Origin of the sequence: Allobosea sp. ASV33 (assembly GCF_016428755.1) — a bacterium.
In the GTDB taxonomy this organism is placed as follows: Bacteria; Pseudomonadota; Alphaproteobacteria; order Rhizobiales; family Beijerinckiaceae; genus Allobosea.
The window spans coordinates 1-56775 of sequence record NZ_JAELTI010000010.1 but is presented as its reverse complement, the minus strand read 5'-3'; the positions used below and the strand labels follow the sequence as shown (position 1 = coordinate 56775).

51 protein-coding genes, 1 tRNA gene and 1 pseudogene (1 of these 53 only partly in view) are annotated in these 56775 nt (G+C 66.2%); 29 read left to right on the top strand and 24 right to left on the bottom strand.

All coding sequences use genetic code 11. The annotated features are described in order from the left end of the window. The 5 genes in view from JHD80_RS05255 to JHD80_RS05235 are tightly spaced (at most 37 nt apart) and all read right to left on the bottom strand, a layout consistent with a single transcriptional unit that may run on beyond the window. A protein-coding gene (locus tag JHD80_RS05255; protein ID WP_199085325.1) for a Wzz/FepE/Etk N-terminal domain-containing protein crosses the window boundary here: on the bottom strand, positions 1-544 show its 5' portion. Its footprint begins 1292 nt before the window's first position; 544 of the gene's 1836 nt are visible here — the first part of the coding sequence; the start codon lies at positions 542-544; its stop codon lies off the left edge, out of view. Between the two features lie 37 nt (positions 545-581). After that, positions 582-1970 (bottom strand): O-antigen ligase family protein, encoded by a 1389-nt coding sequence (locus JHD80_RS05250; protein WP_199085324.1) that lies wholly within the window; start codon positions 1968-1970, stop codon positions 582-584. Beyond that, the gene (locus tag JHD80_RS05245) at positions 1967-2980 is read right to left on the bottom strand and encodes a glycosyltransferase family 2 protein (RefSeq protein ID WP_199085323.1); all 1014 of its coding nucleotides are present in this window, start codon (positions 2978-2980) and stop codon (positions 1967-1969) included. Before JHD80_RS05245 ends, JHD80_RS05250 begins: the two co-directional genes overlap by 4 nt. 31 nt (positions 2981-3011) lie before the next feature. Continuing rightward, entirely contained in the window at positions 3012-4286 is a 1275-nt protein-coding gene (locus tag JHD80_RS05240; RefSeq protein WP_199085322.1) for a glycosyltransferase, read from the bottom strand. Between the two features lie 15 nt (positions 4287-4301). Beyond that, on the bottom strand, positions 4302-5756 hold the full coding sequence (locus tag JHD80_RS05235) for an exopolysaccharide biosynthesis polyprenyl glycosylphosphotransferase (protein WP_199085321.1): 1455 nt from the start codon (positions 5754-5756) through the stop codon (positions 4302-4304). Positions 5757-6151: 395 nt separating this feature from the next. On the opposite strand from JHD80_RS05235, the gene JHD80_RS05230 reads away from it, so the two are divergent. The 7 genes from JHD80_RS05230 (at position 6152) to JHD80_RS05200 (ending at position 17894) form a co-directional block, all read left to right on the top strand. Beyond that, the gene (locus tag JHD80_RS05230) at positions 6152-6955 is read left to right on the top strand and encodes a WecB/TagA/CpsF family glycosyltransferase (protein WP_199085320.1); all 804 of its coding nucleotides are present in this window, start codon (positions 6152-6154) and stop codon (positions 6953-6955) included. Between the two features lie 177 nt (positions 6956-7132). After that, positions 7133-8323, top strand: a complete 1191-nt coding sequence (locus JHD80_RS05225; RefSeq protein ID WP_199085319.1) for a glycosyltransferase family 2 protein — start codon at positions 7133-7135, stop codon at positions 8321-8323. 49 nt (positions 8324-8372) lie between these two features. Next, the gene (locus JHD80_RS05220; protein ID WP_199085318.1) at positions 8373-9377 is read left to right on the top strand and encodes a hypothetical protein; all 1005 of its coding nucleotides are present in this window, start codon (positions 8373-8375) and stop codon (positions 9375-9377) included. A gap of 124 nt (positions 9378-9501) precedes the next feature. Continuing rightward, positions 9502-10539 carry a glycosyltransferase gene (locus JHD80_RS05215; RefSeq protein WP_199085317.1) on the top strand — a complete coding sequence of 346 codons (1038 nt, stop codon included), beginning with the start codon at positions 9502-9504 and terminating at the stop codon, positions 10537-10539. 503 nt (positions 10540-11042) lie between these two features. Then, complete coding sequence (locus JHD80_RS05210) at positions 11043-13505, top strand: hypothetical protein (RefSeq protein WP_199085316.1); 2463 nt, start codon at positions 11043-11045, stop codon at positions 13503-13505. 81 nt (positions 13506-13586) lie between these two features. After that, a complete protein-coding gene (locus JHD80_RS05205) occupies positions 13587-15875 on the top strand; it encodes a type I secretion system permease/ATPase (protein ID WP_199085315.1) in 2289 nt (762 codons plus the stop codon). Between the two features lie 90 nt (positions 15876-15965). Beyond that, a complete protein-coding gene (locus JHD80_RS05200; protein WP_199085314.1) occupies positions 15966-17894 on the top strand; it encodes an HlyD family type I secretion periplasmic adaptor subunit in 1929 nt (642 codons plus the stop codon). A 102-nt stretch (positions 17895-17996) separates the two neighbouring features. On the opposite strand, the gene JHD80_RS05195 is transcribed toward JHD80_RS05200, so the two are convergent. From JHD80_RS05195 to JHD80_RS05175, 5 genes are all read right to left on the bottom strand, one after another. Continuing rightward, positions 17997-18602 (bottom strand): sigma-70 family RNA polymerase sigma factor, encoded by a 606-nt coding sequence (locus JHD80_RS05195; RefSeq protein WP_248311400.1) that lies wholly within the window; start codon positions 18600-18602, stop codon positions 17997-17999. Positions 18603-18698: 96 nt separating this feature from the next. Beyond that, a complete protein-coding gene (locus JHD80_RS05190; RefSeq protein WP_199085313.1) occupies positions 18699-19988 on the bottom strand; it encodes a polysaccharide biosynthesis/export family protein in 1290 nt (429 codons plus the stop codon). A 14-nt stretch (positions 19989-20002) separates the two neighbouring features. Further along, positions 20003-21562, bottom strand: coding sequence for a Wzz/FepE/Etk N-terminal domain-containing protein (locus tag JHD80_RS05185; protein WP_199085312.1), 1560 nt, complete (start codon positions 21560-21562; stop codon positions 20003-20005). A gap of 127 nt (positions 21563-21689) precedes the next feature. Continuing rightward, positions 21690-22394 (bottom strand): DUF3102 domain-containing protein, encoded by a 705-nt coding sequence (locus JHD80_RS05180; RefSeq protein WP_199085311.1) that lies wholly within the window; start codon positions 22392-22394, stop codon positions 21690-21692. A gap of 744 nt (positions 22395-23138) precedes the next feature. Continuing rightward, positions 23139-23225: transfer RNA gene (locus JHD80_RS05175), tRNA-Leu, on the bottom strand. A gap of 286 nt (positions 23226-23511) precedes the next feature. Between JHD80_RS05175 and JHD80_RS05170 the strand changes: the two genes are divergently transcribed. Together JHD80_RS05170 and JHD80_RS05165 are read left to right on the top strand one after the other, a co-directional pair. Then, the gene (locus tag JHD80_RS05170; protein WP_199085310.1) at positions 23512-24516 is read left to right on the top strand and encodes a complex I NDUFA9 subunit family protein; all 1005 of its coding nucleotides are present in this window, start codon (positions 23512-23514) and stop codon (positions 24514-24516) included. A gap of 21 nt (positions 24517-24537) precedes the next feature. Further along, on the top strand, positions 24538-25218 hold the full coding sequence (locus JHD80_RS05165; protein WP_199085309.1) for an HAD family hydrolase: 681 nt from the start codon (positions 24538-24540) through the stop codon (positions 25216-25218). Between the two features lie 10 nt (positions 25219-25228). On the opposite strand, the gene JHD80_RS05160 is transcribed toward JHD80_RS05165, so the two are convergent. After that, the gene (locus JHD80_RS05160; protein WP_199085308.1) at positions 25229-26224 is read right to left on the bottom strand and encodes a 2-hydroxyacid dehydrogenase; all 996 of its coding nucleotides are present in this window, start codon (positions 26222-26224) and stop codon (positions 25229-25231) included. 179 nt (positions 26225-26403) lie between these two features. Here JHD80_RS05160 and JHD80_RS05155 point away from each other — a divergent pair, with 179 nt between their 5' ends. Further along, entirely contained in the window at positions 26404-26934 is a 531-nt protein-coding gene (locus JHD80_RS05155; RefSeq protein ID WP_199085307.1) for an SH3 domain-containing protein, read from the top strand. Between the two features lie 5 nt (positions 26935-26939). On the opposite strand, the gene JHD80_RS05150 is transcribed toward JHD80_RS05155, so the two are convergent. Both JHD80_RS05150 and irrA read right to left on the bottom strand, forming a co-directional pair. Further along, a complete protein-coding gene (locus JHD80_RS05150) occupies positions 26940-27710 on the bottom strand; it encodes a YbaY family lipoprotein (RefSeq protein ID WP_199085306.1) in 771 nt (256 codons plus the stop codon). Between the two features lie 32 nt (positions 27711-27742). After that, the gene (gene irrA / locus JHD80_RS05145) at positions 27743-28207 is read right to left on the bottom strand and encodes an iron response transcriptional regulator IrrA (protein ID WP_199085305.1); all 465 of its coding nucleotides are present in this window, start codon (positions 28205-28207) and stop codon (positions 27743-27745) included. A gap of 292 nt (positions 28208-28499) precedes the next feature. Here irrA and fabA point away from each other — a divergent pair, with 292 nt between their 5' ends. The 5 genes from fabA (at position 28500) to JHD80_RS05120 (ending at position 31896) form a co-directional block, all read left to right on the top strand. Continuing rightward, positions 28500-29012, top strand: a complete 513-nt coding sequence (gene fabA, locus JHD80_RS05140) for a 3-hydroxyacyl-[acyl-carrier-protein] dehydratase FabA (RefSeq protein ID WP_199085304.1) — start codon at positions 28500-28502, stop codon at positions 29010-29012. 113 nt (positions 29013-29125) lie between these two features. Continuing rightward, positions 29126-30352, top strand: coding sequence for a beta-ketoacyl-ACP synthase I (gene fabB / locus JHD80_RS05135; protein ID WP_199085303.1), 1227 nt, complete (start codon positions 29126-29128; stop codon positions 30350-30352). A gap of 8 nt (positions 30353-30360) precedes the next feature. Continuing rightward, positions 30361-30633 carry a DUF3303 domain-containing protein gene (locus JHD80_RS05130; protein ID WP_199085302.1) on the top strand — a complete coding sequence of 91 codons (273 nt, stop codon included), beginning with the start codon at positions 30361-30363 and terminating at the stop codon, positions 30631-30633. 129 nt (positions 30634-30762) lie between these two features. Further along, positions 30763-31596: an enoyl-ACP reductase FabI gene (gene fabI, locus JHD80_RS05125; RefSeq protein ID WP_199085301.1), complete on the top strand. Its 834-nt coding sequence runs from the start codon at positions 30763-30765 to the stop codon at positions 31594-31596. 54 nt (positions 31597-31650) lie between these two features. Beyond that, positions 31651-31896: a DUF2188 domain-containing protein gene (locus JHD80_RS05120; RefSeq protein ID WP_199085300.1), complete on the top strand. Its 246-nt coding sequence runs from the start codon at positions 31651-31653 to the stop codon at positions 31894-31896. Between the two features lie 71 nt (positions 31897-31967). On the opposite strand, the gene JHD80_RS05115 is transcribed toward JHD80_RS05120, so the two are convergent. Continuing rightward, positions 31968-32324: a hypothetical protein gene (locus JHD80_RS05115; protein WP_199085299.1), complete on the bottom strand. Its 357-nt coding sequence runs from the start codon at positions 32322-32324 to the stop codon at positions 31968-31970. Positions 32325-32518: 194 nt separating this feature from the next. Between JHD80_RS05115 and JHD80_RS28615 the strand changes: the two are divergent. After that, positions 32519-32802 (top strand): annotated as a pseudogene (locus JHD80_RS28615) (GIY-YIG nuclease family protein). Positions 32803-32927: 125 nt separating this feature from the next. On the opposite strand, the gene JHD80_RS05110 reads toward JHD80_RS28615, so the two are convergent. Beyond that, positions 32928-34160, bottom strand: a complete 1233-nt coding sequence (locus tag JHD80_RS05110) for an argininosuccinate synthase (protein WP_199085298.1) — start codon at positions 34158-34160, stop codon at positions 32928-32930. 349 nt (positions 34161-34509) lie between these two features. Between JHD80_RS05110 and JHD80_RS05105 the strand changes: the two genes are divergently transcribed. Both JHD80_RS05105 and JHD80_RS05100 read left to right on the top strand, forming a co-directional pair. Beyond that, positions 34510-35118, top strand: coding sequence for a 2-hydroxychromene-2-carboxylate isomerase (locus JHD80_RS05105; RefSeq protein WP_199085297.1), 609 nt, complete (start codon positions 34510-34512; stop codon positions 35116-35118). Positions 35119-35122: 4 nt separating this feature from the next. Continuing rightward, a complete protein-coding gene (locus tag JHD80_RS05100) occupies positions 35123-36028 on the top strand; it encodes an NHL repeat-containing protein (protein ID WP_199085296.1) in 906 nt (301 codons plus the stop codon). 3 nt (positions 36029-36031) lie between these two features. Here the strand turns inward: JHD80_RS05100 and JHD80_RS05095 are convergent, their stop codons facing one another. After that, positions 36032-37105 (bottom strand): M48 family metallopeptidase, encoded by a 1074-nt coding sequence (locus tag JHD80_RS05095; RefSeq protein WP_199085295.1) that lies wholly within the window; start codon positions 37103-37105, stop codon positions 36032-36034. A 34-nt stretch (positions 37106-37139) separates the two neighbouring features. After that, positions 37140-37697, bottom strand: a complete 558-nt coding sequence (locus tag JHD80_RS05090) for a LemA family protein (RefSeq protein WP_199085294.1) — start codon at positions 37695-37697, stop codon at positions 37140-37142. Between the two features lie 455 nt (positions 37698-38152). Between JHD80_RS05090 and rpsA the strand changes: the two genes are divergently transcribed. The 6 genes from rpsA to lhpI all read left to right on the top strand — a co-directional run bounded on the left by rpsA (position 38153) and on the right by lhpI (position 44231). Beyond that, entirely contained in the window at positions 38153-39862 is a 1710-nt protein-coding gene (gene rpsA, locus JHD80_RS05085; protein ID WP_199085293.1) for a 30S ribosomal protein S1, read from the top strand. Between the two features lie 259 nt (positions 39863-40121). Then, positions 40122-41411 (top strand): Hsp70 family protein, encoded by a 1290-nt coding sequence (locus tag JHD80_RS05080; RefSeq protein WP_199085292.1) that lies wholly within the window; start codon positions 40122-40124, stop codon positions 41409-41411. Positions 41412-41482: 71 nt separating this feature from the next. Beyond that, positions 41483-42454: a signal peptide peptidase SppA gene (gene sppA / locus JHD80_RS05075; protein WP_199085291.1), complete on the top strand. Its 972-nt coding sequence runs from the start codon at positions 41483-41485 to the stop codon at positions 42452-42454. Between the two features lie 28 nt (positions 42455-42482). Next, positions 42483-42767: an integration host factor subunit beta gene (gene ihfB / locus JHD80_RS05070; RefSeq protein ID WP_199085290.1), complete on the top strand. Its 285-nt coding sequence runs from the start codon at positions 42483-42485 to the stop codon at positions 42765-42767. 178 nt (positions 42768-42945) lie between these two features. Then, entirely contained in the window at positions 42946-43284 is a 339-nt protein-coding gene (locus JHD80_RS05065) for a LapA family protein (RefSeq protein ID WP_199085289.1), read from the top strand. Next, positions 43284-44231 (top strand): bifunctional Delta(1)-pyrroline-2-carboxylate/Delta(1)-piperideine-2-carboxylate reductase, encoded by a 948-nt coding sequence (gene lhpI, locus JHD80_RS05060; RefSeq protein WP_199085288.1) that lies wholly within the window; start codon positions 43284-43286, stop codon positions 44229-44231. Before JHD80_RS05065 ends, lhpI begins: the two co-directional genes overlap by 1 nt. An 87-nt stretch (positions 44232-44318) precedes the next feature. Here the strand turns inward: lhpI and JHD80_RS05055 are convergent, their stop codons facing one another. Both JHD80_RS05055 and JHD80_RS05050 read right to left on the bottom strand, forming a co-directional pair. Further along, positions 44319-44489, bottom strand: coding sequence for a DUF3309 family protein (locus tag JHD80_RS05055; protein WP_199085287.1), 171 nt, complete (start codon positions 44487-44489; stop codon positions 44319-44321). 191 nt (positions 44490-44680) lie between these two features. Beyond that, a complete protein-coding gene (locus tag JHD80_RS05050) occupies positions 44681-45661 on the bottom strand; it encodes a Bug family tripartite tricarboxylate transporter substrate binding protein (protein ID WP_199085286.1) in 981 nt (326 codons plus the stop codon). A gap of 118 nt (positions 45662-45779) precedes the next feature. Here JHD80_RS05050 and mepA point away from each other — a divergent pair, with 118 nt between their 5' ends. After that, positions 45780-46718: a penicillin-insensitive murein endopeptidase gene (gene mepA, locus JHD80_RS05045; protein ID WP_199085285.1), complete on the top strand. Its 939-nt coding sequence runs from the start codon at positions 45780-45782 to the stop codon at positions 46716-46718. 154 nt (positions 46719-46872) lie between these two features. Here mepA and JHD80_RS05040 read toward each other — a convergent pair whose 3' ends face one another. Then, positions 46873-48024, bottom strand: a complete 1152-nt coding sequence (locus JHD80_RS05040; protein ID WP_199085284.1) for an extensin-like domain-containing protein — start codon at positions 48022-48024, stop codon at positions 46873-46875. Between the two features lie 591 nt (positions 48025-48615). Then, positions 48616-48867: a hypothetical protein gene (locus JHD80_RS05035; RefSeq protein ID WP_199085283.1), complete on the bottom strand. Its 252-nt coding sequence runs from the start codon at positions 48865-48867 to the stop codon at positions 48616-48618. A gap of 240 nt (positions 48868-49107) precedes the next feature. On the opposite strand from JHD80_RS05035, the gene JHD80_RS05030 reads away from it, so the two are divergent. From JHD80_RS05030 to JHD80_RS05020, 3 genes are all read left to right on the top strand, one after another. Next, complete coding sequence (locus JHD80_RS05030) at positions 49108-50100, top strand: Tim44 domain-containing protein (RefSeq protein WP_199085282.1); 993 nt, start codon at positions 49108-49110, stop codon at positions 50098-50100. Between the two features lie 159 nt (positions 50101-50259). Further along, on the top strand, positions 50260-51066 hold the full coding sequence (gene dapB / locus JHD80_RS05025) for a 4-hydroxy-tetrahydrodipicolinate reductase (protein ID WP_199085349.1): 807 nt from the start codon (positions 50260-50262) through the stop codon (positions 51064-51066). 2 nt (positions 51067-51068) lie between these two features. Then, positions 51069-51689: an alpha-ketoglutarate-dependent dioxygenase AlkB family protein gene (locus tag JHD80_RS05020; protein ID WP_199085281.1), complete on the top strand. Its 621-nt coding sequence runs from the start codon at positions 51069-51071 to the stop codon at positions 51687-51689. A gap of 177 nt (positions 51690-51866) precedes the next feature. On the opposite strand, the gene JHD80_RS29255 is transcribed toward JHD80_RS05020, so the two are convergent. The 3 genes from JHD80_RS29255 to JHD80_RS05005 form a co-directional block, all read right to left on the bottom strand. Next, the gene (locus tag JHD80_RS29255) at positions 51867-52487 is read right to left on the bottom strand and encodes a TRIC cation channel family protein (protein ID WP_199085280.1); all 621 of its coding nucleotides are present in this window, start codon (positions 52485-52487) and stop codon (positions 51867-51869) included. 4 nt (positions 52488-52491) lie between these two features. Continuing rightward, entirely contained in the window at positions 52492-53094 is a 603-nt protein-coding gene (gene grpE / locus JHD80_RS05010) for a nucleotide exchange factor GrpE (RefSeq protein ID WP_199085279.1), read from the bottom strand. Between the two features lie 93 nt (positions 53095-53187). Further along, the gene (locus tag JHD80_RS05005; protein ID WP_199085348.1) at positions 53188-55956 is read right to left on the bottom strand and encodes a [protein-PII] uridylyltransferase; all 2769 of its coding nucleotides are present in this window, start codon (positions 55954-55956) and stop codon (positions 53188-53190) included. A gap of 310 nt (positions 55957-56266) precedes the next feature. Here JHD80_RS05005 and JHD80_RS05000 point away from each other — a divergent pair. Continuing rightward, positions 56267-56775, top strand: a 509-nt coding sequence (locus JHD80_RS05000) for an ATP-binding cassette domain-containing protein (RefSeq protein WP_199085278.1), incomplete at its 3' end; no start/stop codon positions are given.

Below are 56775 nucleotides of genomic sequence, written 5' to 3'. Positions count from 1 at the left end.
GCAGGATTGCCTGGTCGGGGCCTGTCAGAACCTGCCGGATATAGATCAGCAACTGGCTCGACGCGGTGTAGGTCGTCGGACGCACGGTGACATAGACCGCGGCGAGCACCAGGCATGAGATGGCGCCGACAGCCAGCAGCCACCAGCGGTTCCGGAGGCTGCGGAAACCAAAGGACGGCCGCGGCCGCACGTTGATCCGGTTTTCGAGGCTTTCGGCGTCGGGGATGACCCGCGGATGGCTGATGGTGTCCAGCATGTCTTCCAACCAAAAGGGCTCCGTGTCCGGCGCCCGGTTCAGCTCGAAAGACTTGGGGGTAAGGGGAGATATCCCGGCGGAGCGATAGCCTCCCGGTGAGACCGGGATCGTCGACGCCCGCCTTCCCCCCACCCGGCGCCCTCCGCCTGCAGTGGCATTCACAAGGAAAACGCCGGGTCCTCCGGCGTCGTTCCTGCGGCTGGTGCTTGAATGAGGGGAAGGGGTCGGCTTCCGGCTTGAACGGGGGCGATCACGGGGTGGCAGGCTCGCAGCGCGAGCTACGCGCATTCGCGGGGGCCGTGCGATCGAGCGGGTTCTCCGTCGATCAGTCTGCGCGGTGCAGGGGGATCGCGGCCTTGGTGCGCAGCCCGGACGGCCTCTCGCCCGGCGCGGCGAAGGCGAGGCGGTCGCCCTGATGCAGCCAGGCGCAGATCGTGCCCATGACGAACCAGAAATACCAGTTGAACGCCAAGTAGAAATGCATGTTGTCCGAATAGGACTCGAGCATGTAGCTCAGCAGGATACACAGCATGATCAGCATGCCGGGCGGATCGCGCCGCAGCCCCCGCGCCAGGCGCCAGGCCACCGAGCCGAGCAGCCAGACGAGCGACAGGGCGCCCAGGAGCCCCAGCTCGAAGCTCATCTGCAGATAGAAGCTATGGGCGTCCATCCCCTCGGGGCCCACCAGCGGGAAGAAGCTCGGCGTCGAGCGCTTGAACGAGTCGAGGCCATGGCCCAGCAGCGGCTGGTCCAGCACCTGCGGGATGGCGGATTCCCACAGCACCTGCCGCCAGACATAGGAGTTCAGCCGCGTGCTCTCGTTGAGCTGCGAGAAGCTGTCGATCTCCGTCGCGGCCGTGACATCCGTCAGCCGGTCCATCAGGCTCGGGTTCGCGATGAAAAGCACCGGGATCAGGAGCAGGCCTGCGAGAAAACGGCGGTCGATCCTGACGGCGTAGATCAGGAACATCACCCCGCAGGCCCCCCAGGCGCTGCGCGTCTTGGTGAGCAGCAGGAACAGCATCAGCAGCGGGATGTAGAGCGTCACCAGCATGCGGATGCGGGGGGAGACGCTGACGATCCGCGAGGATCGGACATAGAGCCCAAGCCCCAGCAGCAGCACGAGATAGAACGCGTAGATGTTCGGATGCGAGAAGGTGCTCTGCAGCCGGAATTCCCCGAAATCGGACAGCCCGCGGGCGATATCGACGAAGGCATAGAGCGTGGGCGGGATCGACGAGGCGATCGCCACGAGGATCAGCCGGGTCACGTCGAGCGAGGAGCGCAGGATGAAGAACGGGATCGCGAAGAAGGCCCAGTAGGTCAGGAGGGAGAAGGCGAGCCGCCCCGCCGACTGGAAATCCGGGGCATAGAGCGTCGAGCCGAAGGCGATCAGCAGGAACGGCCCCCAAATGCCGATGACCGGAAAGGAAGCCTTCACCGGCGCCTGCAGGACAAGGATGCCGGCGATCGCGATCGCGAGCGCATTGAAGACGGCCCCCAGGCCCATTGCGTCGGCACCGCCTCCCAGCATGCCGAAGACCGGGTCGGACGAGGCGCGGACGAGCAGGATGGCGAAGATGATGGCCCGCAGCAGATTCCCGATCGCCGCGATATTGGCCGCCCGCACGGATGTCGTCGGCCAGGGTTGAGCGGCCCCCTGTCGAAACTCGCCGCCATGGATCGGGTCGAGGGAGCCGAGTGCTGGTTTCATGCTTCCAGTTCCCTGGCTTGGCCTGCGGGACGGCCGTATGGCCTGTCGGCCTGGCTCATGCCGCGGATCGGCGATAGCCAGGCCTCGGCCTCCTCGCGCCAGGCGCCGGGCACGGCAGCGGACGCGCGGGCCTGGCCGATCCGGTCCGTCATACGCGGCGCGATCAGGGCGGCAGCCACCCGGGGCAGCTCGCGCCACCGGCCGTGCCTGAGCGCCAGCGCGGCGAACAGGGAGGCAGCCCGCCAGCGCGCGCCGCTGCGCAGGAGCTGCTTGGCGAGGTAGCGTTCATGTCCCGCCGCGTCGGAGCGGACGCCATGGGCCCTGGCCAGTGCCGCGTAGCGCTCGGCGATGATCCGGCGTCCCATGCGCATCGGGGCAACGTCGAGGGAGAGGGACTGCCGGCCGAGGCGATAGGCGACCAGCGGTCGGTCGACTGCCGCCACGGGCGATCTCTGCGCCAGCCTGATCCAGAGATCCCAATCCTCGGAGCCGCGCAAGCCGGGATCGAAGCCCCCGGCATCCCTGACAAGGTCGCGCTCGACGATCACCGACGAGGTCGCCGGAATGCGGTTGCTCGTCAGCAGGCCCGCCAGCAGGTCGCCGCCCGTCGCATGGTGATGCCCGATGATCTGGAGATCCTCGTTCACCACGGCGACGCCGGTGCAGGCCCATCGTGCGGCGTCGGCGCGCATGGCGGCGAGCTGGACGGAGAGCTTGTCCGGCGCCCAGAGATCGTCGTCGTCGCAGAAGGCGATCCAGCGCCCGCTGGCCCGAGCGATGCCGGCATTGCGCGCCTCCGAGATGAAGCGCGGCTCGGCATGATGCACGACCGTGATCCGCGCATCCGCGCCGGCGAAGCGGTCGAGCCAGGGGCCGGTCCCGTCGGTGCAGCCGTCGTCGACCACGATGAGCTCGATCGCGACATCCTGCTGGCGCAGGATCGAACGGATCGTCTGCGGCAGGATTCGCACGCGATTATGCGTGGGAACGACGACGGAGACATCGATCATTCGGGCTTCCCCCGCTCGCGTCGCGATAAGCTCATCCCTTCACCAGGTCCGAGCGCCTGAACTGGAGCACGATCGGTTCGGCGAGATCGACGGCGGCCGCTTCCTCCCGCTGCTCCGCCCTGAACAGCGCGGCCAGCTCCCGGCCCTGGCGGGCGACGTCGTGCCGTTCCAGCACATGGCCTCGGCCCGACCGCCCCATGGCCTGGATCACGGTGTCGGGCGCGTCGAGGCATTGCTTCATCGCCTCGGCGAGCCGCTCGGCGCTTCCCGCGGGAACGAGCCAGCCGCAATCCCGGTCCACCAGCTCCGGGATACCGCCGACATGGGTCGCGATGACCGGCCGGCCGAGAGCCATGGCTTCCATCAGGACGATGGGCACGCCTTCGATGAAGCTCGACAGGACGAGCGCGCGCGCCCCGCGGATGGCGGTCCGGACATCGGCATTGCTCCTCGCGCCTGCCAGCTCGACATGTTGCGCGAGGCCGAGCTCCTGGATGGCCCGTTCGATCTGCGGTCGCATGGGACCGTCCCCGATCACGGTCATCTCGAAAGGCACACCCTCCCGCACGAGGATCGCGAGCGCCTGGAGCAGGACGAGATGGCCTTTCTCGCTGCTGAGCCGGGCGACGATCACGAACCGGGATTTCGGCACGACCGTCGGCAGCGGCGTGTCCAGGAAAGCGGCATCGAGCCCACAGCGCAGGAGCAGGAGCTTCCCCCACTCCTCGATGGGGATCCAGCGGCGCATCTGGCTGCCGGTATAGGAGCTGACGACGGGGACGAAGGCCGCATGCTTCACCTTGGCGGGCAGGCCGAGATATTCGGGCCTGTCGAACTCGTCGGAGCCATGCACGGTGAAGCTGTAGGGGACGCCGGTCAGGATGTGGCAGAGCATGGCGACTTCCGCGCCGTTCATCGCGAAATGCGAATGGATATGCTGGGCCTTCTCCTCGATGACCCACTGCGCCAGGACGAGCGCTTCCGCGAGATAGATCAGGTGGAACGGTGCCGGCCGGCTCGTGCGCCGCATCATCTTGATGGCCGCCCATGTCGCCTTGGCCAGGGTCGACGGGCTGCGCATCATGGCCGTCGCAAGGGCCACGACGAACTTCGCCTTGCTGCCCTCCATGATGAAGCGCGTCCGGGCCTTCTCGCGGATATCGTCCGGATCGACCAGCTTGCGGTCGTTGCCGCGCACCGACACGCGCACCACCGAGATGCCATTCCGCTCCAGCTCGGCGATCTCGCGCCGGATGAAGGTGTGCGAGACAGTCGGATACTCGGAGACGAAGTAGCAGACGCGCATCGGGCTTTCCCTTCCTCAATAGGCGTTAAGGCGTGCGCGCTTCGAGACGACGGTCTTGACCAGGATCTTGAGGTCGAAAAAGAACGACCAGTTGTCGACGTAGTAGAGATCGTGCTCGATCCGCTTCTGCATCTTCTCGAAGGTGTCGGTCTCGCCGCGCAGCCCGTTGACCTGCGCCCATCCGGTGATGCCTGGCCTGACATTGTGCCGCCGGAACATCCGCGTGATCTGATCGGCATACATGTGGTTATGCGCGATGGCGTGCGGCCGCGGGCCCACGAGCGACATCTCGCCTCTGAGCACGTTCAGGAGCTGCGGCAGCTCGTCGATATTGGTCCGCCGCAGCACGCGCCCGACGCGGGTGACGCGCGGGTCGTTCCGGACGGCCTGGCTGAAGCCTTCCCGGGCATCCTCGAGGCAGCTCATGCTGCGGAACTTCAGGACCGGGATCGGCTCGTTGTTGAAGCCGAGCCGCATCTGCTTGAAGAGCACCGGCCCGGCGGAATCGAGCTTGATCAGGATCGCGACCATGAGCAGGAACGGCCACAGGATCATCAGCAGCGCCGCAGCCGCGACGATGTCGAAGGCCCGCTTCAGGAACCGGTCCCGCTGGCAGCACGGTCCGCAGAACAGTTCGAGGACGCGCAGGTCGCCATAGCTGCCGACCCGGCTACTCCTCATGAGGGCGGTCAGCCCGACCGGCAGGAGCTGAATCCGGACGGGAAGCTCCGAAAGCGCCTCCACGGTGTTCGTGACGATCTGCATGCTGTCGGAGCCGAACACGATCAGCACCGCGTCGATCGGCAGGGAGCGGCATTCGTTCCGGATCGCTGAAAGTTGTACCTCCAAGGAGGCACTCCCACTGGTGCGGCTTCGCATTGAAGGGAGTTCGAACCAGCGCAGGATGCGCTCGTGCCGCGCCGCCAGACCTGCGCGGATGCTCGCAGCGCCGGGCGCGCCGGGCATGGCCAGCACGACCAAGTTGCCGCAGCGCCATTGCCCGTGCCTGCGGACGCGGTCGATCACCACCCACAGCGTTGCCCTGGTCGTGACCTGGCCCAGCAGGGTCGCCAGCAATTGGGCGAGGAACGTGCCGCGGGAATAATCGTCGAGATTGTCGGTCAGGTAGCCGGCGGCCAATAACATGACGAATGACAGGCCAAGCGCTGCGCAGCCGCGCGAACAGCCGTGCCGGTTCCACTCGGGACCAAGCAGATCGTACTGATTGTCGACGAAGCAGAAAACGAAATACAGCGCGGCCAACCCAATGGAGGCGAGCGCGTAGTCGATCTTGAAAAACAGAACCCCATAGATGGCGGCCGAATAGGCAAGAAACGCGAGAAACGCGCAGGCAGCGATCACGCTGAACTCAAGAGTGGCCACAACCACGGTCCAGAGGAGCTGGCTGCCATGGTTTGAGGCTGCTGTGGAGCGATATTGCTCCTGATGAGGGATTGCATTGAGTGACATTGCGTTGCCCGAAAGGCGGGAATACCTCCAGTTTAAACGCCATTAGACATATCGAGTTCTGCGCTTTCAAAAGCGTTGCTTCATTTTCCTCGAAAACGCGACGTTTAGCCGACCTGGAGCGTTAAAAGCGCAACCAGTTGCGCTTTTTGCTCGCTCGATGCCTCCAGAAATGCCGCTTCCGTTATCTTAGTATCGCGGGATTTCTATGTAAAACATAAGTATATAAAAGTATATATCGAAATTAATCCAATAAATGGAGTCATTAGCGCAACGAATCAATAATTCAGAGGTGTAAAATGGGGATCATAAAACTACATTCGGGAAGTGTATTCGGCTTCAGGCCTCGCCAGGGGGCTCGCAGCGTCAGGCTGACGGATTATTCGATCTCAAGGCCAATGTTCGGCCTGCAGTTCAGTTGCGAGTCCATCGATGATATCGCTCGCGAGATTTGCAGCTCTCTCGTCCCCAAAGGGGCTGGCATCCGGTTGCTGACGACGCTGAATCTCGATCACGTCGTGAATTTGCGACGGAATCCCGATTTCAGGGACGCATATCGCAGTTCGTGGAAGACGACGATCGATGGCATGCCGATCCTGGTCTACGCAAAGCTGCGCAAGATCGGCGTCAAGGCGCGCGTCACGGGTGCGGATCTCTTTCCGCTGATTTTCAACAATCTCAGGCCTGGAATCCACAGGCCCTTCTTCGTCGCGTCGAGCGAGACGGTCGCGAACATCCTGCGCGATCGTTTGCTGGCGGCTGGTTTCGACGAGACGCAGATCGGCATCTGCGTGCCGGAATTCGGTTTCGAGAACGATCCCGTCGCCAGTCAGGCCTTGGCAAACCGGATCACGACGCTGGATGCAACGCATATCTTCTTCGGGGTCGGGGCTCCCAAGTCCGAAATCTGGATCGACCACCACCGGTCCGTGCTCGGAGATGCCTATGGGCTGGCCGTGGGGGCCGCCCTCGATTTTCATGCCGGCACGCTGCGTCGGGCTCCCGTCTGGATGCAGGCAGCGGGGCTTGAGTGGTTTTGGCGTTTTGCGCAGCAGCCGAAGCGCTTATTCCGTCGCTACTTCATCGATTCCTGGCAGGTTTTCGGCGCCATTGCGAAGGACCTGCAGAGCGGCGGCATAACGTTTCCGGGAAAGGACGTGCAACGTCCGCGATGGCCGATGGGCGATCATCTCCCGGGATGAGATCACGCGACCACAAGGCGCCTGAAAGCGCCCGCGAAGACATGGTCGCTGGCGGCCGTTCGCGTCCGATCAGGCGGAAGGCGCCCGTCCGCGAACCGGCGGGCGGCTTCGTCCGTTAGGTCTTCAGGCGGCGAAGGCGGGACGTCGCGGTGTACGACCACGCAGAGGGCGATCATCATGGCCGTCATCGTCGATGCAATTGACCTTGCCCTGCTTGCGCTCGGGGTTCTCACGGCGATCCCGGTCGCCTTCCTCGCCTTGCAGATCGGGGCGGCGCTCCTGCCTGCGCGCCGGTTCGCATCGGAAAGCTTTGCTACCTGCCCGCGCTTCACGGTCGTGATGCCCGCCCATGACGAGGAGGCGGTCATCTCACGCACCATCGCTTCGCTCATGTCCCGCATGCCGCCGACAGGGCGCCTGCTGGTCGTGGCCGACAATTGCACCGACGATACCGCGCAGATTGCCGCGAGTGCCGGCGTCGGCGTCACCATCCGTCGCGATCCCGCGCGCACGGGAAAGGGCTATGCGCTGGATCACGGCATCCGCTCCCTGACATCCGATCCGCCGCAGGTCGTCATCGTCATCGATGCCGATTGCGAGGTCGCGCCGGGGACGCTCGAGCTTCTGGCGAAACGCTGTGCTGCAACGGGCCGCCCCATGCAGGCGCGCTATGTGATGCTGGCGCCGCCATCCCCGAGCCCGGCCGACAAGGTTTCGCGGCTCGCATGGACCGTGAAGACCTTCGTGAGGCCGCTGGGCTCCACGCGCCTGGGGTGGCCATGCCAGTTGATGGGGACCGGCATGGCTCTGCCCTACGATCTCGCCCGCAAGCTGGATCTCGCGACCGGCCACCTCACGGAGGATCAGAAGATCAGCGCGGAGCTCGTGCTGGGGCATCGGTCGCCGCAGTTCTGCCCCGATGCATTGGTCGTCAGCCAATTCCCCGAGGCCGAGGCCGGAAAGCGCCAGCAGCGCACGCGATGGGAACATGGGCACCTGGCGATCATCGGCGAATTCCTCCTTCCCATGATTAGAGAGGCGATCGCGCGGCGCAGCCTGCGCCTCCTGGCGTTCACACTCGACTTGTGCATTCCGCCGCTGGCGCTGCTGGCGATATCGCTGATGCTGATGGAAGGCGCGAGCCTCGCGTGGTTCGGCGCGACGAGGTCTGCCGGTCCGCTTGCCGTCTCCTCGATTGCGCTGGCCGGCTTCGTCGCGACGATCGGCGCCGCATGGTGGCGTTTCGGCCGGGAGATCATGTCCTGGCGCGAGCTGGCGGCGGGCCCGGGCTATTGCCTGTCCAAGATTCCGTCCTTCATCCGCTTCTTCGTGCACCGCCAGGTCGGCTGGGTCCGGACGGAGCGATGAGCATGACGCGCGAGACCCGTCGCAGCCACCCTTGCTGGAAAATCGCGCGATGAGGTCGCCTCGCCCGCAACCCGGCCTCCGTGCCTCCATCATCGTGGCCCGGCTCCGGCTTGCCCTGTGCCTCGCCCTTTTCGCTGCCTTGGGATGGGCGTCGTCCGCTGCCGCGCAGCAGCCACAGACGGTGAAGGACGATCCGCCGGGGCGCGGCTTCGCCCTCGGCAAGCGGCCATTCGCCGCGACCTCCTCCTGGAATACGCCGATCCGTGCGGGCGCGATTTTTCGCAAGGTCGGCTGGCCGCCGAGCGCTCGTTTCGGTGTCGCCTGGAGCAGCTACTCTCCGGCTGTCTACATCGCCTCCGCTTCCGATCCGGTCGTGGCCATCGATTATCCGCCGAGCTGGGGCCTTCCGGCCGGCACCGTCAGGGTGCGCCTTCCCGCCGGTGTCGACGGGGCGTCGGGAACCGATGGGGAACTGCTGGTGATCGACGGGGACACCGTCCATAACTTCTGGCAGTTCCGGCGGACGGGCCCAGAGGCGGCCACGGCGCAATCCTATGCCGCGACGAATGTCGCAACAGGTACCGGCTGGGGGCGTAGGTCGCCCTTTCTCGGCGCCGGCATCGTGGCAGCGGGATCGAGCCAGCTCGCCGGCCTGCTGGTTCAGGCGGAGACGGATCAAGGCGAGATCGGGCATGCGCTGCAGCTCGTCATCGACTGGAACTATGCGAAGCCGGGGCATATCGGTGAAGCCATCAGCGGTGATGGACCGAACCCGAAAGGATTGCTCCAGGAAGGTCAGCGCCTGGCCATCCCCGCCACGGCCGGAATGCCGGACGGGCTGTCGCCGCTGGGGCAGAAGGTCTTCCGTGCCTATCAGCGCTATGGCGCTTTCGTCATCGACGTCGCGGGAGGCGTCACCAATCTGCGAGCCCAGGCCAACGCCTATGATCAGTCGACGATCACGGCGCTGGATCGGGATCTCGTCCGGATTTCGCCGCTGCTTCAGCGCGTCGGATATCCCGGGCAAAAGACGCCTGCGACGGCGTCACGGTAGGAGCGGCACGGTTGTTCGCGGTCGAGACAATTCCAAATCCGCTGCCCCCGTTGGAGGCCGGACCGGGCAAGTTGCCCTCGACGCGCCGGCGGAGCCGCTTTGCTTCACAGCGTCGGAGCGATCGATGATCAATGTAGATCTGGCGGTATTCGCTCATAACGAACAGGATCGGATTGCGCGCACGCTGGCCGATCTTTCCAGTCAAACGATATTCTCCCACGAAGATTTTTCAACGAGGCTGTTTGTTCTGGCGAACGGGTGCTCGGACGATACGGTCGCCGTGACACGAAGCGAGTTATCGAAGTTTGAAAACCCCGGCGTAGCAGTGGTTCACGACTTGAAAGAGGGTGGGAAGTCGAGAACCTGGAATCGCTTCGTCCATGAGATTTCACAGGAAGACGCCGATATCCTGGTCTTCATCGACGCCGATATCGGTTTGCCCGACCGCTCAGCCATCAAGAATATTGTTGATTTTCTAATCTGCCGAAAGGACATCGTCGCAACGTCGAGCCTGCCTCTGAAGGATATCGAGTTTTATCCTCAAGATCTGAGCCTTGTCGAAAAGGCTATAGCCAACGGCAGCAAAACAAGCGGCCACGATCTCACGACGGCAATTTGCGGACAGCTTTATGCGATGCGCTCGGAAGCCGCGCGCGCAATCAAGCTTCCAATAGGACTGCCCGTAGAAGACGGATTCATTAGGCACGCGATTATCACGTCTTTGTTCTCGCGGCCGGAAGACGAAAGCCTTATAGCTCAATCGCCGGAAGCGACGCATGTCTATCCATCAGAGCGAAGCATCGCGGCTCTTCTCAAGCATCAAACGCGGATCGTCATCGGCAGCGCCGTCAACGCAGCTCTTTTTCGCTACTTCATCCGGCTTCATCGGCAGGAAGGCCGCCAGCGGGTTCTGAACGAACTTTCTGCCAGCGCGAATTCGCCGCGCTGGTTGCCGGAGAAATTGAGAAAGCTGTTGCCGGATTCCCGTTTTGGCTGGGTGCCATGGCCATGGTTGTTTTCCCGGACGGCGGCATTTCTCAAGGGCGGCCCTTATACCGTCCGCAGGACAAGTATCGCGATACTGGGTTTCGGCATGGATTGCATTGTTTTTGTCAATTCCCAGTTCAAGATGGCGCGCGGGACCGGCGCCGGCCATTGGTGATACTGCTCATGCGCGCCAAATCCGTCCAAAGGCGCGGAAATAAATCGCGCCGGCAGGCCGATTTTCGAGCCTAGGCGGTTCGAGGGCCGCGGGTGCCCTTGGGTGATTCGCGGATTTCGACTTCGCGCTGCTGGCGTTGGGCCCAGCAGGCGTAGCTCCAATATTTGGGCTCTCGCCGTCCGAATTGCCGATTTTTATGAAGGGCGCGTAAGTTAATCGATGATGCTCAAGGGTCATAAAAATTTCTGAAATTTATCCACAGATTTGAACATCTGAACAATTTCGTTTTGGCATCACATTCCAAACACGATATCTCGCCAGGCTTATCGACGGATGAGCCTAATGATTCGCCGCGGGCGTTGGCGATGGCCCGTCATCCGACGCCTAAGCGTGGCATGCCTGTCTAACCGCTGCGTTCTCCCTGGATCGGCGAGAGCTACCCGGCTGGCCTACCCCAATCTCGCTGTCCAGTTCCTTTCGTATACATCTAAGGAAATTGGCATATGACCTCACTCGAAACCCGGCCATTCACCGCTTCTTCGAGTTGGAATACACCACTAGCCAGCGACGCAACTTTCACCAAACTGGGTTGGCCTTCTTCGACTGGGTATAACTACAGTGTAGCCTGGGATGGATATTCCCCTTCGGTTTACGTTGCTTCCGCTTCAGATCCGCTCGTCCAGGTCACTTACCCCGCGGGTTGGGGATATCCTGGCGGCACCATCAGCGTTCACATGCCGGCAGCCGCCAATGGCGCCGCGGGCACCGATGGTGAGCTGGTCGTCATCGATGGCGACATCGCGTACAATTTCTGGCAATTCAAACGGACCAGCACGACGACTGCGTCTGCCGTTTCGATGGCCTACGAAAATATCGTCACCGGCGACGGATGGGGCAGCAGTTCGCCCTTCCTGGCGGCGGGGATCACCGCCGTCGGGGCAAGCCAGCTTGGCGGCCTGATCGTTCAGGACGAAGTCAAGGACGGCTCGATCGATCACGCGCTGCAACTCGTCGTCGACGGTACGCTCGTCAAGGCGGGTGCCGTCGGCCAGGCGATCTCCAGCGACGGCGGCAGCGCGTCGGGTATCGTCAAGGAAGGGCAGCTTCTCGGCATTCCGCCGGGCACGCCGATGCCTGCCGGCCTTTCTCCGCTGGGCCAGCAGGTCTTCAAGGCCATGCAGCAATACGGCGCCTATGTCGTCGACGTCGCCGGTGGCGTCACCAACGTTCGTGCGCAGGCGAATGCCTTCGACGACGCGACGATGACCCAGCTCTGGCATGACATGGGCAGCATCACGCCTTTGCTCCAGGGCGTGAGCGGCGGTACCCCTTCGGGCAACACGGGCGGTTCGTCCGGCGGCAACGGCACTAATCCCCCGGTGACCACCCCGCCGGTCGTCACGCCCCCCGTCACCACGCCGCCGGTCACGACTCCGCCGACCGGCACGTCTCCCGATACGACCAAGCCGACCGTGCAGTGGGTGGCGGCCAACGGCCCCGGCGTCACGAACGGCACCGGCACGGTCCATGCCGGCGATACCGTCAGGCTGACGCTGAAGTTCAGCGAAGCGGTGAATGTGAGTGGTACGCCGACCCTGTCGCTCAACGACAAGGGCACGGCCAAATATGTGAGCGGCGCCGGCACCGATACCTTGCAGTTCGAGTACAAGGTAGCGGCCGGTCAGAACACGGCCGATCTGGCGATCAGCGCCTATAACCTGAGCGGAGTGAAGGACAAGGCCGGCAATGCGCTCAGCCTGTCGGGCGCCCCGTATCAGCCTGCCGGAACGCTGGTCGTCGATACCAAGGCCGCTGGCGACACCACGGCGCCGAAGGTCCAGTGGATCGCCGCCACCGGGTCGAAGCTCACCAACAGCAGCGGCACCGTCGGCGCTGGCGATACCGTCCGGCTGTCGGTCAACTTCAACGAGGTGATGACCGTCGACGGCACGCCGACCCTGTCGTTGAACAGCAAGGGCACCGCCAAATATGTCGGCGGCGCCGGCACCAGCACCTTGCAGTTCGACTACAAGGTGCAGGCTGGCGAAAAGGCGTCCGACCTGGAGGTCTCCAGCTACAACCTGAACGGCGTCAAGGATCAGGCCGGTAATGCCGTCAATGTTTCCGGGGCGCCGCATCAGCCCGCCGGAACGCTGGTCGTCAACGCCGTGGCCGCTGGCGACACCACGGCGCCGAAGGTCCAGTGGATCGCCGCCACCGGGTCGAAGCTCACCAACAGCAGCGGTACCGTCGGCGTCGGCGATATCGTCAGGTTGTCGGTCAACTTCAACGAGGTGGTGACGGTCAACGGCACGCCGACCCTGTCGCTGAACAGCAAGGGCACCGCCAAATATGTCGGTGGCGCCGGCACCAGCACCTTGCAGTTCGACTACAAGGTGCAGGCCGGCGAAAAGGCTGCCGATCTCGAGGTCTCCAGCTACAACCTGAATGGTGTCAGGGATCGGGCCGGGAACGCCGTCAATGTTGCCGGCGCGCCGCATCAGCCTGCCGGGACGCTGGCTGTTAGCGCAACGACGGCTGCGACGGTCGCGGCCAGCCAGCCGACGACGCTGGCTTCCGCGACCGATCTCGTCGCTCCGGCCGCTCCGGCGCCCGCCGCGACAGGCCCGGACACGGCTGCGACCTCGCCGGCCGCGGCACCGACTCCTTGGAGCGACTGGTTCGGCGGTCATGCGGCTTGGGGAGGCGACTTCTCCTTCGGCAACCGCAGGACGGTCGGCTATCCCGGTGCTGCGGAGTCCGGAGCCAGTGCTTCGGACGCCGGGGTCAACGCGTTCGACGGCGCAGCCACGGCTGCGCCGGCGCAAAGCTCCGCGATGTCCCGGCTGGCCTTGCTCGACCAGTATGCGGCGTCGAGTTTCGCCATCCCCGCGACGGGCACCACCGCCCAGGCGCAGGACTGGCTGAACAACACGGCTCAGACGCTCGCGAAGGCGCAGGCCTGACCGTGGGCGGGGCTGGGCAGGCCTTGCGCCGAGCCCGGCCTCGCCCGCTGCTTTATCCCACCGGAGCGTCCTACGCTCTCAATGCCGTGCACGCGGGGCTGTTCCCCGCGTGCACGCGCTCAACATCATCAATGCAGGGTCCGGCGATTGAAAAATCCCGATAACGATACCCATCCGATCTCTGACGACGGTCTCGTCGCGCTGCTCTTCATCCTGCGCGGTCAGGGCGTCAGCGTCCTTCCCGAGCAGATCCAGCACCAGTTCCCGGGGCGGCCCATCGGGGTCACCGAGATGGTGCGCTGCGCCAAGGGCCTCGGTCTCAAGGCGCGCGTTCTCTCCACGAACTGGGAACGCCTGGCCAAGACGCCGATGCCGGTGATCGCGGCGCTGAGCGATGGCGGTTTCCTCGTGCTCGGCCGTGTCGGCGAGGACAGCATCCTCGTCCAGGCGCCGAACGCTCCGCGCCCGAGCATGCTCTCGCGTGCCGAGCTGGAAGCGATCTGGGACGGGCGCCTCGTCCTGATGACGAAGCGCGCGACGCTGACCGATCTCGCGCGCCGCTTCGATATCACCTGGTTCATGGGCGCCATCCATAAATATCGCGCGCTCCTCGCCGAGGTGCTGGTCGCGTCCTTCTTCCTCCAGCTCTTCGGCCTGATCTCGCCGCTCTTCTTCCAGGTCGTCATCGACAAGGTCCTGGTGCATCACAGCATCAGCACGCTCGACGTGCTCGTGGTCGGGCTCGTGGCGATCGCCCTGTTCGAGGTCGTGCTCGGCGCGCTGAGGACCTATCTGTTCTCGCACACCACGAACCGGATCGACGTCGAGCTCGGCGCGCGCCTGTTCCGCCATCTGCTGGCGCTGCCGATCGGCTATTTCCAGGCGCGGCGTGTCGGCGATTCCGTCGCCCGCGTGCGCGAGCTCGAGAATATCCGCAACTTCCTGACCAGTTCGGGCCTGACGCTCGTCATCGACCTGTTCTTCACGCTCGTCTTCGTCGCGGCGCTGTTCTTCTACTCACCGACGCTGACCTGGATCGTGCTGGCCTCGCTGCCGGTCTATATCGGCATATCGGTCGGCGTGACCCCGCTGTTCCGGCGCTATCTCGACGACAAGTTCGCCCGCGGCGCCGAGAACCAGGCCTTCCTGGTCGAAAGCGTCACGGCGGTCGAGACGCTCAAGTCGATGGCGATCGAACCCCAGATGCAGCAGCGCTGGGAGGAGCAACTGGCGGCCTACGTCGCGGCGAGCTTCCGGGTGCTGAGCCTGGGCAATATCGCGAGCCAGTCCGTCCAGCTCGTCAGCAAGCTGGTGACCGCCGCGATCCTCTATGTCGGCGCCAAGCTGGTCATCGGGGGGGAGCTCTCGGTCGGCGAGCTCGTGGCGTTCAACCTGCTCGCGGGCCGCGTCAGCGGCCCGGTCCTGCGGCTGGCTCAGATCTGGCAGGATTTCCACCAGACGCGCCTGTCGATCGCCCGTCTCGGCGACATCCTCAACACCACGCCGGAGCCGTCCTACAATCCGAACCGGACGGCGCTGCCTGCGATCCGCGGCGACATCAGCTTCGAGCATGTCACCTTCCGGTACCGGGTCGACGGGCCGGAGATCCTGCACAACATCAACCTGACCATTCCGGCCGGGCAGATGATCGGGATCGTCGGGCCGTCCGGTTCAGGCAAGAGCACGCTGGCCAAGCTCGCCCAGCGCCTCTACGTGCCGGAAAGCGGCCGGGTCCTGATCGACGGGGTGGATGTCGCCCAGATCGATCCGTCCTGGCTTCGCCGCCAGATCGGCGTGGTCCTGCAGGACAACATCCTGTTCAACCGCTCGATCCGCGACAATATCGCCTTGGCCGATCCGGCCTTGCCGGCCGACAAGGTGATCGAGGCCGCCAAGCTCGCCGGCGCGCATGACTTCATCCTGAAGCTGCCCGAGGGCTATGACACGGTCGTCGGCGAGCGCGGCGGCAGCCTGTCGGGCGGGCAGCGCCAGCGCATCGCCATCGCCCGTGCGCTGGCGACCGACCCGCGCATCCTGATCTTCGACGAAGCGACCAGCGCGCTCGACTACGAGAGCGAGCACATCATCCAGCAGAACATGGCGCAGATCGCGCGGTCCCGCACCGTGCTCATCATCGCGCATCGTCTCTCGACGCTCCGGATGGCCGATCGCATCGTCACGATCGAGAGCGGCCGGCTGATCGAGGACGGCACGCATGAGAAGCTGGTGCGGACAGGCGGGCGATACGCCACGCTGCACCGGCTCCAGTCGGGCCTGCCGGAGAATAGCGGCGTCGCAGCGGGGGCAGGCCACGCGGGCATGCGCTCCGAAGCGGCGACGCTGCCGGCGCTGGCGGGCCACCAGCGCTGAGACGCCGTCTGATGATCGTCCTTTCCACTGTACCGGGGAACCCAGTGCTGCGTTGATCTCCGGATAGGGAGCCGCAGCAAGAAAAACGCCATGCAAGCGTCCACACATAATCAATCGGGGCTGTTCGCCCTGGAAATGCTGCTGCGCCTGCGCGGCGCCTCCGTCACGACCGATGAGCTTCGCCAGCAGATGGGCGAGGGGGACATCGGGCCGGCCGAGATTCTGCGCGGAGCGCGGGCCCACGGCTTCCGGGGCCGCTCCCGCTCCGTCGGCTGGGAGAAGCTCGCCGGCCTGTCGTTGCCCTGCATCGCCGGGCTTCGCAACGGCGGGTTCCTCCTGCTCGGCAAGGCCAATGAGGAGAAGGTTCTGGTCGTCGGCGCCGACAGCCCGCGGCCGGTCCTGATGACGCGGGAAGAGTTCGAGGCCGAATGGAATGGCCGCGTCATCCTGCTGGAGCCGGCCAAGGCGGGCTTGATCCCGCGCTTCGACGAGGCGGTGACGGAGCGGGCGCGCCAGGCCCTCGTGACGACGGCGCGCTGGGGCGCGGAAAACACCCGCAGCGCCGTGAGCGGCATCGCCATGCGCTCGCAGGCGCTGCAGCAGGCGATCATCACCCGCTCGACCGACGAGAAGCGCCTGCGCTCGCTGGAGCTCGCCTTCCTGCCGGCCGCGCTCGAGATCGTCGAGACGCCGCCGTCACCCTTGGGGCGCATCATCGGGTTCAGCATCATCTCGGTCTTCGCCGCGGCGCTGGCCTGGGCCTGTATCGGCACGGTCGACATCGTCGCCGTCGCGCCGGGCAAGATCATCCCGAGCGACCGGATCAAGATGATCCAGCCTTTCGAGACCGGCGTCGTGCGGGCGATCCGGGTCCGCGACGGCCAGAGCGTCAAGGCCGGCGACGTGCTGGTCGATCTCGACACGACCGCTGTCGAAGCTGAGCTCGGCCACCTGCAGGGCGACCTGATGGCCGCGCGCCTCGACATGGCCAGATTGCAGGCCGCGATCGACGACAAGGACAATGCCCTGGCGGCCTTCAAGCCGCCGGCGGATGCGCCGCCCGATCTGCTCCAGGTCTATCGCGGGCTGCTGATCAGCCAGAGCAGCGAGCAGAAGGCCAAGCTCGCCACGATCGACGGCCAGCTTGCCCAGAAGGTGGCGGAGCGCGACACGATCCAGGCCTCCGTCGACAAGCTCAAGTCGACGATCGTGCCGCTTCAGCAGCGGGTCGAGATTCGCGAGCAGCTCTTCCAGAAGGAGCTTGGCTCCAAGGTGACCTATCTCACCGAATTGCAGGACCTGGTCGGTCAGCGCCAGGACATCCTGGTTCAGGAGAAGCGCGGCAGCGAGACCAATGCCGCGGTCGTGGCGTTGATGGAGACCCGCACCAAGACCATCGCCGAATACGAGCGGACCCTGTTCGACGAGCTCAGCAAGGCCCGGCAGAAGGCGGCCGGCCTCGCGCGCGATATCGTCAAGACCGAGCAGCGCAAGAGCCTGCAACGGCTGACGGCGCCGGTCGACGGCATGGTCCAGCAGCTCGCGATCCACACGGTCGGCGGCGTCGTGACCCCCGCGCAGACCTTGCTCTACATCGTCCCGGCCGATAGCCGGCTCGAAATCGAGGCGATGATCTCGAACCGCGATATCGGCTTCGTCAGTGCGGGCCAGGCTGCGGCGGTCAAGGTCGATACCTTCAACTTCACGCGCTACGGCCTGCTGCACGGCACGATCCTGAGCATCTCACAGGATGCGATCGCGCGCGACAAGGCGCCCGGCAATGGCGGAGACAAGACGTCGGGGGCCGGGAACGAGAGCAGCGAGCCGCGTGGCCAGGAACTGCTCTATTCCGCCCGGATCTCGCTGGATCGCACGCAGCTCGCGGTCGAGGACAAGCAGGTCAATCTGTCGCCCGGCATGGCCGTGACGGCGGAGATCAAGACGGGCCGGCGGCGGATCATCAGCTATCTGCTCTCGCCGCTCGCCCGCTACCAGCACGACAGCTTGCGGGAGCGTTGAGCCGACGGAAGCATGGCTGCCGATGGCGGCCATGCTTTCGTGAAAGTCGAAACGCCGACAAGGGCGGGCGTCCCTTGCCGGCGGCCGATCCTCGCGCTGCTCTCAGAAAGACCAGCGCTTTGGATTGCTATTGGGAGTGCCGGCCATCACGGCGCGCGTTCGGCTGTCGAAGCCGATTTCGTCGAGGCTCTCGATCGAGAGCAGGGCGGCCAGCCTGGAACGGGCGCGGTTGATCCGGCTCTTGATCGTCCCGGTCGTGGTCCGGCACAGCGTCGCTGTGTCCTCGTAGGAGAGGCCGGCCGCGCCCACCAGCATCAGCGCCTCGCGCTGGTCGAAGGGGATCGCCCTGAGGGCGTAGCAGAATTCCCGGTATTCCATATGGCCTTCCTGCTCCGGCGCCGAGCGCAGCGACTCCGAATAGCAGCCATCGGCATCCTCGACCTCGTGGCGGCGCCGGCGTAGGTCGGAGAGGTAGCAGTTGCGCAGGATCGTCGTGAGCCAGGCGCCCATATTGGTGCCTGGCCGGAAGCTCTCGATCTTGCTGATCGCGCGCAGCATCGTTTCCTGCACGAGATCATCCGAGCGGTCGGCGCTGCGGCTCAACGACATGGCATAGGCCCGCAATTGCGGCTGGTGCGCCAATATCTGCTGTTGAAGGGAAGGGCCGCCTGCTCCGTTCTGTCCGGTATCGCCGTTCATGAAGGCCATAGTCGATCTCCCCACTCGAAACACGGGACGAAACAATCCACCGAACGCAACGGAACCGGGCTGGGAACCGGCTGCGCGGAGCGCGCAGCCGCTAGGTCACTGCTTGACGCCGACAGGCGTCATCATGCTGGTCTGCTCGAGCGTGCCGATGCCCAGCGTGCCCGGAAGGATGGTCCTCTGGATGCGCAGCACGTCGCCGGGCAGGAGTTCGGTGTTCTCGGTCGCGTCGATCGTCTGCGTCTTGCCGTCCAGCATGCGCACGACCACGAGGCTCTTGGTCTCGACGGCGCCGTCGGAAACGCCGACCAGGGCTGGCACGGTCACCTTGGCCTCGACGAGCAGGCTGCGGTTGGTGTCGAACCTGACGCTGACATCGTCGATATCCATCCGGACCTTCTGGACTTCGGCGGTCACCGCGGCATTGCGCTGGCTCTTGAGGTCGAAGATCCGCTGGTCGGCCTGCGTGATGTTCTGGCGCGAGCGCAGGATCAGGGTCTGGAAGCCCTGTTCGTTCATCTCGAGCTGGGCCTGCATGCGTTCGAGATTGGCGAGGCGGCTGATGGTCGTCAGGCCGCGCTTGACGAGGTTCCGCACCTCGACGAGCTCCCGCTCGACGCTGGCCGATTGGACCTTGTTGGCCTCGATCTGGCGCTTGATCGCGTCGATCTCGCGTTCGTAGAGGCCGCGATTCTGCTCCAGGCTGTCGATCTGGGTCTTCAGCGCGTCGACATGGATGTTGAGCAGCGAGCGCTCCTCGTCGATCAGTTGCCGCACGGCGGGATCGACCTGCGAGCGCAGGACGAGATCGTTCGAGAACTGGATGTCCGTCCGCATCGCGAGCTCGGCATTCAGCCGTGCCCGGCGTGCCGTCAGCTCGTAGTAGCGCCGGACCAGGTTGCGCATCTCGCCGCTGATGGTGATGCTGTCGCGGTCGAGCCGCATCAGGGCGGGGTCGTTGAAGCGCAGCCAGCCGCCGGCCAGGCTGACGACCTGCAGCACCGTCATCCCCGGGCGGAACTGGTATTCGCCGGGCTTCTGGACGTCGCCCAGCACATAGACCGGCCGCGTCTCGAGAACCTCGACCGAGGTGCCGGGCTTGTCGGAAATGCCCGAGCGCACGAAGCGCTCCGAGATCTGGGTCGCGATCTCCTTGGTCGAGAGGCCGGTGACCGGGATATCGCCGATCGGCGCGATCGAGATCGTTCCGTTCGCGCGGACCTTATAGTCGCCGCTCAGCTCGGGGTATTGGAAGACCTTGATCTTCAGCTTGTCGTCCGCGCGGACGATATAGTCCGACGTCGCGCGGACGGCATTGCCGTCGAGCATGCACAGCAGGAGCGAGGCTGTGCCGACGAGATTTACCCATGAACGGTTCCGCTTCATCATAGCATTTCTCCGTTTCACGCTGATCCAGCAGCCGGCTCGGCCGGCATTTCAAAGGCGAACGGGCTGCGGCGAGCCCCCACGACGGTTTCGGCTTTCCAGAGCTTGTCTCCGAACAGCCCGATCATCCGGCCGTCGATGCCGTTCAGGACCGCGCCGATGAAATCCGTCGGCATCGCCCCCGAGATGGCGAAGGCGCGCTCGATCCGCTCGACATCGGCACCGCCCCATTTCATCACCAGCAGGATGCCGTCGATGCTCTGCGCGGCGATGCGGAAGGCGGCGCCCTGTTCGAGAGGCGGCAGGCCGACGACGATCAGGTCATAGGCGGCGAGCGACTTGCGGCCGCAATGCATCCACCAGTTCGCGCAGCCGTCGCCGCCGGCCGAGGCCGCGATGGTCAGGACGTCGGGGCCGCCCGCATCGTCGTGCCAGAGGTCGCCGTCGCGCGGCTCCGGATGGCTGTCACCGGGAATTGCCGCGCCGGGCGTTGCCGTCGCGCCCCGGCCTGCCTCGACGAGCAGCACTTTCTGGTTACGGGCGGCGGCCTCGGCGAAATGCCGCGCCACGGTCGTCGCACCGTCTCCGGCGATCGGCGATGCGATGCCGACGACGCGCGCCTTCGCCGCTTCGGTGGCCACCGCCATCCGCAGAAGCGTCTGGGTCAGCAGAGGGGCGGGGTGGAGCCCGTCCTGCGCCGCCTGGGCGCGAAGGGCGTTGCCGCGGCCCGAAGGCACGGGCTTCTCGCGTGAGAGCCAGGGAATCGCGCCGAGGCACTCCAGCCCGAATTGCTCGACCTGCGCCGCCGTGCGGATCGACCTGTCCCTGAGGTCGAGGAGCAGGGCAAGCACCGCCCCGATCCCGAAGCCGGCGGCGAGCGCACCGAGCAGGACGAGAATCTTGCGGGGGCCGTTAGGGTTGTCCGGGATGAGGGCGGGCGTCATCACATAGACGGCCGGACCCAGTCCCTGGAGGCGCTCGCGCAGGAGCGGCGAGCGCTCGCCGTCCTGATCGGCGCTGACGCGCGCCTGCAGCATGACCTGGCTGATCTCGCTGGCGATCAGCGCGGACTTTTCCGCTGCGGACGTGGTGACCTTGAGCTGGATGGCATGGCTCGTCCCGACCCGCTGCAGCGCGACCTGTTTCGCGAGGGATTCGATCGCGATTTCCTGCCGGTTGCGGCTCTCGTCGGGCGACGTTTGCCGCAGGCCGAAAAGGTTGCGGACCAGATCCAGGGGCAGCGTCGCGGCAGGGACGAATTCGGGGTCGTCGGCCAGATCGAGGGCGTTGACGACCTTGGCGAGCGTGCCGCGCGAGCGGATGATCTCGATCTCGTTCTCGACCTGGGTGAGATCGGCACGCCCAAGCGAAACGACGAGCTCCGAGCCGGGCTGGACTTCCTTGACGTAGACCAGGAACTGCGTCGTGGCGGTATAGGCCGCGCCCTTGAGCAGGATGAAGGCCCCGGCAGCCGCTAACGATATTGCGACGCAGGTGCAGATGATTTTCCAGCGACGGCGGAGCGTGAGCGGTCCGAGCGTCGACGATGGCTGACGGTCAATACGATAGCCCGGCATGGGGACTTCCGTTCTCTATCCACCGATCGAGCCATGCCCGCATCACGCATCGCCGCTCGGGAAGCCAAATTCAAGGTTGTCTCGCCTCGGACGGAGGACGATCAGGCATAGGCAATCGAAGGCCTGTTCATTGCAGTTTGGCGGATAGAACTTCGATGGCTTGCGTCGGAGGTGCGTTGGGAAGAGCGAGCGCAACGCGCTCGGAATCCACCACCCGCGCCGCCTTCATCCAGACGAACACTCGGTTCCAGACCTCCCAATTGATTTCTTCCATGATCAGGGCGTAGTCCGCTGGGCTGAGATGACGGAGAAGCAGCTCCGCCACCATGCGAGCCCGGTCGCCGCCGGCATTGCGGCGCCGCTCTCCGGAAGTCCCCAGAAACCCGGAAGGGATGAAGGACGAGGAGAAGCCTTCGCGCAGCGGGTCGTCATCGGCTTTCGCCTTTGTCCGCCCGTTCGCGCCCGAGGCCTGGGCGTACAGGTCGCTGCGCGACACATGCTCGCCGTTCTCGATGCGTTTCAGGATGGTGTCGCGAACCGCAGGCGGGGTCTTCTTCGAGAGATAGACCCGCAAGGTCGATGGGAGCATCAAGGCGACGAGTTTCGTGTCGGTTTCCGCCTCGCGGGCAAGCTTCATCAAATCCTGGGCGGTTCGGATTTTGAACTCGCAGGATTTTTCGACCCATTTGACGAAGGCGCCATGAGGGGTTTTTGCTTTGACGCGGAGAAGCTCGCGGCCGATCTCGATGGCATGTTCGGTCGCGGAACGACGAAGATCCTTGATCTTCTGTGCGGATGCTTGTAGCTCCGCTGCCGAAAGTTGGGGTTCCAAGATTTTATCGCCCGAAGACACAGCATCACCCTCAACTAACCAGAAACAGCATTCAGGTTACGTCAGGTTAGGTGCGTGGCGAAGCGAGCAAAGGGATTCCCGTTCGCACAGGAGAGGTACCCCTTTCGGATTACTCGTTTTTGCCAGGAGAAATGCTGGCCCCGGGGGGAGGCGGCTCCCGTTCCGGGACCGGAGAGGTCCTGCGCCGGGCCGAAATCCTGCACGGAATCCGCGATGGATCGGCTGCCTGCATGAGACCGCGCGATCGGGCGTGGGCATCCATCCGAGGGCGGGTTGCGCCAGGATGGCGTTCCACAAGCGCTCCGCTGTCGGCGGCAACCGCGCCCGCGAGCGGAAGACATGGAACTCGATCGGGATATCCCAGGCCTTGTCGCGCGCGAGGGCCAGCATCGCAGGGAGATCCCCGCCCTCAACCCCGGCTTCGCGGCTGGGGGCTTGCGCGATGTTTCCCCTTGGGGAAAGGCAGGGGTGTTGCAGCCGTCGGACCACAGTCAGCCGGGCTTCCCTGCCAAGGTGGCGCCCGCGCAACGGACAAGCCCGCGCCCGGCCTCTCGGCAAGCGCGCGAAGGGCCGGCATGACCTCCGTATCAGTGCAGGATAACCCCGACTTGGTAGCGTCGGGATAAGGCATTGTGAGAGCCGGTATGCGAGACCGCCTTACGGAAGCGGGTCTCCCTAACTCATTCTCAATGCTCGTCTCTTTCTCCTGCTGAGGAAAAAGAGTGGTGCCCAGGAGAGGACTCGAACCTCCACGCCCTTGCAGGCGCCAGCACCTGAAGCTGGTGCGTCTACCAATTCCGCCACCTGGGCAACGGCGGTTCGTTTACGGGGGCCGAGTCGTCCTGTCAACGGCCCTGTCGCGGCGAAATGAATTTGTTTTCGGGGAGCCTGTGGAAACCCCATTCGAACAGCTCGCGCCGATCGGCCGATTATCCGGCCGGGCCAGTTAGCTGGCATGGCACGTTCCGGGCTTCACTTCCGGACAGGGTGCAACGCCGCAGGGCGTGAGGCGCGGGCGGGCCCAGCCGCAAAAGGCATTTCACTTTGGCGGAACATGATCTAGGAGGGCAGAAGCATTCTAAACGGAGCTTTCGCAATGGCTTCCCAAGCCCCGGCCCAGCAACTCGTCACGGTCTTCGGCGGCTCCGGTTTCGTCGGCCGCCATGTCGTGCGCGCGCTCGTCAAGCGCGGCTATCGGGTGCGCGTCGCCGTGCGCCGGCCGGACCTCGCCAATTTCCTCCAGCCGATCGGCACCGTCGGCCAGATCCACGCCGTACAGGCGAATCTGCGCTATCCCGCCTCGGTCACGGGGGCGGTTAAGGGCGCCGATGCCGTGGTCAATCTGGTCGGCATCCTGCAGGAGCAGGGCCGCCAGAACTTCTCGGCCGTTCAGGCGAACGGCGCCCGCGCCGTCGCCCAGGCCTGTGCCACTGTCGGCATCAAGCGGCTGGTCCATGTCTCGGCGCTCGGCGCCTCCGCCGAATCGGCTTCCGCCTATGCCCGTTCCAAGGCCGAGGGCGAGGCCGCCATGTTCGCCTCCGTGCCGGGCGCGATCGTGCTGCGGCCGTCGGTGATGTTCGGGCCGGAAGACACTTTCTTCAACCGTTTCGCCTCGCTGGCCCGGATGCTGCCGGTGCTGCCGCTGGTCGGCGACGGCGCGACGAAGTTCCAGCCGGCCTTCGTCGGCGATGTCGCCGAGATCGTCGCGCGCGCCGTCGACGGCGCGGTCCAGGGCGGCCGCGTCTACGAACTCGGCGGGCCGGAGGTGCAGAGCCTGCGCGAGATCGTCGCGGAGGTCTGCAAGGTGACCGGCCGCAAGCGCCTGCTCGCGCCGCTGCCCTTCCCGCTGGCGCGGCTGATGGGCAGTGTCCTCCAGGTCGTCGATACGCTGACGCTCGGCCTGATCCCCGACGAGCTGGTCATGACCCGCGACCAGGTCACGCTGCTTGCGAGCGACAATGTCGTCTCGCCGGAAGCCAAGGCCGAGGGCCGCGATTTCGCTGGGCTCGGGCTGGCGCCGACCTCGTCCGAGGCGGTGATCTCGTCCTATCTCTGGCGCTTCCGCAAGACCGGCCAGTTCGACACGCTCCAGGCCCGCTGAGCGACGGACGGAGCTGGCCTCGTGTCGTTCGACCTCGTCATCTACGATTGCGACGGCACGCTGATCGACACCGAGACGCTCTATGGCGAGATCAGCCTCGCCATCTGCCGGGAGATCGGCCTGAGCCACTGGACACTCGACCATTATGTCGAGCAGCTCGTCGGCATTCCCTGGGCCGACGGCATGAAGATCATCGAATCGGCTTTAGGCCGTCCGCTTCCGGCCGATTTCGAGACGCGGATCGAGGATGCCGTCGCGTCGCGGCTGGAAAGCGAATTGCGTGTGCTTCCCGGCGTGCGGGAAGCGATCTCCGCCATGGCGGAGCGCCGCTGCGTCGCATCCTCGACGGTGCTCGAGCCGCTGCGCCGCAATCTCGTGCTGGCGGGCTTGAGCGACCTGTTCGAGCCTCATGTCTTCTCAGCCTCGCAGGTGGCGCGCGGCAAGCCGGCGCCGGACGTCTTCCTGTTCGCGGCGTCGCAGATGGGTGCGGAAGCCGGGCGCTGCCTGGTGCTGGAGGATTCGGTCCCGGGTGTGCTGGCGGCGCGTGCGGCCGGCATGCAGGTCGCCGGCTTCACCGGCGCTTCCCACGACAAGCGGCGCATGCGCGAACGGCTGCTGACCGCCGGCGCGGCTGCCGTCGTCGATGACTACAAGGATTGGCCGGGAGAAGCGGCGCGCCTCGCGGACCTGCGCGCCGCCTGAGCGTCCCGCCTCAGAGCATGCTGGGCAGCACGCGGTCCGGCGGCTTGTGCCCGTCCATGAAGGTCTTGATGTTGACGATGACCTTCTCGCCCATGTCGGCGCGGCCTTCATGCGTGGCCGAGCCCATATGCGGGAGCACTACGACCTTGTGCTGGCGTGCGAGCTTGAGCAGGCGCGGATTGACCGCCGGCTCGCTCTCGAACACGTCGAGGCCGGCGCCGGCGAGCTCGCCCGCTTCCAGCATGCGGGCCAGCGCCGTCTCGTCGACGACCTCGCCGCGGGCGGTGTTCACCAGGATAGCGTCAGGCTTCATCAGCTTGAGGCGGCGCGCCGAGAGCAGGTGGTAGGTCGCCGGCGTATGCGGGCAGTTGACCGAGACGATGTCCATCCGCGCCAGCATCTGGTCGAGCGAATCCCAATAGGTCGCGTCGAGCTTCTCCTCGATGCGCGGGTCGACGCGGCGGCGGTTGTGATAGTGGATCGACAGGCCGAAGGCGGCGGCGCGCTTCGCCAGCGCCTGGCCGATGCGGCCCATGCCGACGATGCCGAGGCGCTTGCCGGTGATGCGCCGGCCGAGCATCCAGGTCGGCGACCAGCCGGCCCAGTCGTCGTCGGGGATGACGCGGGCGCCCTCGGCGATGCGGCGCGCGACGGCAAGGATCAGCGCGATCGTCATGTCGGCGGTGTCGTCGGTGAGCACGCCCGGCGTGTTGGTCACGGTGATGCCGCGCTGCACGGCGCTGGCGACGTCGATATTGTCGACGCCGTTGCCGAAATTGGCGATCAGGCGCAATTGGTCGCCGGCCTGCGCGATGATGGCGGCGTCGATCTTGTCGGTGACGGTCGGAACGAGCACGTCGGCGGTCTTCACGGCCTCGACCAGCGCTGCCTGCGACATCGGCTTATCGTCGATGTTGAGCTGGGCGTCGAACAATTCGCGCATCCGGGTTTCCACCACGGCGGGCAGTTTGCGCGTCACCACCACCAAAGGCTTCTTCTTCGACATGGCGGTCACACCTCCGTCATTGGCCGTATCGGCCTGATATCCTCAACCCGCCATTAACCCTGGTGGCCCAGGAATGGGAGTTGTTGCGCGGCACCATATGCGTGTCTAGGCGGCGGCGCGACGGATGACAACTTGCCCCTTCGCCGGGGGGCGAGTGGAATACGAAGGAGAATGGCGCCATGAAGGTCCCGTCGATGCGCTGCCTGTCCCTGGCTGCATTGGCCCTCATCGGCTTGCCCGCGATCGCGTCGGCCCAGGACATGCAGGCCGGATCGGTCACCGGGCTGCCGGTGCCGCGCTATGTCAGCCTCAAGACGGACCGCGTGAACCTGCGCGAAGGCCCTTCGAAGGAGCACCGCACGCGCTGGGTCTATCAGCGCGCCGGCTTGCCGATGGAGGTCACCGCGGAATTCGAGACCTGGCGCCGCGTGCGCGATGCCGACGGGACCGAGGGCTGGGTGCTGCACAGCCTGCTGTCCGGCCGCCGCACCGCGCTCGTCGCGCCCTGGTCGAAGAAGAAGGACGAGATATTCCCCATGCGCAGCGCCGCGAACGAGGAGGCGGCCGTCGTCGCCCGGCTGCAGCCCGGCGTCGTCGCCAGCGTAGCATCCTGCACCAACATGTGGTGCCGGGTCAGCGTCGGCAACGTCAACGGCTTCATCCGCCAGGAGCGCCTCTGGGGCGTCTATCCGAACGAGAAGGTCGACTGACGACCTTACTGCCGCGCCAGCACCATGACCGGCCGGCCGCGCCCGTCGAGCAGGGCGAGCAGGCCGGAGCCGCGATGGATATCCCAACGGCGGACCTTCCCGAGCCCGTCGAGGAAGCCGCGCTCCTGTGCCATGATGTCCGGCGCACAGGCCATCATCGTCGAGACCATGCGCGAGAACCGGATCGCCCGGCCTTTGAGCGTGGCGTTGCCGCCGAAGCCGTTGCAGCCGCCGCGGCCTGACACCTTGCCGTCTGCCGCGATCTCCAGGGTCGTGGAGATCGCGGTTGGAACATCCTTGCCGCCGAGGCTGGCGAGGCGCCAGCTTCCCACGGGGGAGGGCGCTGCCGCAGGCGGCTGATCCTGCCCGGAGACGCGCTCGACCAGGATCTCCGTATCGTCGGGGCCGCCGGCCAGGACCGTGTGCTGGGTCGTGTTGATGAACAGCAATTGGCCGCCATCGGTGATCCGGGCCTGGAGGGCGTAGCGGTTTCGCGGCACGATCCGGCGATCATCGAAGCGCAAGGTCCAGCGCGCCGGGATGCGGCGGCCGGAAACGCGCGTCCTGGCGATGGCGCGCGAGGGCGCATCGGCCAGCGAGATGTCGAGGAGCGCGACCTCGATCACCGCTGTGGGTGGCAGCGCCATGCGCTCGCGATAGAAGACGGTGCCGCGCATCACCCGAGGCGCGGCCAGCGCCGGCGTGGCGGGAGCGGCGGCTGCGAGCAGAAGGCCTGCAAGCGCACGGCGCGAGATCGGCGAATCGGTGAAGCGCATGGACATCGTCTCCGGGAGCGGAGGAGAGGCGGTCAGCCGTCGATCTTGCGCAGCCGCACCACGACGTCGACTCGTGCGATCTCATAGCCCTCGGGCGGGACCGGCAGGGTCGCGACGTCGATCTCGTCGGCGGGGATGTCGATCACCCGGTTCTCGCCGTCGACCACGAAATGGTGGTGGTCGTGATCGGCCGTGTCGAAATAGGCCTTGGCGCCGTCGAGGGTCAGTTCGCGCAGCAAGCCGGCCTCGGTGAACTGGCGCAAGGTGTTGTAGATCGTCGCGAGCGAGACCGGAATCCGCTCCTTCATCGCCTCTTCGAACAGCATCTCGGCGCTGACATGGCGCTGGCCTTTGGCGAACAGCACCCAGCCCAGCGAGACGCGCTGGCGGGTCGGCCGCAATCCGACGCGCCGGAGCTTCTGGCGGATATCGTGAAAGGGGCAACCCTGCCGCGCCGGCATCCCGTAGCCTTGGTCCTGGGAGGTCAGGTCGCTCATGCCGTATTCTTGCCCCTTGTGCACAACGAGATTCGGATGCTCCGCCAGTCGAGTGGATCTTCCTAGAATAGATGTAAGGTCTCGGTTCCGGCGTCGCAAGCGCGGAACGCCGTGGCGCTCCTGACGACCCCTGTCCGGCATGGCTCCCATAACGCCGAACCTGTCGCAGGCGGATTTTGAGCGTCCATCTCGTGGAAGCGCGCCTGCGCCCTTTCGTTTCCGGCTGACGCTGTGTTAGCACGGCAGGCGAGACGCCGGCCGAATCCAGCCGGTGCCAGGGAGCCTAACGGGAATGCAGCGTCAGTCGTCTTTCAGCTACGAGGAGATCCTCGCCTGCGGTCGTGGGGAACTGTTCGGGCCGGGCAATGCGCAGTTGCCGCTGCCGCCGATGCTGATGTTCGACCGGATCGTCGCGATCGCCGAAGAGGGCGGCGAGCACGGCAAGGGCATGGTCCGCGCCGAGTTCGACATCAAGCCCGACCTCTGGTTCTTCGATTGCCATTTCAAGGGTGACCCGGTGATGCCGGGCTGCCTCGGGCTCGATGCGCTCTGGCAGCTCACCGGCTTCTTCCTCGGTTGGCTCGGCCTGCCCGGCCGCGGCCGCGCGCTCGGCGTGGGCGAGGTCAAGTTCGCCGATCAGGTCCTGCCGACCGTCAAGAAGGTCGTCTACGGCGTCGACTTCAAGCGCGTCTTCAAGTCGAAGCTCGTCCTCGGCATCGCCGATGGCTGGCTCGAGGCCGACGGCAAGCGCATCTATACGGTCAGCGACATGCGCGTCGGCCTGTTCAAGCCGGAAGCGGCCTGAGGAAAAACGTAAGCCGGCCTTGCGTGCAGCTGCCGCTCGGTCCATTTGCGCGATAGGAATCCAGAAGCGGCGGGGCTTGGTCCCGCCGCGTGCTGACAGCTGGAGTAGCGAGCATGAGACGCGTCGTGGTCACCGGGATGGGCATCGTCTCGTCCATCGGCAACAACACGCAGGAGGTCCTGGCCTCGCTGCATTCGGCGAAATCGGGCATCTCCCATGTCACCGACTTTGCCGAGCACGGCTTCCGTAGCCAGGTTGCCGGCGTGCCTTCGCTCGATCCCGCGACGGTGCTCGACCGGCGCGCCATGCGCTTCCATGGCGGCGGCTCGGCCTGGAACCAGGTCGCGATGGAGCAGGCGATCGTCGATGCGGGCTTGGAGCCGGCCGAGATCAGCAACGAGCGCACCGGCATCATCATGGGCTCAGGCGGTCCCTCGACCCGTGCCCTGATCGACGCCTATGACAAGGCCCGCGAGAGCGGCTCCTCGAAGAAGGTCGGCCCCTTCGCCGTGCCCAAGGGCATGTCCTCGACCGCCTCGGCGACGCTGGCGACCTGGTTCAAGATCAAGGGCGTCAACTATTCGATCTCCTCGGCCTGCGCGACCTCCAACCACTGCATCGGCAATGCCTACGAGCTGATCCAGTGGGGCAAGCAGGACATGATCTTCGCCGGCGGCTGCGAGGAGCTGGACTGGACGCTCTCCGTCCTCTTCGACGCGATGGGCGCGATGTCCTCCGACTTCAATGCGACCCCGGCCCGCGCCTCGCGCGCCTATGACGTCGCCCGCGACGGCTTCGTCATCGCCGGCGGCGCCGGCGTCGTCGTGCTGGAAGAGCTGGAGCACGCCAAGGCCCGCGGCGCCAAGATCTATGGCGAGATCGTCGGCTATGGCGCCACCTCTGATGGCTACGATATGGTCGCTCCGTCCGGCGAGGGCGCGGTACGCTGCATGCGCATGGCGCTGGAAGGCGTGAAGTCCAAGGTCGACTACATCAACCCGCACGGCACCTCGACCCCGGTCGGCGACGCCAAGGAGATCGAGGCGATCCGCGAGGTCTTCGGTGCCGGCGACAAGGCGCCGCCGATCTCGGCGACCAAGTCGCTGACCGGCCACTCGCTCGGCGCCACCGGCGTGCAGGAGGCGATCTATTCGCTGCTGATGCTCAACAACGACTTCATCTGCGAGAGCGCCCATATCGACGAGCTCGACCCGGCCTTCGCCGACATGCCGATCGTGCGCAAGCGCATCGACAATGCGGGCCTCGGCACCGTGCTCTCGAACTCCTTCGGTTTCGGCGGCACCAACGCCACCATCGTGATGAAGCGGCTGGAGGTCTGAGAAGCGCCATGCTCTTCATGGTGATCGAGCATTTCGATCAGGCCCGTGTGAAGGACGTCTACGCCCGCTTCCAGCATAGCGGGCGGATGGCTCCGGCCGGGCTGCGCTATGTCGATAGCTGGGTCTCGGCCGATCTCGGCCGCTGCTTCCAGATCATGGAATGCGACGATATCGCCCTGCTGCAGGAATGGGTCCGGCAGTGGAACGACCTCGTGCGTTTCGAGATCGTGCCGGTTTCCACTTCGAAGGCAGCCGCTGCCGCGATCAACAAGACTGACTAGCTGTTTCCCGCACCGGCAATGGCCGGGCAATGCGGATATGCCGTTCAGAGTTAGACCGACCAGACCAGCCGACTGTCCTTCCGTTCTCCCGCCTTCGGGCCAGATCCTGAAGCCGCTTCCGAGTTTGCCATGCTCCCGCTGATGCACAACAAGCGCGGCCTCATCATGGGCGTCGCCAATCAGAATTCCATCGCCTGGGGCATTGCCCGCACCCTGCACGCCCATGGCGCCGAGATCGCCTTCACCTACCAGGGCGACGCGCTCGGCAAGCGTGTCCGGCCGCTGGCGGAGAGCATCGGCTCGAAGCTGGTCGTGCCTTGCGATGTCGAGGACGCCGCCTCGGTCGATGCCACCTTCGCGGCGCTGGACGAGGCCTGGGGCGGCGATCCCGAGCGCAACACGCTCGATTTCATCGTTCATGCCATCGGCTTCTCCGACAAGAACGAGCTCAAGGGCCTCTATGCCGACACCACCCGCGAGAATTTCTCGCGGACCATGGTGATCTCCTGCTTCTCCTTCACCGAGATCGCCAGGCGCGCGGCGGAGCGCATGCCCAAGGGCGGCAGCATGATCACGCTGACCTATGGCGGCTCGACCCGGATCATGCCGAACTACAACGTCATGGGCGTCGCCAAGGCGGCGCTGGAGGCGAGCGTGCGCTATCTCGCCGGCGATTACGGCCCGCGCGGCATTCGCGTCAACGCGCTCTCGCCCGGGCCGGTGCGGACCCTGGCCGGCGCCGGCATCTCGGACGCGCGCGCCATGCTGTCTTGGCAGCGTGCCAATTCGCCCTTGCGCAAGTCGGTTTCGCTTGAAGAGATCGGCGGCTCGGCGCTCTATTACCTCTCGGATCTCTCCGGAGGTGTCACCGGCGATATCCATCATGTCGATGCCGGCTATCACATCACCTCGATGCCGGTGCTGGATTCGCTGCGCGCGGCCGATAGCGGCAATGGCGACTAGCCGGAACCCGCAGGCCGGAGCGCGGTTTTCCTTTGATCGAAAGGAAGGTGCGCGATGGTCATGGTCAAATACGAGGTGGTCGAGCACGACGGCGGCTGGGCCTACAAGGCAGGCGGCGCGCTGTCGGAAACCTTTCCGACGCATGACGCGGCCTTGAAGGCGGCGACCCGCGCCGCCGCGCGCCAGACCGTGGCGGGGAACACCGACGGGATCGTCTACCAGGACCAGAACGGCCGCTGGCACGAAGAGCTGGCGGATGGCCATGACCGCCCCGCGACCCGCGTGGTCGACGGCGGCTGAGCGTCGCTTCGCTGTTGTGACCGGCAACAGGGCCGCAGGGCGGCCCTTTCGCTTGGCCCGCCGACGACACCTCAGCGCGCGGTGAAGAAGGTCAGAAGCACCTTGTTCTTTTCGCCGAGCAGGCAAAGGAAGCGGCGCGGCTTGTCCGAACGGTCGGTCCGCAGATAAGCCTCGCTCATGACGATCCGCGTGACCGGAATGTCCTCGATCTTCGATTCCGAGACTGCGACCGTGGCGCCGTCCTCGTCGATATAGATGTCCTTGATCTCCGGCTCCTTGGCGTGGAGCGTCTGCAGCGCGGCCGCCTTGCAGGTCGCGACCTCCGGCGTTGCCGGCTTTTCGCTTTTGGGAGGGACTTCCTGGGCGAGTGCCGCGACGGGCGCGCAGAGGGCGACGGAGATCAGGACAGTGGCGAAAAGGCGCGACATGCGGGAGCACTCGGGTTGATCGGTGAGTGCTGAACGCGCGAACGCGGCCCAGGTTCATGAAGCGGCTTGCCGCGGTTCATGAGGCGACCATTGATAAAGCGTGTCTTCCCGTGCGCGCTGCGGCGCGCAGTGCCGCTGCGCAGACACGGGACCGTGTGCCGGATTAGGCTCCGTTTCTCAAGATCGGAGCTGATATGACCGCCCGCATCTACGCCGTCTACATCCTCGCGATGCGTAAGGACGGCCGCTCTATATCGGCATCACCAGCGATATCGAGCGCCGGGTTGCTGAGCACAAGTCCCGCGCGATCACAGGACACGCGGCCAAGTAAAACATCGAGCGCCTCGTCTATGTCGAGACCTTCGATGACCCGAACCAAGCGATCGAACGCGAGAAGGTTCTGAAGACGTGGCGCCGTGCCTGGAAAATCGCGCTCATAGAAAAGGAAAACCCGGCGTGGTCTGACCTCGCCGGGTGATTGGAGTCTCTATCGTCTTGCGATCCCGCATCTGCGCCGCAGCACTTCGTGCTGCAACGCGTGCGGGATGACACCCGGAGGCGGCGCGTCGCAGCGCTCGCGAGGCGCGCCGCGATAGTCGGGCTTCAGAGACCCAGCTTCTTCTTGCGCTGGCCGAGCGTGCGCAGGCGCAGCGCATTCAGCTTGATGAAGCCGGCCGCGTCGCGGTGGTCATAGGCCACGGCGCCTTCCTCGAAGGTGACGAGGTCCTGGTCGTAGAGCGAGTAGTCGCTGGAACGGCCGATGACATGGACGCCGCCCTTGTAGACCTTGAGGCGCACGTCGCCCGTCACGAACTCCTGGCTCTTGTCGATCAGTGCCTGCAGCATCTCGCGCTCGGGCGAGAACCAGAAGCCGTTATAGATCAGCTCGGCATATTGCGGCATGATCTGGTCCTTGAGATGGGCCGCGCCGCGGTCGAGCGTGATCGACTCGATCGCGCGATGCGCCGCATGCAGGATCGTGCCGCCGGGCGTCTCGTACATGCCGCGCGACTTCATGCCGACGAAGCGGTTCTCGACCAGGTCGAGCCGGCCGATGCCGTTGTCGCGGCCGAGATCGTTGAGCTTGGCGAGCAGCGTCGCGGGCGAGAGCTTCTCGCCGTCGATCGCGACCGCGTCGCCCCTCTCGAAGGAGACCGTGACGATCGTCGGCTTGTCCGGCGCGTCTTCCGGCGAGATCGTGCGCGAATAGACGTAATCGGGCACCTCGACCGCCGGATCCTCCAGCACGCGGCCTTCCGAGGAGGCATGCAGCAGGTTGGCGTCGACGGAGAAGGGCGCCTCGCCGCGCTTGTTCTTGGCGATCGGGATCTGGTGCTGCTCGGCGAAGGCGATCAGCTGCTCGCGCGAGCGCAGGTCCCATTCGCGCCAGGGCGCGATCACGACCACGTCGGGCTTGAGCGCGTAGGCGGTCAATTCGAAGCGGACCTGGTCGTTGCCCTTGCCGGTTGCGCCGTGCGAGACGGCGTCGGCGCCGGTCTTCTCGGCGATCTCGATCAGCTTCTTGGCGATCAGCGGCCGCGCGATCGAGGTGCCCAGCAGATAGACGCCCTCATAGGCGGCGTTCGCGCGGAACATCGGGAAGACGTAATCGCGCACGAATTCCTCGCGCAGGTCCTCGATATAGATGTTCTCCGGCTTGATGCCGAGCAGCAGCGCCTTGTCCCGCGCCGGCCCGAGCTCCTCGCCCTGGCCGAGATCGGCGGTGAAGGTCACGACCTCGCATCGATAGGTGGTCTGCAGCCATTTGAGTATGATCGAGGTGTCGAGACCGCCGGAATAGGCGAGGACGACCTTTTTCACGCTGCTGTCAGCCATCTGTTCATTTTCCTGCTAGAGCGTTTTCAAGCGAAGTGGATGCCGGTTCGCATGAAGAAAATGCGACAAAACAACGACCTAGAGCATCTCCACGGTTCGGAGAAACGCGAAGATGCGTCAACAGCCCCCATGGGCCGCGTTTCGGACGCAATGGCGCACTATCGCAGCACTCGGGGCGAAGCAATCGGAACCTTCTGATCGATCCCGCGTCGTCCATTGATGGATCGGCGCCGGCGGGTGCGTCGTCCCTCCATTCCACAGGCACCCATTTGCGGTGCTTGCGGTCGCGTTGCGAAGAGCGCAGGCTCGATCGGGCGCGACACGACATGACGACCTGTTCGGAGGCTGAATGCCGAATCGTCCCGTTCTGGACTTCTGGTATGAGTTTGCGTCGCCCTATTCCTGCCTGAGTGCCCTCAGAATCGAGAAGCTGGCCGGAGATGCCGGTGTCACCCTGCGCTGGCGCCCCTTTTTGCTGGGGCCGATCTTCGCGGCGCAGGGCTGGAACACCTCGCCCTTCGCGCTCTACCCCAGCAAGGGCCGCTATATGTGGCGCGATACGGCGCGTCGTGCGCGGCGGCAGGGGGTGAACTTCGTTAAGCCGGAGAACTTTCCCCAGAATTCCTTGACCGCCACGCGTTTGGCCCTGGCCGGTCGCGACGGCGGCTGGACGCCAGCTTTCTCGCAGGCCTTGTTCCGGGCGCAGTTCTCCGAAGGAAAGAACATCTCGGAGGAGGCGGTGCTGGCAGCAGCGTTGAAGGAGGCTGGCAGCGAACCGAACGTCGCGATGCCGCTTTCGCGCAGCGAGGAGGTCAAGGGCCGGCTGCGGGCCGAGATCGAATACGCCAAGTCGATCGGCATCTTCGGCGCGCCGTTCTTCGTCGCGGGCGACGGCGAGCTGTTCTGGGGCGACGATCGTCTCGAGGAAGCGCTCGAATGGGCGCAGGACGGGCGTTGACATCATGATCCTGGACCGGCGTCGCATCCTGATGGCGGGCGCCGGCCTGTGCTTCGCGTCTGCCGCGCGGGCGCGCCCGCCCTTGCCCGGCGATGCGCCGGCCTATGATGCACGCGAACTCACGGATGTGCCCAATGCCCCGGCGATCGGCCGTCGCTACTGGTCGCCCGGCCTCAACGAGGGCTATGTCCCGCAAGGTCTGACCGTGTTCGGCGACGAGATCCTGATCGCCTGCTATCGCAGCACCGAGCGAGACCAGGATACCGGCCCGGCACGGGTGTTCCGGCTTGCGCGCCGAGACGGGCGCCTGCTCGGCAGCTTCGCGCTGCCGGCGACCTATGGCCATCCCGGCGGCCTCGCCACGGCCCGCGACACGCTGTTCGTCGCCAATTCCGGCCGGCTGCTGGCGCTGGATTTCAAGGAATCCTGCCGGACGGGCGAATGCGCGCCGTTGAAGGAGGTGCGCGTCGACAAGCAGATGGGGCCATCCTTCCTGGCGGCTTTCGGAGATGCGCTCTGGTTCGGCCCCTATCGCCGTGAGGGCGCCCCGAACCTGCACGCCGTCCCGGTTGACCGCATCCTGGCCGGCGGCGAGGCGCCGATCGGCCTGGGCGACAGCCGTTCCATCCTGCCGCTACCGCTCTTCGCGCAGGGCGCGGCCTTCGACAGGGCGGGCAAGGTCTGGATCTCGCAGAGTTCCGGCAACCGGCCAGCCTTCCTGTCGCAGCTCGATCCCGCGACGGGCGGAGTGCTCGCGCGTTATCCCGTGCCCGGCGGCATCGAGGATCTCGGCCTCGCCTCCGACGGCAAGCTCTGGGCTGTCAGCGAAGCCGGCACGCAGCGCTGGAACCGCTGGAGCACCTTCTATCCCGTGGTTTTCGAGATCGACCCGGCGAAGCTGGTCGCTTGAACTTTATTGCGAGCCTGGCCCCTGCGGGGACCGGGCCCATGGCCCCCGCGCCGCGGTTTCCTCGACCATCGTCGGCAGGTCCTGGCGCTCGCCGATCTTCGGTGGATGGGGCGGCATCGCCGGCATCCGCCCGCCGGCGGTCTCGATCAGCGCCTGCACGCGCTTGGTGACGGAGGGGTGGGTCGAGAACAGGTCGGCGAAATCGTCCGGGTCGTTCTCGAAGCACATATCCATCACGCCCGACGGCACGCCCTCGATATCGGCCCGGCCGGAAATCTTGAGCAAAGCGGAGATCATCGCATCGGGGTTCTTGGTCAGTTCGACCGCCCCGGCATCGGCGAGATATTCGCGCGAGCGCGAAAGCGAGAGCCGGATCAGCACGGCCAGGAACCAGGAGATCGCGATCACCGCGATGCCGACGACGATGGCAAGCCCGTTGCCCTTCTTGGCATCGTCGGAGGACACCCTGATCCGGCTGCGCCCGAAGCCGCGGAAGACGAGTTCTCCCACGAACGAGACCACGCCGGCGATCACCACGGCGATCACCATCAGGCGGACATCGCCATTGCGGATATGGGTCAGTTCATGCGCCAGCACCGCCTCGACCTCGGCGTCGTTGAGCTGGGCCAGCAGCCCGGTCGTCACGCTGACCGTGAACTGGCTGTCGTTGACGCCGCTGGCGAAGGCGTTCAGTGCCTCGCTCTCGACGATGGCGAGCTTCGGCATCGGCAGCCCGCGCGAGATGCAGAGGTTTTCCAGTATCCGGTAGAGCTTGGGATTGTCCTCACGCGCCAGCCCCTTCGATCCCGTGACCGCGTTGATCATCGCGACATTCATGCGGAAGCCGATAAAGACCCAGAGCATCGCCGCCGCAGTGATGAAGGGGAACCAGGAGCGGAAGACGCGGGCCGCCTCGCCGAAGGCGGTGCGCCCGCGCGGCACCCCGCCATAGCCAAAGGCGACGAGCAGCAGGCCCCAGGCGGTGAGGTAGACCAGCAGGAAGAGGCCGGCGATCAGGAGGTTCGACCTGATCCGGTTGTTGCGCTGGTGGGTATAGAGCCCGAAGGCCTGGGCCATCGCAGCCGCTCCCGCTGCCTCGAAGGACGCGCCGTCAGAACTTCACGCTGGGCGCGACCTCGATCTGCGCCCTGGTCTCGGGGCCGACATCGAAGAATTCGCGCTGGGTGAAGCCCATCTGCGGGGCGAACAGCACGGCCGGGAAGGCCTGGATCGCGGCGTTGAACTCGCCGACCGCATTGTTGAAGAAGCGCCGCGCCGCCGCGAGCTTGTCCTCGACATTGCCGAGATCCACTTGCAGCTGCTGGAAATTGGCGCTGGCCTTGAGGTCTGGATAGGCCTCGCCCAGCGCCAGCAGCCGGCCGACGGCGCCGGAAAGCTGCTGCTCGGCGGCGGCCTTGTCATGGACGCTGCTCGCCCCTTGCGCCGCGTTGCGGGCGGCGATGACGGCATCGAGCGTCGATTTCTCGTGGGTCGCATAGCCCTTCACCGTCTCGACCAGGTTCGGGATCAGGTCGTGGCGCTGCTTCAGCTGGACGTCGATATCGGCGAAGGCCTGATTGACGCGCTGCCGCATCGCGACGAGGCCGTTATAGGTCATGATCAGATAGACGACGAGGACGACGATCAGCCCCAGAATGGCCCAGCCCATGGCACTCCTCCCAAATCGCAGATGAAATCCGCTTGTAGCCTTGCATGAAGCATGAGGCCGGGGAAGCTACGCGATATCGGGTGGTGCGGGCTCCCTCGAATAGGGGATGCCGCGTGATGCGGCCTCGCGTGGGCCGAATGGGGCGATATTGATGCTCCCGGCCGGGCTTCGGCCTTGCTCCGGCGCCCGGCTTGCAGTACATCGCCCCTGTCCGAAGGGCCGTGATCGATCATGCGCCGGGGGCGGTCTGCAAGACCTGCTCCCGTTTCGTGTTTGAGCCGGGCCTGCCGGATACGGATCGAGCCGCTGGTCCTGGCGCCTCCGCTGCCCCCGCCCGACGGGGAGGCGGAAACCTCCGAGAGGAGGTGCCGACGGCCGCGATCCGGATCGCAGCACCAACCACGGCGCCCATGCCGGACATCCGCGGGATACGCGGCCGGCTCCCAGGAGATTACATGTCTGCAGTTGAAAGCTACAGCGCGGGTCGCGAGGATTTCGCCGCCCTGCTCGAAGAGTCCTTCACCCGGAACGAGGCCCTCGAAGGCTCCGTCATCAAGGGCAAGGTCGTCGCCATCGAGAAGGATATGGCGATCATCGACGTCGGTCTGAAGACCGAAGGTCGCGTCGCGCTCAAGGAATTCACCGGCCCCGGCCGTGAGCAGGAACTGAACGTCGGCGACGAGGTCGAGGTCTATCTTGACCGGATCGAGAACGCGCTCGGCGAAGCCGTCATCTCGCGCGACAAGGCTCGCCGCGAAGAGAGCTGGGTCAAGCTCGAGAAGGCCTTCGAGGCCCGCGAGAAGGTCACCGGCATGATCTTCAACACCGTCAAGGGCGGCTACACCGTCGATCTCGACGGCGCCGTGGCGTTCCTGCCGCGCTCGCAGGTCGACATCCGTCCGATCCGCGACGTCGGCCCGCTGATGGGCCAGCCGCAGCCCTTCGAGATCCTCAAGATGGATCGCCGCCGCGGCAACATCGTCGTGTCGCGCCGCACCGTCCTCGAAGAGACCCGCGCCGAGGCTCGTTCCGAGCTGGTCGCCTCGCTCGAAGAGGGCCAGGTCATCGACGGCGTCGTCAAGAACATCACCGAATACGGTGCGTTCGTTGACCTCGGCGGCATCGACGGCCTGCTGCACGTCACCGACATGGCGTGGCGCCGCGTGAACCATCCGTCCGAGGTCGTGACCATCGGCCAGACGGTCAAGGTCAAGATCATCAAGATCAACCAGGACACGCACCGCATCTCCCTCGGCATCAAGCAGCTGCTGGCCGATCCGTGGGATGGCATCGCCGAGCGTTACCCGGTCGGCACCCGTCTCAAGGGCCGCGTGACCAACATCACGGACTACGGCGCGTTCGTCGAAGTGGAGCCGGGCATCGAAGGCCTCATCCACGTCTCCGAGATGTCCTGGACCAAGAAGAACGTCCACCCCGGCAAGATCGTCTCGACCTCGCAGGAAGTCGACGTCGCGATCCTCGAGGTCGATCCGGTCAAGCGCCGCATCTCGCTCGGCCTCAAGCAGACCCTGCGCAACCCGTGGGAGCTCTTCGCGGAGCAGCACCCGGCCGGTTCGACGGTCGAGGGCGAAGTCAAGAACAAGACCGAGTTCGGCCTGTTCCTGGGTCTCGAAGGCGATATCGACGGCATGATCCATCTCTCGGATCTCGACTGGAACCGTCCGGGCGAGCAGGTCATCGAGGAATACAAGAAGGGCGACGTCCTGCAGGCCGTCGTTCTCGATGTGGACGTCGAGAAGGAGCGTATCTCGCTCGGCCTGAAGCAGCTCGGTGGCGATCCCTTCGTGGATGCCGGCGAGTTCAAGAAGGGCCAGATCGTCACCTGTGAGGTGGTCGAGGTGAAGGAGTCGGGTCTCGACGTGAAGATCGCCGACACCGACATGATGACCTTCATCAAGCGCGCCGAGCTGGCCCGCGATCGCTCCGAGCAGCGCCCCGAGCGCTTCGCGGCCGGCGAGCGCATCGACGCCCGCGTCGTGCTCTTCGACAAGAAGGCTCGCAAGATCCAGGTCTCGGTCAAGGCTCTCGAGATGGCCGAGGAGAAGGAAGCGATGGCCCAGTACGGCTCCGCCGATTCCGGTGCCTCGCTCGGCGACATCCTGGGCGCGGCCCTCAAGAAGGCCACGACCACCGACAAAAAGTGAGGTTTCGGCTGCGTCAGCAGCCGGACATCCAAGACAGCCCGCGCGGAGCGATCCGCGCGGGCTTTTGTTTCGAAACACACCCCGTCATTCCGGGGCGGGCCGAAGGCTCGAGCCCGGAATCCAGAACCAATGACACCGACCCGAAGACGCTGAACGTCGTTCCGCCTTCTCGTCCACTGCATCGGTTCTGGATTCCGGGCTCTTCGCTTCGCGAAGCCCCGGAATGACGGTGGTGTTTCCATGCATCAGGAGAAGCGCCATGACCCCCGCCGCCATCGGCATCGACTTCGGCACCACCAACAGCGTCGTTGCGCTGGCTGGCGCCGACGGATCGGTCATGACGCGCTCCTTCGCCACGAAGCAGGGCGCGGTCGACGCCTATCGCTCGGCGCTGATGTTCTGGCGCGAGGGGCGCCCCCCTGAGACCCGCATCACCCATGTCAGCGGTCCCGATGCGCTCGACATGGCCTTGGGCATGACGACCGAGCATCGCTTCCTGCAATCGCTCAAGACCCATCTCTCAAGCCGCGCCTTCCAGGAGACCCGGCTCTTCGGCAAGCTCTTCAAGCTGGAGGACCTGATCGGCGTTTTCTTGTCCGATCTCACGACGGACCTGCCCGGCCATGACACGCTGCCGCTGGTTTCCGGCCGCCCGGTCGTCTTCGCCGGCGAGCGTCCGGACGAGGAGCTGGCGGTCGGTCGCCTGAAGGGCTCCTATGGCAAGGCCGGCATGAACCAGGTCGATTTCGCCTATGAGCCGCTCGGCGCCGCCTATTGGTACGCCCGCGACCTGAAGACGCCGCAGACCATGCTGGTCGCGGATTTCGGCGGCGGCACCAGCGACTTCTCGGTGATGCGCTTCGAGCCCGGCAAGCGCGGCGGCCTTGAAGCGATCCCGCTCTCACATGCCGGTGTCGGCGTCGCCGGCGACACCTTCGACTACCGCATCATCGAGCATGCGGTCTCGCCTGCGCTGGGCAAGGGCACGGATTACCGCTCCTTCGGCAAGCTCTTGCCGGTGCCGGCCCATTATCACGCTGCCTTCGCGCAATGGCACAAGCTCTCCCTGATGAAGAGCCGCGAGACCATGGCCGAGCTGAACGCCCTGATCCGCGAGGCGGTCGAGCCCGGCAAGCTCGAGGACCTGCTGACGGTGATCGAATACGATCTCGGCTACGAACTCTACCGCGCGGTCTCGGCCACCAAGGTCGCGCTCTCCGACAAGGAGGCGACGACGCTGAGCTTCAACCAGATGGGCGTCACCATCGAGAAGCCGATCCGCCGCGCCGATTTCGAGCGCTGGATCGCCGACGACGTCGGCGCGATCGAGAGCGCGCTCGACCGCGCGCTCGCCGAGGCCGGGCTCGGTGGCGACCGCATCGAGGCGGTCTTCATGACCGGCGGCACCTCCTATGTCCCCGCCGTGCGCAGCCTGTTCGACCGTCGCTTCGGCGCCGGCAAGGTGCATATCGGCGACGCCTTCCGTTCCGTGGCGAGCGGTCTCGCCCTCCTTGCGCTCGATCGGGCGCGCGCCTCGGTCGCGGCCTGAGGCGGCGCCTGGCGCCTTGCCCGGCCGGCCCGGCGGGTCTACATCACGGACCCAGTCCCAGGAGCCTTCCGATGTCATCCGATGCCGATCTGCTCGCAGACCGTCGCAGCCTGCGCCGCAAGCTGACGCTCTGGCGCGTCCTCGCCGTGCTCGGCGTCATCGCCGCGGCGGTGATCGGCGGCTTCGCCTGGAAGGGAGACAGCCTGTCCGGCCTGTCGAGCCCCCATATCGCACGCATCACGATTTCCGGCTTCATCTCCGGTGACCGCCGCACGCTCGACCTGATCAAGTCGGTCGAGGACAGCAAGGCCGTCTCCGCCGTCGTCCTGCGCGTCGACAGCCCCGGCGGCACCACGTCCGGCTCCGAGGCGCTGCATCTCGCCCTGCGCCAGCTCGCCGCGAAGAAGCCGATGGTCGCGGTCGTCGACGGCCTTGCGGCTTCGGGTGGCTACATCGCCGCGATGGGCGCCGACCGCATCGTCGCGCGCCAGACCTCGCTCGTCGGCTCGATCGGCGTGCTCTTCCAGTTCCCGAACGTCTCGCAATTGCTCGACACCGTCGGCGTCAAGGTCGAGTCGATCAAGTCGAGCCCGCTCAAGGCCGCGCCGAGCGGCTTCGAGCCGACCTCGCCGGAAGCGCGCGAGGCCCTGCAGCGCGTCGTCAACGACAACTACACCTGGTTCAAGGACATGGTGCGCGACCGCCGTCATCTCGCCGAGAGCGAGGTGACCACCGCCTCGGACGGGCGGGTCTATTCCGGCCGCCAGGCCCTGGGCCTGAAGCTCGTCGACCAGATCGGGGGCGAGCAGGACGCCATCGCCTGGCTGGAGCGCGAGAAGAGCGTCGCGAAGGATCTGAAGGTCCGCGACTGGCGCCGTCGCAGCGAATCCTCCTCCTACGGCCTGTGGAGTCTCGCCGAGGCGATGGCGCGTGGCGCCGGCCTCGATGCGCTTGCGGCGACGATCGCGCGGGCGGCCGACCAGCCGGTCGGCTTACGGCTTGACGCGCCCTTGGCGCTCTGGCAGCCTGCCGCTGAAAAGTGATGTTGATACAAATGGTTATACTCCAGCGATGATTAAATCCGAACTCGTTCAGCGGATCGCGGACCGCAACACCCACCTCTACCAGCGCGACATCGAGAACATCGTCTCGGCTATCCTGGACGAGATCGTGAAGGCGCTGGCGCGGGGTGACCGGGTGGAGCTGCGCGGCTTCGGTGCCTTCTCGCGCAAGGGCCGCTCGGCCCGCATCGGCCGCAACCCGCGCACGGGCGACGCGGTGGAAGTCGAGGAGAAGTTCGTCCCCGTCTTCAAGACGGGCAAGGAGCTGCGCCTGCGCCTGAACGGCAAGGATTGAGCGCAGGCGCCTTTCAGGGCTGGTTCCATCTCCAGCCCTCATCCCGAGGAGCCACGGCGGCGGCGCCTCGCAGGATGGTCCGGGACGCTCCGGTGGCATCCGGAGCATCCCCTCGAGACACAAGCCTCCGGCTTTCTCCTCAGGATGAGGGCTCGCACATGCAAAGGGCACAAACCCGATGAAGGCCTTTTTCAAGGCACTGGTGCTGGTTCCCGTCGCGCTGGTGATCGTGCTGTTTTCGGTCGCCAATCGCGGAGCGGTGCGCGTTTCGCTCGATCCCTTCAGCCGCGACCTGCCGGTGCTTTCCTATGAAGTGCCGCTCTTCGTGGTGGTGCTGGCGGCCATCGCCGTCGGCGTCCTCGTCGGCGGCCTGGCCTCCTGGATCGCGCAGGGCAAGCACCGCAAGGCGGCGCGCCGCAACCGCCGCGAGGCCGAGGCACTGCGCTCCGAAACACAGGCGCTGCGCTCCGCCGTGCCCGACTCGGCGCTGCCGGCACTGACCAACGGACGGAATTGATGCGACTTTTCGATGTGGCCGAGATTGACGCGGCCCTGAGCTATCCCGGCCTGATCGACATTCTCGACGACGCCTTCCGCAGCGAGGTCATCGCACCCAAGCGCGGCCAATACGCGATCCAGCGGCCGGACGAGACCGACGCCATCCTGCTGACCATGCCGGCCTGGAGCGGGCCGGACGTCACCAATCCCTATATCGGCACCAAGATCGTCTCGGTCTTCTTCGGCAACGGCAAGCGCAACCTGCCGGGCGTCATGGGCGCCTATCTCCTGATGGACGGCGCGACCGGCAAGCCGCTCGCGGTGATGGACGGCAACCGGCTGACGACCTGGCGCACGGCGGCGGCGTCCGCGCTGGCCTCGCGCTACATGTCGAACCCCGCGGCCAGCCGCATGCTGATGGTCGGGGCCGGCGCGCTCGCGCCCTTCATCATCAAGGCGCATCGCTCCGTCCGCCCGCTGACGGAGATCGCGGTCTGGGCCAGGCGTCCCGAAGCCGCGGAGGCGACCGTCGCCGAACTGGCGAACGACGGCATCGAAGCCCGCGCCACGACCGATCTCGAAGGCGAGGCCCGCACCGCCGACATCATCTCCTGCGCGACCAACGCGACCGAGCCCTTGATCCACGGCCACTGGCTGAAGCGTGAGGCGCATCTCGACCTGATCGGCGGCTTCACCATGCAGATGCGCGAGGCGGATGCCGATGCGCTGCATCGTGCGCGGGTCATCGTCGATTCCAGCAAGGCGATCGACGAGGGCGGCGATGTCGCCGTCGCGATCGCCGAAGGCAGCTACAGCGCCGACAAGGTGGCGGGCACGCTGGCCGATCTCTGCCATGGCCGGATCGCCGGGCCGGTCGAGGGCGGCGGGATCACGCTGTTCAAGTCGGTCGGCGTCGCGCTGGAAGATCTGGCGGCTGCCGTCGCCGTCTGGGAGAATCGTTCCTGAAGCCTGGGGCGACCGGGCCGCGGGAAATCCCACCGTCCCGATCGCGAGGCCTTTCGTGCAGCTTGGCTGACGGTTCGCCCGTCAGGCTCAGGCGATGCGTGCACCGCCAATGGCGCCGAGCAGCCACAGGATCAGAACGATCACGATCACGAGGCCCAGAACGCCGCCGAGCCCTGCCGTTCCATAGCTGCGATGGCCGTAATAGCCGCCGCCGCCCAGAAGCAGGATCAGCAGCACGATGATGAGCAGGGTGGACATGGCGAACTCCCGTTTGGAGGCGCCTCGTTTCGGGCGCGGTCCAGCGGGAAACGCCGGCTAGGAACCCGCGGTTCCCTTAGATCATCGTGCGACCGATAGGGCGCGATAACGATGATCTATCGATGCGTTATCGCATCGGATTTGTCCGAAAAGTGGAATCCACTTTTCGGCCCGATGCTTCAGCGTCGCCGTCACTCGGCCTTGATGCCGGCTTCCTTGATCAGGTCGCCCCATTTCTTCAGCTCGGAGCGCAGGAAGGCGGCGAGCTCCTCCTGCGTCCAGCCGCCGGGCTCGGCCGCCAGCGCGTCCATCTTCGCCCGCAGCGCGGGATCGGCGACGCCGGCCTTGGTGTCGGCCTGGATCTTCGCGATGATCGCGGGCGGTGTCTTGGCCGGCGCGAACAGGGCGAACCATGAGGAGACGTCGAAGCCCGGCACCGTCTCCGCGATCGGCGGGAATTCCGGCGCGGTCGGTGCGCGCTTCGCCGTAGTAACGCCGAGCCCGCGGATCGCGCCGGCCTTCGCCTGCGGCAGCGCCGAGGTGATGTTGTCGAAGATCAGGTCGACGCGCCCGCCCATCAGGTCCTGGATCGCCTGGGCCGAGCCACGATAGGGGACATGGACCATCTTCGTGCCCGTCAGCTTCTGGAACAGCTCGCCGGAGAGATGCAGCGAGGTGCCGACGCCGGAGGAGGCATAGGTGAGCTTGCCCGGATTGGCCTTGGCATAGGCGATGAGCTCGGCGACATCCTTCACCGGCAGGTCGTTGCGGACGACCAGCAGATTGGGCACCAGCGCAACCATGGTGATCGGTGCGAAATCCTTGATCGGGTCGTAATTGACCTTGGCGTAGAGATACTGGTTCGTCGCGAGCCCGACCGAGACGATCAGCAGCGTCTCGCCATTGGGCTCGGCCTTGGCCACGGCTTCCGTCCCGATATTGCTGCCGGCGCCGGGCCGGTTCTCGACGATGACGCTCGTGCCCCATGTCTGGCCGAGCTTGTCCGCGATCAGGCGGCCGAGCACGTCGGTCGCGCCGCCGGGCGTGAACGGCACGACGAGCTTGACGACCCGCCCCTGCGGCCAGGGCTGCTGGCTGAGGCCGACGGAGGGGGCGGCGAGCAGGGCGCTGGTGCCGGCGAGAAGCGCGCGGCGGTCGATCGTGACGGTCATCGATGGTCCTCCCGGAGCGGCGCGCTGCGTCGCCTTTCGCGCAAGGCTGCAATTCGCCGCGGCGCTTGTCCAGCCATCGCGCTTGACCGCCATGGATGGTCGCGGCGATTCTCCCGTCATGCGCACCATCGCCCGAATCGCAGGCTCTCTCGCCGTGCTCGCCCTCCTGCCGTCAGCGGCGCTCGCCCAGTCGACCGCCGACCAGGAAGCGAAGACCCGTGCCGCCAATATCGCGGCCTGGCCCGATGCGGCCCGCTCGCTCTTCGGCCAGAAGACGGAGCCTGCGAGCATGCAGGCCCGCGCCATCGGCTCCTATGCGCGCGGCTGCCTTGCCGGCGCCGAGGCTTTGCCGGTCGACGGGCCGAGCTGGCAGGTCATGCGGCTCAACCGCAACCGCAACTGGGGCCACCCCGCCCTGATCGATTATCTGGAGAAGCTCGCCCGCGACGTGCCGCGCATCACCGGTTGGGCGGGCCTGCTCGTCGGCGACATGTCGCAGCCGCGCGGCGGGCCGATGCTGACCGGCCATGCCTCGCACCAGATCGGGCTCGATGCCGATGTCTGGCTGACGCCGATGCCGCGCGGCCGTCTCGACCGCGAGCAGCGCGAGAATATGTCGGCGGTCAACATGGCCCGCTCGGACTGGCGCGATGTCGATCCCCGCAACTGGACCCCGGCCCATACCCGGCTGATCCGCGCCGTGGCGGCCGAGCCCAAGGTCGAGCGCATCTTCGTCAATCCGGCGATCAAGGTCGCGCTCTGCCGCGAGGCTGGGGCTGACAAGGGCTGGCTGGACAAGGTGCGGCCGATCTGGGGCCACAACTACCATTTCCACATCCGGCTGGCCTGTCCGGCGGGCATGGCGAGCTGCCAGGGCCAGGAGCCGCCGAATTTCGGCGACGGCTGCGGTGCCGAACTGAGCGGTTGGGTCGAGCGCCAGCACGACGCCATCTTCAACCCGCCGAAGCCCAAGCCCGGGCCGAAGCCCAAGCCCAAACCGCCGATGTCGCTCGATGCCCTGCCGCCGGAATGCCGGCAGGTGCTGGTCTCGCGCTGAGAGATCAGTTCGATCTTCGTGTTGTTCTGAATCACGTGTCATTCCGGGCTTGACCCGGAATCCATCGGAGGGAACTGCGCCTTACGATGGATTCCGGATCGGCGCCGCTGACGCGGCTTGTCCGGAATGACGGACAGGGTGTCGTTCGTGCTCGTCAGCGCCGCGGCGGCACGCGCGCCGAACTATAGGCGAAGGGGTCGCGCTCGGGGCTGATCGGCAAGGCTTCCTCCGAGCCCTGCTGGTCGACGAAGCCGGAGCTGCCGCCATCGCCGAACGCGGTTTCCTCCTCCGAGGGCTCGACGGCGCCGGGCAGGGAAAGCGGCCCGCGCCGCTCGCTCGGCAGAGGCTGCGGCTGGTAGTGCCCCTGTTGCTGACGCGCGTCGTATTGCTGCAGGAAGCGCTGCTGCGCGTCGAGGCTGTTGTCCTGGCCGCGTCCGTTGTTGGCGACCGGATAGCCGCCCTGCACGGCGCCGGGCGGGCGCAGGCCGCCGCTCGGCTGGCGCAGCATCGACTCCCCGGCATAGGCGGTGGCGGTCTGGCTGTTGCCGCGCTGGGATTGAGGCGCGGGAGCGCCTTGCGCCGAGATATAGGGGCGTGCCGGGTCCGGCGGCGGCAGGTTGTAGTTCGGCGTGTATTTGATGATCGGCTTGCAGATGTGCCGGCCCTTGGAATGCCGGGCGAGGTCGATATGGAGATGGTCGTAATGCATCGGGTCGGCGCCCGGGCCGAGCACCGTGCCGAAATAGGTGCAGGCGCCGACGAAGATCTCGCGCAGGAAGTTCTGTTCCTCGGGCGAGCCGCGCCAGCCCTCCTTGACCGTGACGACGCGGTTGTCGTTCAGCCGGAAGGAGAACACGTCGACGGCATTGCCGAAGGCATGCTCTGAGGTGCGGGTCGTCGCCGTGCCGTTGTTCATGGCGCGGCAGGAATAGGAGCCGGACCGGATCTCGATCACCTGCGCGCCGAGGATGTTCATCGCCGCAGGTTGCACGACCTCCGCGAACCACTGGTCGGTGGTCGCCACGACCGGACAGGCCAGCAGGGCAGGGCTCGTCAGGCTGACGTTGCCGTTCTGCAGGGCTGTGACCTTCAGGGGCTGCTGCATGCCGCAGGTCCCCGGCCCGTCGATCGGCTTGCCGCGCAGGCTGACATAGGAGGAGAGCTGCACCTGGCGGGACGACATGCAGGCGGCCTCCGCCTGGTCGCGCCAGGCGGCGCGCTGGGGCTTCTGGAATTTGCCGCAGCCCGCCAGGCCGGTTGCGCCGGCGATGCCGAGTGCGATGAGGGCGAGATGTGCGCGTCGCATGACCATTCAAATGCGAAGCGCTTGGTGAACGGTTTCTCAACCGACTGCGTCCAGGCCGCCACAGGCGCATTAACTTTGGCGCTGTGGTGAACGGGGCCTTAATCGCGCGTTTTCGGCCTTAACCAAGGCGGTTTTCCTGGCGCGGAGCCATCGCGGCGATGTCGACAAGATCAGCGCCGCGAGTGCCGAGGTTAATTATGGCGCAACCGTGGCGAAGCGCCGGACAGTGCTCGCGGCGAAATCGCGCAGCCAGAAATATCCCCAAATCTAATCAAAGATTTAACCCTTGATTAAGGGTGATCTACCCTGCATCCCGGCCCTGCCACGATGTCGCCCCCTTGCGGCCTCCGTCAGTTCTGCTAGCTTCCACGACAGGTCAATGACACAGGAGGGTGTGATGAGTGTCACGCTACGTCTCGACCGATTGATCATGGGTGCGGCTTTCGTTTTCATGATGGCGATCGTTCTGGGAGCGTTCTGACAACGGGTCAGGCTCGAAGTCGCTAGGACCACAAGAGCAATAAAAGCAGCGCCGCCGGGTAATCCCGGCGGCGCTTTCGTTTGTGGCTGGGACGTCGGAGGCGAAAGCGCTCAGCTTTCCGGACAGGCCGTTTCCGACACGTCCCAGGACATCATGTTGACGACCCGCCCGCAGGTCGCGACCCGGGGGCCTTGCGTGGTCCTGATGCAGGACTTCAAGCCCTCGGCGATCTTGCGGCCACCGTTCCAGCAGAAGCAGAGCGGCTCAGGCGCCTGGGCGAGGCGCGGCTTGTCGAGCGCGACGGCGGCATCGCCGGCTGCCGCCGCTTCGCTGAACAGGAGGATGACAGCGAACGCGAGCATGCAGCTCAGCACGCGATGTCGGTGAGGCCTCGGTCCGGATCCGGTCATGGCTCTCTCCCTGCGCCTCGCATGGCGAGACTACCCGGAGCTTAACATATAGGCCCGTTCGCAACGAATGATTATGTACTGGTTTGAAATAGTAAGGCATTTCAGTCTGTTAGCCGGATGGGGCCTTGCGCGGGATGCAGGCTCTCTCCATATTGTGTGCCGGTGGGCCCATTGTGGGCCCCGGGAGGAACAATGTCTCTGATTTCGCTCGCCCGCCGTGGACGTGCCGTCGCCCTGATCACCGGGGCTCTGTTGCTCGTGCCGCTCGTTGCCGAAGCCCGTCCGGGCGGCGGCCGCAGCTCGGGCAGCCGTGGGTCGTTCACCAATAGCGCGCCGCCGTCGACCAATACGACGCCCGGCGGCGCCCAGACGTTCCAGCGCTCCGCGCCGTCTTCGCCCGCTTCGCCCTCCATGGCAGGCCCCTCGGCCGCCGGCGCGGCTGCGCAGGCCGCCCGTCCGTCCTTCGCGCGCAACATGATGATGGGCATCGGCGCGGGCCTGCTCGGCGCGGGCCTGTTCGGCATGCTCTCAGGCTCCGGCTTCTTCGGCGGCCTGGCTTCGCTTGCCGGCATGCTCGGCTTCCTGCTGCAGATCGGCCTGATCGCGGGCATCATCATGCTCGCCATCCGCTTCTTCCGCCGCCGTTCCGAGCCGCAGCTCGCCGGCGCGGGCGCGCCCTATGCCCGCCAGGGCTATGACGCGCCGCAGCCCCAGCAGACTGCTGCCCGCATGGGTGGTTTCGGTGGCGGTGCCGCCGCTGCCGCCGTGCAGCCGCAGCCGATCGAGCTCGCGGGGGATGATTTCAACGCGTTCGAGCGCCTGCTCGGCGAGATCAACGCCGCCTATTCGAGCGAGGACGAGGCCGGCCTGCGTCAGCGCACGACGCCCGAGATGTTCGGCTATTTCGACGAGGATCTCAGCGACAACGCCCGCCGCGGCGTCGCCGACCGCGTCTCCGACGTCAAGCTGCTGCAGGGCGACCTGTCTCAGGCCTGGCGCGAGGGTGATCTCGACTACGCGACCGTCGCGATGCGCTTCAGCCTGATCAACGCGGCCTATGACCGCAAGACCGGCAAGATCGTCGACGGCAGCTCCACGCAGCCTCAGGAGGTCAGCGAGTACTGGACCTTCGTGCGCGAGCGTGGCGGCGCCTGGAAGCTCTCGGGCATCCAGCAGGCGGCCTGAGCGCCGACAGCGTGAGGAACACGAAGCGGCCGGGGCAACCCGGCCGTTTTGCTATAGGCGGCTTTCGGGTGTTCCGCTGGCGAAGCCCGGCCTATTGCGCTACTGGCGAAGATATCTGCCGTCGCAGAGCCAGACCGGAGCCCCCCTTCCATGAGTGATATGCGTCTCGTCGTCGTCGGGGCCGCCGGGCGGATGGGCCGGATGCTGATCCGTGCCATCGATCAGGCGCAAGGCTGCACCCTCGTGGCCGCCATCGAGCGCCCGGGCTCCCCCGTGCTGGGCGACGATGCCGGGATTCTCGCCGGCCTGCCGGCCTCCGGCGTCAAGGTGACGAGCGATGCCGCCGCTGCCTTTGCTTCCGCCGATGGCGTGCTCGACTTCACCGCGCCGGATGCGACCGTCGCCTTCGCCAGGCTGGCGGCTGACGCCGGCATCCTGCATGTCGTCGGCACCACCGGGCTGGAGCCCAAGCATCTGGCCGAGCTGGCCGAGGCGGCCAAGCGCACGCCGATCGTCCGCTCCGGCAACATGAGCCTCGGCGTCAACCTGCTGGCGGCGCTGGTGCGCAAGGTCGCCGCGACGCTCGGCACCGACTGGGACATCGAGATCGTCGAGATGCATCACCGCATGAAGGTCGATGCACCCTCCGGCACGGCCGTCTTGCTCGGCGAGGCGGCGGCGGAAGGCCGCGCGGTCGATCTCGCGCAGACACGCGTCGCCGGCCGCGACGGCATCACCGGCGCGCGGGAACCCGGCACGATCGGCTTCGCGGCGCTGCGCGGCGGCACTGTCGTCGGCGATCACAAGGTCATCTTCGCCGGCGCCGGCGAGCGGCTCGAGCTCGCCCATGTGGCGGAGGATCGCAGCCTTTTCGCGCAGGGCGCGATCAAGGCCGCGCTCTGGGGCCGGGGGCGCAAGGCTGGCCTCTATTCGATGGCCGACGTGCTCGGCCTCGACGCGTTCTGACCATGACCCGCGTCACCGTCGCGCCGGGCGTCGTTCACTGGCCGGGCCGGCTGGCGCCGGAGGAGCAGGCGGCCCTGGTCGCGGAACTGCGCGCGGTCGCGCGCAAGGCGCCGTTCTTTCAGCCGCGCATGCCCAAGAGCGGCACGCCGTTCTCGGTGCGCATGACCAATTGCGGCTCGCTCGGCTGGGTCTCCGATATCGACGGCTATCGCTATCAGGCGGAGCATCCCGAGACCGGCGAGCCCTGGCCGATCATGCCGGCGCCGCTGCTCGATCTCTGGCGGGAACTGGCGGATTATCCGCATCCGCCGGAGGCCTGCCTCGTCAATTTCTATGCCGGGGGCGCCAAGATGGGCCTGCATCAGGACCGCGACGAGCAGGATTTCGACGCGCCGGTCCTGTCGGTCTCGCTTGGCGACGCCGCGCTCTTCCGCATCGGCGGCACGACGCGCGGTGGCAAGACGACGTCGCTCAAGCTCGCGTCCGGCGACGTGCTGCTCTTCGGCGGCGAGGCGCGGCTGGCCTATCACGGCATCGACCGTATCCTGACCGGGTCCTCGACGCTGCTGCCGGAAGGCGGGCGGATCAACCTGACCATGCGGCGCGTGACGAAGTCGAAATAAACTTTGCCTTCGCGAGGCACGCCCCTTGTCATTCCGGGGCGCGCCGCAGGCGCGAACCCGGAACCCACGACGGGGTGGCTTGCTTGTATTTTTTTGGCACCGAATGTCTCGCCCAGTCGTGGGTTCCGGGTTCTTCGCTCCGCGAAGCCCCGGAATGACAACGGTGGATCGAGCCGCCTAATCGGCCGATTTGCGCGGCAGGTTCGGGAAGGACCAGCCGAACAGCAGCGATCCCGCCCTGAGGCCGAAGCAGGCCGCAAGGCCACCAAGCATTACGAGCGGGCCGGAGAGGCCGAGGCCGGTGAGCAAGGCCGTCATGGCGGCGCCTGCCGTGGCGGCAGTGACATAGAAATCGCGGCTCCACAGCACCATCGGCCGGTCGCCGGCGAGGATGTCGCGCAGGATGCCGCCGAAGGTCGCGGTCATCGCGCCGAGCGCGACGGCCGAAAGCACCGGCACGGCCGCATCGAGACCCTTGAGCGTGCCGATAACGGCGAAGAGGGAGAGGCCGGCGGCGTCGGCCCAGATCAGGAGCTTGCGGCCGCCCCAGCCTTCGAGCACGCCGGGGCGGAGATAGGCCAGCAGCCAGCAGGCGAGCGCGACGATGGTGCAGGTGATGACGTCGCTGGGGTCGCGCACCCAGAAGATGCCGCGCCCGAGCAGGACGTCGCGCAAGGTGCCGCCCCCGACGCCGGTCACGACCGCCAGCAGGATGAAGCCAAACGGGTCCATGCCCTTGCGGGCGGCGACGAGGGCGCCGGTCAGCGCGAAGATGGCGACGCCGGCGACCTCGAACACGGCGTCAGTGCTGGGTCGGTTCGCCGGCCGGCGCTTCCGGAGCCTTGGGCGCCCCGGCGGAGACGCCGACGAGCGCCGGGCGCAGCACGCGCTCGCCGATCTTGTAGCCGATCTGTACGACCTTCGAGATCAGCCCCTTGGCGATCGTGGCGTCGGGCGCCTCGAACATGGCCTGGTGCAGGTTGGGGTCGAATTTCTCGCCCTGCGGATCGATGCGGCGCACGCCGTGGCGCTCAAGCGTCTTGAGCAATTCGCGCTCGGTCAGCTCGACGCCTTCGTGCAACGCCTTCACGGCTGCATCGGCCGTCTTCATGGCATCCGCCGGCAGGCTTTCCAGCGCCCGGCGCAGATTGTCGGCGGAGCCGAGCATGTCGCGGGCGAAGCTGGTCGCCGCATAGGCCTTGGCATCGGCGATCTCGCGCTCGGTACGGCGGCGCAGGTTCTCCATCTCGGCGAGCGTGCGCAGCAGCTTGTCCTTGAGGTCGTCGCGTTCGGCCTCGATCTTGGCGAGCTGCGCCGCGAGGCCTGCCTCGGCGGTGGCCGCCTGCTCGGGCGCGTCCGCGCCGGCTTCGAGGTTGGGGTCTTCCGTCGCAGGGTTCTGCGTCATTTTATCGTCACGTCCCTTTCCTGGCTGGCTGCATCGCCCCTCGCGGGGCCGCAGCCGCGTTCGTGCCGGATATCGGCCTTATGGCCGGTTAAATCAAGCGCGGGCCGGCATTTTCGCCTTCGCCGGGGCCGGCTTCTCGGCCTCGAACTTGAACACGTCGATGAGCGCCTTGCGGATCGTCAGTTGCCGGCCGGTCGAGACGATCTTCGCATGGGTCAGGTCGGTGACGTAAAACACGTCGACCGCCTTCTCGCCGAAGGTCGCGATATGGGCCGAGGCGATGTTGAGGTTGAGCTTCCCGATGGCGGTGGTGAGGTCGTAGAGCAGGCCCGGCCGGTCGAGGCCCGAGACCTCCAGCACGGTGTGGCGGGCCGAGAGCACGTTGTCGATCACGACCTCGGGCTCGACCTGGAAGGTCTGCCCGCGCGGCGGCGGCGCACGCCGCTGCGCCACGAGATCGGCGATCTTGATCTCGCCCTTAAGCGCCCGCTCGATGGCGGCGGCGATGCGCTCGGCCCGGCGCAGTTCGTCGTCGTCGCGGTCGAAGGCGCGCGAGACCGAGATCGTGTCGAGCACGAGCCCGTCGCTGGTCGTGAAGATCTGCGCATCGACGATATTGCCGCCGGCCGCGGCGCAGGCGCCGGTGACGATTGCGAGCAGGCGCGGATGGTCCGGGGCGAGCACGGTGAGTTCGGTCACGCCACGGAATTTATCTGTCTCGACGATGGTCGCCGTGGTGCGCCCGGCAGCTTCGGCATCGCGCAGGAAGCGGGCGTGCTTCTCCTGCTGCTCGGGATCGACCTTGATCCAATAGGCGGGGTAGTGACGTGCGACATAGGCGTCGCGTTCCGCCTCGTCCCAGTCGGCGAGGCGCCGGCGCAATTCGTCCTGCTTCATGGCGATGCGCGCCTTGCGCTCGACACCAGAATGGCCTCCGGTGAGCACGAGCTCGGTCTCGTAATAGAGCGTGCGCAGCAACTGCCCCTTCCAGCCATTCCAGACGCCGGGGCCGACCGCCTTGATGTCGGCGACGGTGAGGACGAGCAGGAGCTTCAGGCGTTCCAGCGTCTGGACGGTCGCGGCGAAGCTCTCGATCGTCTTGGGGTCGCCGAGATCGCGGCTCTGCGCCACCGTCGACATGTCCAGATGATGCTCGACCAGCCAGGCCACGGTCTCCGTCTGCGCCGGGGTCAGGCCGAAGCGCGGGCCGAGCTTGCGGGCGATCCGGGCGCCGGCGAGCGAATGGTCCTCCGGCCGGCCCTTGGCGATGTCGTGCAGGAAGAGCGCGACATAGAGCGCCCGCCGGTTGGCGATGGTCGGCATGATCTCGTTGGCCAGGGGATGCTCGGCCTCCAGCACGCCGGCATCGATCTCGGCCAGCACACCCATGGCGCGGATCAGGTGCTCATCCACCGTATAGTGATGGTACATGTTGAACTGCATCATCGCGACGACGCGGCCGAAATCCGGCACGAATCGACCGAGCAACCCGGATTCGTTCATGCGCCGCAGCACCACCTCCGGCGAACGCCGCCCGGTCAGGATCTCCAGGAAGATGCGGTTGGCTTCCGGCTCGTTGCGCAGGCCTGGCGTCACCAGCCGGAGCGACTGCGTGACCAGCCGGCTGGCATCGGGGTGGATGGCGAGGTCCTCGCGGCTGGCGATGGCGTAGAGCCGGAGCAGGTTGACCGGATCGCGCTCGAAGGCGCTGTCGTCGACGACATTGAGGCGCTGGCTGGTCAGCTTGAAATCGGGATGGCCGAGCGAGCGCTCGCGCTTGCGCTTGGCGAGCGAGTCGAACAGCCGCGAGAGCGTCGCGCGCGGCTTCTGCTGGCGCGCCTCCAGGGCGGCGCAGACGATGGCGGTGAGGTCGCCGACATCCTTGGCGATCAGGAAGTAGGCCTTCATGAAGCGCTCGACCGGCGCCTGCCCGCTGCGGCCGGCATAGCCGATCTCGGCCGCGACCTGCCTTTGCAGGTCGAAGGACAAGCGCTCCTCCGCCCGCCCGGTGATGAAATGCAGCCAGCACCGCACGCGCCAGAGGAATTCCTCCGAACGCTGGAACATCTGCAATTCCTGCTGGTCGAACAGCCCGGCTTCGACCAGCTCGCGCACATCGTGGACGCGGTAGGCGTATTTGGCGATCCAGAACAGCGTGTTGAGGTCACGCAGGCCGCCCTTGCCGTCCTTGACGTTGGGCTCGACCAGATAGCGCGAGGCGCCGGCCCGCTGCACCCTGAGCTCGCGTTCGGCGAGCTTGGCCTCGGTGAAGGCCTGGGCCGTGCCCTCGACCACCTCCGCGTCGAACCGGCCGACCATCTCGTCGAAGAGCGCGCGGTCGCCCACCAGGAAGCGCGCTTCCAGCAGGGCGGTGCGGATCGTCATGTCGGCGCGGGCCTCCCGCACGCAATCGTCGATCGAACGCACGGAATGGCCGGTCTTCAGCTTCAGGTCCCAGAGCGGATAGAGCATGGATTCGACCACGCTCTCGCCCCAGGCGGTCTGCTTGTGCGGGAACAGGAAGAGCAGATCGACATCGGAGCCCGGCGCCAGCGTGCCGCGCCCGTAGCCGCCGACGGCGACGACTGCGATCCGCTCCGACTGCGACGGATTGTCGGCCGGATAGAAATAGGTGATCGCGGCGCTGTGCAGCGCCCGCACCACGGCGTCCATCACGGCCGAGAGGCGATGCGCGCAGGCCAACCCGCCGCGCGGGCCGGCCAGGATCGCCCGGGCCGAGGCATGCCCGTCGTCCAGCACCTGCCTGAGCCCGGCGATCAGCGTCTGCCGCATCTTGGCCTTGTCGCGCCGGTTTATCCCTTCGAACAGCCGTGCGACGCCTGCGTCGGGATGGTGCAGCATCTCGGCGAGCGGCAGGGCAGGCTTGGCGTGAGGCGCGGTCACGAAGGCTCCGTTCCGGCAGACATCGCCTTTCGTAACATGGGAGAAGGTGAGGGGAGAGGATAAAATTAAACGTTTGGAGTGTGTGGAATAGAGGTGGCGCCTCGGTCTGCGTCGTTTGACAAAACGGACATCCGGACCTTAGAAGAGGACACGCGCCGATTTGAGCCTCAGCTTGCGGGCGCGAAACAAATGCAGCTAAAGCGCGGGACGACGGGACGACCTGAGGTCGTCGGTGCTCCTTCCGCTTTGTCTATGGATGGAGTCAGCGATGTCGGCCTCTCTTCACGATTTCTCCTGTGCTCTCGAAAATAGTCCGGCGCGTCCCAGGGCCGGCGAGGTCGTCGCGCTGCTTGGTCCGGCCGAGACGCGGGGCGCGGCGTTGCAGGCCTTCGCCGGCGTGAGCTCCGAGGAGGGAGCGATCCCGACGGCGGAGATAGGCCTGCTCTGCGCCAGGCCGCGCTTCTTTCCCTGGCTCGATCTCACCGAAAACCTGGCTTTCGTCCTGCCGAAGGCGACGCCGTTCGAGCGTGAAGGCCTGATCGCCAATGTGCTGGTTCGGCTCGGCCTCGCCGGGCAGGCGACGCAGCGGCCGGCCGAGCTCTCGCCGGAGGGGCTGCTGCGGCTCGCCATCGCCCGCCTGCTGCTGGTCAGGCCAAGGCTGTTGATGATCGATGAGCCCTTCGCCGCGCTCGATGCCGAGGCGCGGGCCCGGCTCGCCGCCTTCCTGCCGGAGCTTTGTACGCAAGGCCGTCCGGCCGTCGTCATCGCCACCGGCTC

Bases quoted from the DNA above. Each gene is read 5' to 3' on its own strand.
- JHD80_RS05110 (WP_199085298.1), bottom strand. From the start codon at position 34,160: ATGGCTGACAGCAGCGTGAAAAAGGTCGTCCTCGCCTATTCCGGCGGT.
- JHD80_RS05155 (WP_199085307.1), top strand. From the start codon at position 26,404: ATGAAGGTCCCGTCGATGCGCTGCCTGTCCCTGGCTGCATTGGCCCTC.
- ihfB (WP_199085290.1), top strand. From the start codon at position 42,483: ATGATTAAATCCGAACTCGTTCAGCGGATCGCGGACCGCAACACCCAC.
- JHD80_RS05055 (WP_199085287.1), bottom strand. From the start codon at position 44,489: ATGTCCACCCTGCTCATCATCGTGCTGCTGATCCTGCTTCTGGGCGGC.
- JHD80_RS05170 (WP_199085310.1), top strand. From the start codon at position 23,512: ATGGCTTCCCAAGCCCCGGCCCAGCAACTCGTCACGGTCTTCGGCGGC.
- JHD80_RS05190 (WP_199085313.1), bottom strand. From the start codon at position 19,988: ATGATGAAGCGGAACCGTTCATGGGTAAATCTCGTCGGCACAGCCTCG.
- JHD80_RS05120 (WP_199085300.1), top strand. From the start codon at position 31,651: ATGGTCATGGTCAAATACGAGGTGGTCGAGCACGACGGCGGCTGGGCC.
- irrA (WP_199085305.1), bottom strand. From the start codon at position 28,207: ATGAGCGACCTGACCTCCCAGGACCAAGGCTACGGGATGCCGGCGCGG.
- dapB (WP_199085349.1), top strand. From the start codon at position 50,260: ATGCGTCTCGTCGTCGTCGGGGCCGCCGGGCGGATGGGCCGGATGCTG.
- JHD80_RS05245 (WP_199085323.1), bottom strand. From the start codon at position 2,980: ATGATCGATGTCTCCGTCGTCGTTCCCACGCATAATCGCGTGCGAATC.
- JHD80_RS05115 (WP_199085299.1), bottom strand. From the start codon at position 32,324: ATGTCGCGCCTTTTCGCCACTGTCCTGATCTCCGTCGCCCTCTGCGCG.
- mepA (WP_199085285.1), top strand. From the start codon at position 45,780: ATGCGCACCATCGCCCGAATCGCAGGCTCTCTCGCCGTGCTCGCCCTC.
- JHD80_RS05250 (WP_199085324.1), bottom strand. From the start codon at position 1,970: ATGAAACCAGCACTCGGCTCCCTCGACCCGATCCATGGCGGCGAGTTT.
- JHD80_RS05220 (WP_199085318.1), top strand. From the start codon at position 8,373: ATGAGGTCGCCTCGCCCGCAACCCGGCCTCCGTGCCTCCATCATCGTG.
- fabI (WP_199085301.1), top strand. From the start codon at position 30,763: ATGCTCCCGCTGATGCACAACAAGCGCGGCCTCATCATGGGCGTCGCC.
- JHD80_RS05200 (WP_199085314.1), top strand. From the start codon at position 15,966: ATGCAAGCGTCCACACATAATCAATCGGGGCTGTTCGCCCTGGAAATG.
- JHD80_RS05065 (WP_199085289.1), top strand. From the start codon at position 42,946: ATGAAGGCCTTTTTCAAGGCACTGGTGCTGGTTCCCGTCGCGCTGGTG.
- grpE (WP_199085279.1), bottom strand. From the start codon at position 53,094: ATGACGCAGAACCCTGCGACGGAAGACCCCAACCTCGAAGCCGGCGCG.
- JHD80_RS05185 (WP_199085312.1), bottom strand. From the start codon at position 21,562: ATGCCGGGCTATCGTATTGACCGTCAGCCATCGTCGACGCTCGGACCG.
- JHD80_RS05150 (WP_199085306.1), bottom strand. From the start codon at position 27,710: ATGCGCTTCACCGATTCGCCGATCTCGCGCCGTGCGCTTGCAGGCCTT.
- JHD80_RS05040 (WP_199085284.1), bottom strand. From the start codon at position 48,024: ATGCGACGCGCACATCTCGCCCTCATCGCACTCGGCATCGCCGGCGCA.
- fabA (WP_199085304.1), top strand. From the start codon at position 28,500: ATGCAGCGTCAGTCGTCTTTCAGCTACGAGGAGATCCTCGCCTGCGGT.
- JHD80_RS05195 (WP_248311400.1), bottom strand. From the start codon at position 18,602: ATGGCCTTCATGAACGGCGATACCGGACAGAACGGAGCAGGCGGCCCT.
- JHD80_RS05160 (WP_199085308.1), bottom strand. From the start codon at position 26,224: ATGTCGAAGAAGAAGCCTTTGGTGGTGGTGACGCGCAAACTGCCCGCC.
- JHD80_RS05100 (WP_199085296.1), top strand. From the start codon at position 35,123: ATGATCCTGGACCGGCGTCGCATCCTGATGGCGGGCGCCGGCCTGTGC.
- JHD80_RS05240 (WP_199085322.1), bottom strand. From the start codon at position 4,286: ATGCGCGTCTGCTACTTCGTCTCCGAGTATCCGACTGTCTCGCACACC.
- JHD80_RS05095 (WP_199085295.1), bottom strand. From the start codon at position 37,105: ATGGCCCAGGCCTTCGGGCTCTATACCCACCAGCGCAACAACCGGATC.
- JHD80_RS05090 (WP_199085294.1), bottom strand. From the start codon at position 37,697: ATGGGCTGGGCCATTCTGGGGCTGATCGTCGTCCTCGTCGTCTATCTG.
- JHD80_RS05210 (WP_199085316.1), top strand. From the start codon at position 11,043: ATGACCTCACTCGAAACCCGGCCATTCACCGCTTCTTCGAGTTGGAAT.
- JHD80_RS05050 (WP_199085286.1), bottom strand. From the start codon at position 45,661: ATGACCGTCACGATCGACCGCCGCGCGCTTCTCGCCGGCACCAGCGCC.
- JHD80_RS05035 (WP_199085283.1), bottom strand. From the start codon at position 48,867: ATGCTCGCGTTCGCTGTCATCCTCCTGTTCAGCGAAGCGGCGGCAGCC.
- sppA (WP_199085291.1), top strand. From the start codon at position 41,483: ATGTCATCCGATGCCGATCTGCTCGCAGACCGTCGCAGCCTGCGCCGC.
- JHD80_RS05130 (WP_199085302.1), top strand. From the start codon at position 30,361: ATGCTCTTCATGGTGATCGAGCATTTCGATCAGGCCCGTGTGAAGGAC.
- JHD80_RS05080 (WP_199085292.1), top strand. From the start codon at position 40,122: ATGACCCCCGCCGCCATCGGCATCGACTTCGGCACCACCAACAGCGTC.
- lhpI (WP_199085288.1), top strand. From the start codon at position 43,284: ATGCGACTTTTCGATGTGGCCGAGATTGACGCGGCCCTGAGCTATCCC.
- JHD80_RS05215 (WP_199085317.1), top strand. From the start codon at position 9,502: ATGATCAATGTAGATCTGGCGGTATTCGCTCATAACGAACAGGATCGG.
- rpsA (WP_199085293.1), top strand. From the start codon at position 38,153: ATGTCTGCAGTTGAAAGCTACAGCGCGGGTCGCGAGGATTTCGCCGCC.
- JHD80_RS05020 (WP_199085281.1), top strand. From the start codon at position 51,069: ATGACCCGCGTCACCGTCGCGCCGGGCGTCGTTCACTGGCCGGGCCGG.
- fabB (WP_199085303.1), top strand. From the start codon at position 29,126: ATGAGACGCGTCGTGGTCACCGGGATGGGCATCGTCTCGTCCATCGGC.
- JHD80_RS05105 (WP_199085297.1), top strand. From the start codon at position 34,510: ATGCCGAATCGTCCCGTTCTGGACTTCTGGTATGAGTTTGCGTCGCCC.
- JHD80_RS05230 (WP_199085320.1), top strand. From the start codon at position 6,152: ATGTTCGGCCTGCAGTTCAGTTGCGAGTCCATCGATGATATCGCTCGC.
- JHD80_RS05205 (WP_199085315.1), top strand. From the start codon at position 13,587: ATGCCGTGCACGCGGGGCTGTTCCCCGCGTGCACGCGCTCAACATCAT.
- JHD80_RS05005 (WP_199085348.1), bottom strand. From the start codon at position 55,956: ATGCTGCACCATCCCGACGCAGGCGTCGCACGGCTGTTCGAAGGGATA.
- JHD80_RS05225 (WP_199085319.1), top strand. From the start codon at position 7,133: ATGGCCGTCATCGTCGATGCAATTGACCTTGCCCTGCTTGCGCTCGGG.
- JHD80_RS05030 (WP_199085282.1), top strand. From the start codon at position 49,108: ATGTCTCTGATTTCGCTCGCCCGCCGTGGACGTGCCGTCGCCCTGATC.
- JHD80_RS05235 (WP_199085321.1), bottom strand. From the start codon at position 5,756: ATGTCACTCAATGCAATCCCTCATCAGGAGCAATATCGCTCCACAGCA.